The organism is Hymenobacter sp. UV11 (assembly GCF_004684095.1).
Taxonomy (GTDB): Bacteria; Bacteroidota; Bacteroidia; order Cytophagales; family Hymenobacteraceae; genus Hymenobacter.
This window is the reverse complement of sequence record NZ_SRII01000006.1, coordinates 167,125-224,795: the sequence shown is the minus strand read 5'-3', so window position 1 is coordinate 224,795 and position 57,671 is coordinate 167,125. Positions and strand designations below refer to the sequence as shown.

Annotated in this window: 40 protein-coding genes (2 of these 40 only partly in view); 25 read left to right on the top strand and 15 right to left on the bottom strand. The window is 57.2% G+C overall.

What is annotated here, in order from left to right; translation table 11 throughout:
• From E4631_RS12930 to E4631_RS12885, 10 genes are all read left to right on the top strand, one after another.
• Positions 1-308: the 3' portion of a CBS domain-containing protein gene (locus E4631_RS12930; RefSeq protein WP_133656777.1), read on the top strand. Its footprint begins 370 nt before the window's first position; only the last 308 of its 678 coding nucleotides appear in the window; its start codon lies off the left edge, out of view; it ends in the stop codon at positions 306-308.
• A 36-nt stretch (positions 309-344) separates the two neighbouring features.
• Positions 345-1,880, top strand: coding sequence for a POTRA domain-containing protein (locus E4631_RS12925; RefSeq protein WP_166648014.1), 1,536 nt, complete (start codon positions 345-347; stop codon positions 1,878-1,880).
• A 28-nt stretch (positions 1,881-1,908) separates the two neighbouring features.
• Positions 1,909-2,808, top strand: a complete 900-nt coding sequence (locus E4631_RS12920) for an NAD kinase (protein WP_133656779.1) — start codon at positions 1,909-1,911, stop codon at positions 2,806-2,808.
• Between the two features lie 132 nt (positions 2,809-2,940).
• Entirely contained in the window at positions 2,941-3,834 is an 894-nt protein-coding gene (locus E4631_RS12915; protein ID WP_133656780.1) for a DUF6089 family protein, read from the top strand.
• A gap of 42 nt (positions 3,835-3,876) precedes the next feature.
• On the top strand, positions 3,877-4,641 hold the full coding sequence (locus E4631_RS12910; protein WP_133656781.1) for a DUF6089 family protein: 765 nt from the start codon (positions 3,877-3,879) through the stop codon (positions 4,639-4,641).
• 152 nt (positions 4,642-4,793) lie between these two features.
• Positions 4,794-5,540, top strand: coding sequence for an isoprenyl transferase (locus tag E4631_RS12905; RefSeq protein WP_133656782.1), 747 nt, complete (start codon positions 4,794-4,796; stop codon positions 5,538-5,540).
• Between the two features lie 17 nt (positions 5,541-5,557).
• On the top strand, positions 5,558-8,080 hold the full coding sequence (gene bamA / locus E4631_RS12900) for an outer membrane protein assembly factor BamA (RefSeq protein ID WP_133656783.1): 2,523 nt from the start codon (positions 5,558-5,560) through the stop codon (positions 8,078-8,080).
• A gap of 154 nt (positions 8,081-8,234) precedes the next feature.
• Positions 8,235-8,930 (top strand): OmpH family outer membrane protein, encoded by a 696-nt coding sequence (locus E4631_RS12895; RefSeq protein WP_133656784.1) that lies wholly within the window; start codon positions 8,235-8,237, stop codon positions 8,928-8,930.
• A gap of 56 nt (positions 8,931-8,986) precedes the next feature.
• Positions 8,987-9,619 (top strand): OmpH family outer membrane protein, encoded by a 633-nt coding sequence (locus E4631_RS12890; RefSeq protein ID WP_133656785.1) that lies wholly within the window; start codon positions 8,987-8,989, stop codon positions 9,617-9,619.
• 79 nt (positions 9,620-9,698) lie between these two features.
• Entirely contained in the window at positions 9,699-10,745 is a 1,047-nt protein-coding gene (locus tag E4631_RS12885) for an RluA family pseudouridine synthase (RefSeq protein ID WP_133656786.1), read from the top strand.
• 85 nt (positions 10,746-10,830) lie between these two features.
• On the opposite strand, the gene E4631_RS12880 is transcribed toward E4631_RS12885, so the two are convergent.
• The 9 genes from E4631_RS12880 to mazG form a co-directional block, all read right to left on the bottom strand.
• Positions 10,831-12,462: a tetratricopeptide repeat protein gene (locus tag E4631_RS12880; RefSeq protein WP_133656787.1), complete on the bottom strand. Its 1,632-nt coding sequence runs from the start codon at positions 12,460-12,462 to the stop codon at positions 10,831-10,833.
• A 73-nt stretch (positions 12,463-12,535) separates the two neighbouring features.
• Entirely contained in the window at positions 12,536-13,555 is a 1,020-nt protein-coding gene (locus E4631_RS12875; RefSeq protein WP_133656788.1) for a PstS family phosphate ABC transporter substrate-binding protein, read from the bottom strand.
• The gene (locus tag E4631_RS12870) at positions 13,542-13,808 is read right to left on the bottom strand and encodes a hypothetical protein (protein ID WP_133656789.1); all 267 of its coding nucleotides are present in this window, start codon (positions 13,806-13,808) and stop codon (positions 13,542-13,544) included. Before E4631_RS12870 ends, E4631_RS12875 begins: the two co-directional genes overlap by 14 nt.
• Before the next feature lie 128 nt (positions 13,809-13,936).
• The gene (locus tag E4631_RS12865) at positions 13,937-14,767 is read right to left on the bottom strand and encodes an energy transducer TonB (RefSeq protein ID WP_133656790.1); all 831 of its coding nucleotides are present in this window, start codon (positions 14,765-14,767) and stop codon (positions 13,937-13,939) included.
• 180 nt (positions 14,768-14,947) lie between these two features.
• Positions 14,948-15,775: a TonB family protein gene (locus E4631_RS12860; RefSeq protein WP_240734864.1), complete on the bottom strand. Its 828-nt coding sequence runs from the start codon at positions 15,773-15,775 to the stop codon at positions 14,948-14,950.
• On the bottom strand, positions 15,772-16,326 hold the full coding sequence (locus E4631_RS12855; RefSeq protein WP_133656791.1) for a biopolymer transporter ExbD: 555 nt from the start codon (positions 16,324-16,326) through the stop codon (positions 15,772-15,774). Before E4631_RS12855 ends, E4631_RS12860 begins: the two co-directional genes overlap by 4 nt.
• A gap of 12 nt (positions 16,327-16,338) precedes the next feature.
• Positions 16,339-16,968, bottom strand: coding sequence for a biopolymer transporter ExbD (locus tag E4631_RS12850; RefSeq protein ID WP_133656792.1), 630 nt, complete (start codon positions 16,966-16,968; stop codon positions 16,339-16,341).
• Between the two features lie 202 nt (positions 16,969-17,170).
• Complete coding sequence (locus E4631_RS12845) at positions 17,171-18,052, bottom strand: MotA/TolQ/ExbB proton channel family protein (protein WP_133656793.1); 882 nt, start codon at positions 18,050-18,052, stop codon at positions 17,171-17,173.
• Between the two features lie 341 nt (positions 18,053-18,393).
• Positions 18,394-19,230 carry a nucleoside triphosphate pyrophosphohydrolase gene (gene mazG / locus E4631_RS12840; RefSeq protein ID WP_133656794.1) on the bottom strand — a complete coding sequence of 279 codons (837 nt, stop codon included), beginning with the start codon at positions 19,228-19,230 and terminating at the stop codon, positions 18,394-18,396.
• 169 nt (positions 19,231-19,399) lie between these two features.
• On the opposite strand from mazG, the gene glmM reads away from it, so the two are divergent.
• From glmM to E4631_RS27045, 6 genes are all read left to right on the top strand, one after another.
• Positions 19,400-20,794, top strand: a complete 1,395-nt coding sequence (glmM, locus tag E4631_RS12835) for a phosphoglucosamine mutase (protein WP_133656795.1) — start codon at positions 19,400-19,402, stop codon at positions 20,792-20,794.
• 79 nt (positions 20,795-20,873) lie between these two features.
• On the top strand, positions 20,874-22,022 hold the full coding sequence (locus E4631_RS12830; protein ID WP_133656796.1) for a cysteine desulfurase family protein: 1,149 nt from the start codon (positions 20,874-20,876) through the stop codon (positions 22,020-22,022).
• Between the two features lie 93 nt (positions 22,023-22,115).
• A complete protein-coding gene (locus E4631_RS12825; protein WP_133656797.1) occupies positions 22,116-23,159 on the top strand; it encodes a helix-hairpin-helix domain-containing protein in 1,044 nt (347 codons plus the stop codon).
• 76 nt (positions 23,160-23,235) lie between these two features.
• Complete coding sequence (locus E4631_RS12820; protein ID WP_133656798.1) at positions 23,236-24,504, top strand: PepSY domain-containing protein; 1,269 nt, start codon at positions 23,236-23,238, stop codon at positions 24,502-24,504.
• A gap of 161 nt (positions 24,505-24,665) precedes the next feature.
• Positions 24,666-25,109, top strand: coding sequence for a transposase family protein (locus E4631_RS12815; protein WP_166648015.1), 444 nt, complete (start codon positions 24,666-24,668; stop codon positions 25,107-25,109).
• Positions 25,024-25,551: a transposase family protein gene (locus tag E4631_RS27045; RefSeq protein ID WP_166648016.1), complete on the top strand. Its 528-nt coding sequence runs from the start codon at positions 25,024-25,026 to the stop codon at positions 25,549-25,551. Before E4631_RS12815 ends, E4631_RS27045 begins: the two co-directional genes overlap by 86 nt.
• Before the next feature lie 76 nt (positions 25,552-25,627).
• Here the strand turns inward: E4631_RS27045 and E4631_RS12805 are convergent, their stop codons facing one another.
• The gene (locus E4631_RS12805; protein ID WP_240734860.1) at positions 25,628-26,917 is read right to left on the bottom strand and encodes an MFS transporter; all 1,290 of its coding nucleotides are present in this window, start codon (positions 26,915-26,917) and stop codon (positions 25,628-25,630) included.
• 132 nt (positions 26,918-27,049) lie between these two features.
• On the opposite strand from E4631_RS12805, the gene E4631_RS12800 reads away from it, so the two are divergent.
• A complete protein-coding gene (locus E4631_RS12800; RefSeq protein WP_133656802.1) occupies positions 27,050-27,442 on the top strand; it encodes a hypothetical protein in 393 nt (130 codons plus the stop codon).
• A 92-nt stretch (positions 27,443-27,534) separates the two neighbouring features.
• Here the strand turns inward: E4631_RS12800 and E4631_RS12795 are convergent, their stop codons facing one another.
• Entirely contained in the window at positions 27,535-28,458 is a 924-nt protein-coding gene (locus tag E4631_RS12795; RefSeq protein ID WP_133656803.1) for an NAD(P)/FAD-dependent oxidoreductase, read from the bottom strand.
• A 181-nt stretch (positions 28,459-28,639) separates the two neighbouring features.
• Between E4631_RS12795 and E4631_RS12790 the strand changes: the two genes are divergently transcribed.
• The 6 genes from E4631_RS12790 (at position 28,640) to E4631_RS12765 (ending at position 35,087) form a co-directional block, all read left to right on the top strand.
• On the top strand, positions 28,640-28,999 hold the full coding sequence (locus E4631_RS12790; RefSeq protein ID WP_133656804.1) for a winged helix-turn-helix domain-containing protein: 360 nt from the start codon (positions 28,640-28,642) through the stop codon (positions 28,997-28,999).
• Between the two features lie 124 nt (positions 29,000-29,123).
• Positions 29,124-31,805 (top strand): TonB-dependent receptor, encoded by a 2,682-nt coding sequence (locus tag E4631_RS12785; RefSeq protein WP_133656805.1) that lies wholly within the window; start codon positions 29,124-29,126, stop codon positions 31,803-31,805.
• A gap of 143 nt (positions 31,806-31,948) precedes the next feature.
• Positions 31,949-33,046, top strand: coding sequence for a HesA/MoeB/ThiF family protein (gene moeB / locus E4631_RS12780; RefSeq protein WP_133656806.1), 1,098 nt, complete (start codon positions 31,949-31,951; stop codon positions 33,044-33,046).
• Between the two features lie 211 nt (positions 33,047-33,257).
• Complete coding sequence (moaA, locus tag E4631_RS12775) at positions 33,258-34,253, top strand: GTP 3',8-cyclase MoaA (protein WP_133656970.1); 996 nt, start codon at positions 33,258-33,260, stop codon at positions 34,251-34,253.
• Between the two features lie 138 nt (positions 34,254-34,391).
• The gene (locus E4631_RS12770) at positions 34,392-34,634 is read left to right on the top strand and encodes a MoaD/ThiS family protein (protein ID WP_133656807.1); all 243 of its coding nucleotides are present in this window, start codon (positions 34,392-34,394) and stop codon (positions 34,632-34,634) included.
• 24 nt (positions 34,635-34,658) lie between these two features.
• The gene (locus E4631_RS12765) at positions 34,659-35,087 is read left to right on the top strand and encodes a molybdenum cofactor biosynthesis protein MoaE (protein ID WP_133656808.1); all 429 of its coding nucleotides are present in this window, start codon (positions 34,659-34,661) and stop codon (positions 35,085-35,087) included.
• A 70-nt stretch (positions 35,088-35,157) separates the two neighbouring features.
• Here E4631_RS12765 and moaC read toward each other — a convergent pair whose 3' ends face one another.
• Positions 35,158-35,655, bottom strand: a complete 498-nt coding sequence (gene moaC / locus E4631_RS12760; RefSeq protein ID WP_133656809.1) for a cyclic pyranopterin monophosphate synthase MoaC — start codon at positions 35,653-35,655, stop codon at positions 35,158-35,160.
• 315 nt (positions 35,656-35,970) lie between these two features.
• Between moaC and E4631_RS12755 the strand changes: the two genes are divergently transcribed.
• Positions 35,971-37,806, top strand: a complete 1,836-nt coding sequence (locus E4631_RS12755) for an IPT/TIG domain-containing protein (protein WP_133656810.1) — start codon at positions 35,971-35,973, stop codon at positions 37,804-37,806.
• A 548-nt stretch (positions 37,807-38,354) separates the two neighbouring features.
• Here the strand turns inward: E4631_RS12755 and E4631_RS12750 are convergent.
• Both E4631_RS12750 and E4631_RS12745 read right to left on the bottom strand, forming a co-directional pair.
• Entirely contained in the window at positions 38,355-46,232 is a 7,878-nt protein-coding gene (locus E4631_RS12750) for a T9SS type A sorting domain-containing protein (RefSeq protein ID WP_133656811.1), read from the bottom strand.
• Between the two features lie 672 nt (positions 46,233-46,904).
• Complete coding sequence (locus E4631_RS12745) at positions 46,905-53,921, bottom strand: right-handed parallel beta-helix repeat-containing protein (protein ID WP_166648017.1); 7,017 nt, start codon at positions 53,919-53,921, stop codon at positions 46,905-46,907.
• 1,540 nt (positions 53,922-55,461) lie between these two features.
• Here E4631_RS12745 and E4631_RS12740 point away from each other — a divergent pair.
• Positions 55,462-55,854 carry a hypothetical protein gene (locus E4631_RS12740; RefSeq protein WP_135318608.1) on the top strand — a complete coding sequence of 131 codons (393 nt, stop codon included), beginning with the start codon at positions 55,462-55,464 and terminating at the stop codon, positions 55,852-55,854.
• A 78-nt stretch (positions 55,855-55,932) separates the two neighbouring features.
• Here the strand turns inward: E4631_RS12740 and E4631_RS12735 are convergent, their stop codons facing one another.
• On the bottom strand, positions 55,933-57,671 hold the 3' portion of the coding sequence (locus E4631_RS12735; RefSeq protein ID WP_166648018.1) for a 4-alpha-glucanotransferase. Its footprint extends 1,042 nt past the window's final position; 1,739 of the gene's 2,781 nt are visible here — the last part of the coding sequence; its start codon lies off the right edge, out of view; it ends in the stop codon at positions 55,933-55,935.

Below are 57,671 nucleotides of genomic sequence, written 5' to 3'. Positions count from 1 at the left end.
CTGGTGAGGCCGGGCAGGGCAGCATCCTAGTATTATCTATGGAGGAGCGCGACTACTCGCTTTCGCAAATCAGCCGCTACGTGGAGGAGAACAACGCCAAGATTCTCTCGGCCCACGTTATCGCCGACGAGCACGACCCGTACCGCATTCGCCTCACCCTGCGCCTTAATACTGATAACCTCGGCCGCATCACCGCCACGCTAGAGCGGTTTGGCTACGTGGTATCGGCGCAATTCAGCGGCACGCCCGCGGCCAGCGAAGACGAGCAGGAGCGCTTCGACGCGCTGCTCCGCTACCTCAGCGTCTAACTTTACTGGGTGAAGCACGGCGGCCGGCTATTCTTTTTGAGAGCAATTCAGTGGTTGTGCGGGCTCGGTCTATGGCTTGGCGCGGGCTGCCTTGCCCAGGCCCAAACGCCCCTACCCCCCGCCTCGCCCGATAGCCTGCGCGAGCTTAGCCAGGAGCGCCGCCCGCCGGCCCTGGCGCCCGTAGTGGCCCCCACTGATACACTGGTGCGCGTGGGCGTGTGCCCCGGCCCGCGCGTGCGGGTGGGCGCCATCCTATTCGTAGGCAACAGCCGCACCCGCGAGCGCACGCTGCGCGCCGAGCTGGACTTTCACGAGGGCGACTCGCTGACCGTAGTCGACCTGCCAGCCCACCTCGAAGCCAACCGCCGCCGCCTCTACAATCTGCAGCTCTTTCATGCGGTGCTGGTGCAGGCCAGCTGCGGCGGCACGGGCGAACTAGTCATTCTATTCAGCGTGCAGGAACGCTGGTACATTCTGCCTACCCCCATTTTTTCGCTGGCCGCGCCCACGTTCAACGCCTGGCTGTCGCGCCCCGACCACTGGCGGCGCATAGACTATGGCCTGCACCTCACCGATACCAATTTTAGGGGCCGGGCCGAGCAGCTCACCGCCAACCTGCAGCTGGGGTTTAACCGCAAGTACGAGCTGTTCTACGAGGCGCCCGGCTTTGGGCGCCGCCGCCGGGTAGGGGTAGGGTTCGGCATCTCGTACTACCAAAGCCGCAACCTCGACTACAACACCCAAAACGACCGCCCCCAAGGCCTGGCCGAAGCGCAAGATGATGCCTTTCCCATTCAGCGCTTCTACGTGTCGGGCGGGCTGCGCCTGCGCCACACCGTGCAGCTCAGCTCCGCGTTTGATATTTCGTACCACCGCGAATCAATCAGCGACCTTATCTACTCGCTCAACTACGACTACCTGCTGGGCCAGCAACAGCGCCAGTATTTGGAAGCCAGCCTGGTAACTACCAACAATCAGCGCAATACCTTCGCCTACCCCCTCACCGGGCAGTTTTTCCAGGGCTCGCTCACGCTACGGCAGTTTGTGGGCCCCAACGCAGCGCCGGCCTACGTGTTAGCGCGGCTGCGCTATGCCCGTTACCTCAGCCTGGGGCACCAGTTTTACTACGCCGTGGGTCTAGCCGCACAAACGCGCCTGTTCGCCGACCGTCTCGCCTATGCCGACTCGCGCAGCCTGGGCTACGATGCGCTGGTGCGCGGCTACGATGGCTACCTCATCGATGGCCGCTCCTACGGCCTGGTGCAGCAAGGTGTGAGTTGGCGCGCCTGGGCCCCGCCGCCCCTGCGCATTCCATTCGTTAATAATCCCAAAGTAAATACCCTACCCCTCGCCGTGTACCTCAACGCTTTCGTCGATGCCGGCCTGGCCGGCGGGAGCGTGGGCCGGCCTACCCCACCATCCAACCAGCTACCCGGCCACCTGCTGGCATCGGCAGGTCTCGGGCTACATTTGGTAACGTATTACGATAAGGTGTTTCGCTTCGAGCTTTCGCGCCTGCTAACTGGATATCCAAAATATGTATTCCTGCTAGGTGCTGGATTTCCTATTTAACCAAGCGGAAATATATTATCTTTTTGTTATGAAAATTGCGATTTTAGGCAAGCCTTTTGACGAGACAGTTGCCCCGTACTTGCAGTTGTTGCTCGACGAACTACACACCCGTGGCGCGGATATTATCATAGTTGAAGCGTTTCGCGACTATATGGCGGCCCGCCTGCGCCTACCCCCTAACGTAGGTTCTTTCCGCCGCGGAGACTCGTTACGCGGAACACAATTTGTACTTAGCATTGGTGGCGACGGAACATTGCTAGATACGGTTACGTACGTGGGAGCCCTGCAAATTCCTATTTTAGGTATCAATACGGGGCGCCTGGGGTTTCTGGCGCCTATCAATCCCGACTACATTCCGCAGGCCATTGATGCGCTCTTCAAAGGCCACTTTACCCTCGAAGACCGCAGCCTGTTGCGCGTCGATACCGACCCCGATGTGTTTGGGCAGCTTAACTTTGGCCTTAATGAATTCAGTATTTTAAAGCGCGACACCTCTTCCATGATTGTCGTGCACACCTACATAAACGGTGAATACCTGAATTCTTATTGGGCCGATGGGCTCGTAGTTTCGACTCCTACGGGCTCTACGGGCTATTCGCTGAGCTGCGGCGGCCCAGTGATGCTCCCGCAAACAAACAATTTTATCATTGCGCCCGTATGTCCCCACAATTTGAACGTTCGCCCACTGATTGTTTCTGACCAGAGTATAATTTCTTTCGAAATTGAGGGCCGTGCTACCAGCTACCTGCTCGCCCTCGATTCGCGCTCCATGCCAGTAGATGCTACTGTCCAAATAGCCGTGCGCCGCGAAAATTTTAACGCTCGATTAGTTAAATTAAACCACGTCAACTTTTTAAGTACGTTGCGCAATAAGCTTAATTGGGGGCTCGACCGCCGAAATCCGGCCACTACAGTGCAATTAAAATAACGCAAAAAGTTTTCTCAAAAAACAGCATTAATTTTTTTAGTTCCTTTTAGTACTTACTTTTGTATTCGCTGCGAACCGCGCTCTATAAGGTTTGTAGCTCACTAGCTTAGCTAATATTCTACTCTGCGCCTTATGACTAAGATTTTCTCGTATTCAACTGCCCTACTCGCTGGGTTCGCACTGCTAAGTTCGACGCAGCAGGCCGATGCCCAGCAGTTCAGCAAGCGCAAGCAGTATACCTCCATCGGGGTTAGCCTGAATGCCATGAACTACTTTGGTGACCTGAACCCGCTCACCAACTTTGCTTCATTCCACGCAGGCGATACCCGGCCCAACATTGGCCTGAATATCACGCACCGCTTCTTTCCGCGCGTTTCGGGTCGCTTTGCCCTTGCCTACGGTCGCATCACGGCTGAAGATAATACCAACGCGAACCGCGACGATACCAACGCCCGTTATCGCTACAGCCGGAACATGAACTTCCGCAACGATATCTATGAGGCTTCGGCAGTAGTAGTAGTTGACCTGATTGAGAACCGTAATAACTACCTCAAGCGTCCGGACTTCGTGCCGTATCTGTTTGGCGGGGTAGCTGGTTTTCACCACAGCCCGCAAGGCAAAGACCAAAATGGTAATTACGTTGACTTGCAGCCGCTCAAAACGGAGGGTGTTGATTACAGCAAGTTTCAGTTCTCGCTACCTTTCGGTGCCGGTGTGCGCTACCGCATTAACCGTAACTTAGACGCTGCTTTCGAGATTGGTTTCCGCAAAACCTTCACGGGCTACCTCGATGATGTTAGCGGTAATTACGCTAATTTGGGCGGTGCCACGGCTCCTGCACAATATTTTGGCGGTTACAACAATGGTACTTCACCAGGTGGCATCACCAATACCTCTACTGGGGTAGCGGGTGGCTTTCTGCCTGGCGCTAAGCGTGGCCAAGGTAAGAATGACTGGTACACCGTTACCGGCTTCTCGCTCAACTACATCCTGAATCCAAAAATCAAGAACCCCAAGTTCCGCTAAGCCCTTGTTGGCTGGCTGAACGTTCATCTTACAGTCTGCCGCATGGCCGTTTTCCGAATTTCTTCCGCGCTCCCCGTTGGCCTTGTGCTAGCGGGGAGTGCGTTTTTTTTACCCACCTGTGCTTTGGCTCAGCATACCAGCGAGCTAGGTATTGGGGTTGGCACCACTAATTACAAGGGAGAGATTTCGCCGCAGTTTCAGTGGCAGAACAGTCGCCCCGCCCTCACCGTGTTTTATCGGCGCGATATTTCGGTGCCCATCACCCTGCGCGGTGGTATCACAGCTGGTTTTCTGCGGGCTACCGATGCCAACGTAATGGGCGTGAATGGGGGGGTAGCCCCCTTACAGGACTATCGCCAGCTAAGCTTAAGTGGAGGGGTAGTAGAGGCTTCCGGCGTAGTGGAGTATAACTTTCTGGATTACCACCGTCGGCAGGACCAGCATCGGGTGCACTTTTCTCCCTATTTATTCGGGGGCTTGGCCCTCTATATCGCCAATACCACCGTTCGCAGCGCGAACGTGGCTTTGCAGCCCGACTTCAATCGGCAGGGTAGCAAGGTAGGCCTGGCCATTCCGGTGGGCGCGGGCCTGAAAGTCGCGCTAACCGAGCATTTCAACCTCGGCGTGGAGATGGGCGCGCGCAAGACTTTCACTGACCAGCTCGACCACACCGGGGACCAAAACCAACTGCTGGTAAACAGCCACGACCAGGATTGGTACTATTATACCGGCGTCAGCCTGTCTTACACTTTCTACAAAATCCTGTGCCCGCCAACTTACAACCACAATAAAAGGTTGTTGGAGTAGCTGATTTGCAATGGTAATTTGCGGATAAAAGATTGGACAGCAAGCTATTTAGGCGTTTGGAGCGGGCCGCTGGCGATGCTTGGCACTAAGGGGCTGGGGTAGGACTGCAACCCTTTGCGTAACTTGCGCACTCTTATACGCAAACCGCAACAATGGCCGAACGGTCCGAAATCGACCTCTCTAATATTCCTGCCCATGTCGCCGTTATCATGGATGGTAACGGGCGCTGGGCCAAACAGCGGGGAGGCCTTCGCGTGTTTGGGCACCAAAGCGCCATAACGGCGGTGCGCGACACGGTGGAGGAAGCTGCCGAGCTAGGAGTAAAATTTTTGACGCTGTACGCTTTTTCCACGGAAAATTGGAACCGCCCGGCCTTCGAGGTAACTGCGCTGATGCAGCTGCTGGTACATACTATTCGCAACGAAACCAACACGTTACTCAAAAACAGCGTGCGCCTGCAGGCAATTGGTAACCTGGCAAGCCTACCCACTAGCTGCCAGCGGGAACTAGCCGAATCGATTGAGCTAACGAAAGGCGGCACCCGCATGACGTTGGTGCTGGCTCTCAGCTACAGTGGCCGCTGGGACCTGACGCAGGCCGCCCAACGACTGGCCGCCGATGTGGCCGCCGGGCACGTGCAGCCCGCCGCCGTTACGGAAGCTACCGTTACGGGCTACCTGGCTACCGCCGGCATGCCGGACCCCGAACTACTTATTCGCACCAGTGGCGAGCAGCGCATTAGCAACTTTTTGCTTTGGCAGCTGGCTTACACGGAACTTTATATCACCCCAGTGCTGTGGCCCGATTTCCGGCGCAGCCACTTCCGCGACGCCCTCAAAGCCTACCAGGGCCGCGAACGACGATTCGGCAAAACCAGCGAGCAGCTGACGATATCCTGATGTTTTCTATGTTGATAATGCGTACCTACTTGCGTAGTGGCCTGTTGAGTTTCCTGTTGCTGGCCGGAATAGTGGCCGCGCAGTCGGTTCATGCCCAAGAGGGAGCCCCTACCCCCGCGTCGGGTGCCGATGAGCCGCGCAAGTATCAGCTCGGTGGCATTACGGTAAGCGGGGCCCGCTACCTAGACCCTAATACGCTGATTGGCCTATCGGGTTTACGAATTGGCGACGCCATTACGGTGCCAGGGGAAGATGTGGGCAAGGCCATTCGGAAAATATGGGCGCAGGGCATTCTGGCCGATATATCGGTAGGTATTGCGCGGACTGAAGGCGACAAGATTTTCCTCGATTTCAACGTGCGCGAGCGGCCCCGCCTCTCCAAATTCACGTTTGAGGGAATCAGCAAGGGCCAAGCCGATGATATTGATAAGAAAATCAAGCTCATCCGGGGTAAAGTAGTAACCGACGCGCTATTGTCTAACACCCGGACGCAAGTACGTAAGTTCTACACCAACAAGGGCTTTCTGGATACGAAAGTCGTGATTCGGCAGGTGGCCGACTCCGCTCTTTCCAACAGCGTTGCGCTGAAGATTGACGTGGATAAAGGCGCTAAAGTGCGTATTCACGACATTGAGTTTGAAGGCAACAAAGCCTTTAAGGATAGCAAGCTGGCCAGCCAGTTTAAGAAGACGAAGGCCCGCAAGCTCTATAAATTCCTGACGCCGGGTAAGTTCCAGCGCTCAGAATTTGAAGATGACAAGAAAAAGCTGATTGATTTCTACAACGACCAGGGCTATCGCGACGCTACCGTATTGTCGGATACCATTGAGCGCGACGAGAAGGGCCTGATTGTGAAGCTGAAGGTAGAGGAGGGCAAGAAATACTACTTCCGCAATATTACCTGGAACGGTAACTACCTCTACGACAGCAAGACGCTGGCTTCGGTACTCGGCATTAAGCGGGGTAGCACGTTTAGCAAAGAAGTGCTGGATAAGCGCTTGAGCTACAACCCGACCGGCCAGGACATTACCTCGCTCTACATGAACGACGGTTACTTGTTCTTCTCCATCGACCCTGTTGAAACCAAAGTTGAAGGCGATTCCATCGACATCGAGATGCGCATCAACGAAGGTGTGCAGGCACGCGTGAAGGACATTAATATTGCTGGTAACACGAAGACGTCGGACCACGTGCTGCGCCGTACGCTGCGCACGCTGCCGGGCGATAAATTCAACCGCGAGCTGCTCATCCGCTCGCAGCGCGAGATTGCTACGTTGGGTTATTTCGACCCCGAAAAGATTGGCATTAACCCGGTGCCAAACCAGGCCGACGGTACGGTAGATATTAACTACACGGTGGTGGAAAAGCCCTCGGACCAGATTACGCTTTCGGGTGGCTGGGGCGGCTACGCTGGCTTTATCGGTACGGTAGGCCTGGTATTCAATAACTTCTCGCTGCGCAAGGCCAAGGATTTTCACAACTGGACGCCCGTGCCGGCCGGCGACGGCCAGCGCGTAGCCCTGAACGTGCAAGCCAACGGCTTGCAATACCAGGCCTACTCGTTCAGCTTTACGGAGCCCTGGCTAGGTGGCCGCAAGCCCAACTCCTTCTCATTCAGCCTGAACCGAAGCATCTCGCGCCTGGGCTACAACTTTGACCCCGTTACGGGCAGCTTTATCAAGGTGAACAGCGCCACGATTGGCCTGGGCCGCCAGCTGCGCGTGCCGGATGACTACTTCTCGCTGAGCAACTCGATTTCGTACAGCCAGTACTCGCTCCAGAACTACTCGATTTTCTCGGACTTTAATACCGGCAACGCCAACAACTTCACGTTCAATACAACGCTCTCGCGCAACAGTATTGACAACCCTACCTATACGCGCCGTGGCTCGTCCATTAGCCTAAGCGTGAGCCTGACGCCGCCTTACTCGGCTTTCAAGGGCGCGCACCCGAATACGTACGAGTGGGTAGAGTTTCACAAATGGATGTTCGACGCCTCGTGGTTTACGCCCATCGTGGGCAAGCTGGTGTTGAACACACGTGCTCACTTCGGCTTTATTGGTACTTATACGCCCGACCGCACGCCGGGGCCGTTTGAGCGCTTTAAGATGGGTGGTGCGGGCCTGGGCTACGGCGGCGGCGGCTCCTTCCTGGTGGGTACCGACTACATTGGCCTGCGTGGCTACGACGACCCCAATGGCGCCTACGCCATCCCAACTGCCCAAACGGGCAAAAACGGGGGGGTAGCCTACAACAAGTACGTAGCAGAGTTGCGCTACCCCGTCAGCCTCAACCCGGCCGCGACGGTGTACATCCTGGGTTTTGCCGAAGCCGGTAATGCCTTCGACACCTCCAGCCAGTACAACCCCTACAAGCTGTACCGCTCGGCAGGTTTTGGCGCCCGTATTTTCATGTCGGCATTTGGCTTGCTAGGCTTCGACTATGGTCGGGCGTTTGATACGGTAATTCCACCAGCAGGCACCACCACGGCCCAAGATTTCAATCACTTCCACTTCATCATTGGTCAGCAGATTCGCTAGGTTTGAGAGCCGGCTGAACGTTTAGGAGCGTGGCTGCGGTTTGTGAAAAGACTGGGGCTTAGTGTCAAACCTTGTAAACTAAATGGCTCGGCTCGTTCGTTAAGCTCTTAATGATATCGCCATCTGGCCGGCCCTACCCCCTCATTTTTTCCGCATGACCCACGTTGCTCGTTACCTGCTGGCGTTGCTGTTGCTGGGCGCTTTTGTCCCGGCCTGGGGCCAGAAGTTTGGCTACATCGACACCGAGTTCATTATGAGCAAGATGCCCGAGTATGCCCAGGCGCAGGTAGAGCTGGGTAAGATGACCGATACCTGGCAGAAGGAAATCGAAGCGCAGAAGAAAGACCTGGACCAGATGTACCACACCTATCAAAACGAGGAAGTGGTGCTGACGGAAGCCATGAAGAAGAAGCGCCAGGATGAAATTCTGAAGAAGGAACAGGAGGTAAAAGCCTACGAAACCAAGCAATTTGGCTACGAAGGGCAGCTCTTCAAAAAGCGCGTCGAGTTGAACAAACCCGCGCAGGACAAGATTTTTGACGCCGTAGAAAAGGTGGTGAAGCTCCGAAAGCTGGACTTCATGTTTGACCGCAACGGCGACCTGACTATGCTCTACGCCAATCCCACGCACGACTACACCGAGTTTGTACTGGAGGAGCTAGGCCTGGGTAGCCCCACCCGCAACCAGCCCGCCCCCAAAGGCCCCGTGAAAACCGTGAAGCCACCTAAAACTCCTACGGCCAGTACCGACCCCAATTTTGAGTCAGATTCGGGAGCGCCGGAAACTACGACCGACGCAAAACCCTCGACCACGAAAGCCACTAAGGCTAACGCGGGCAAAAAGCCCTAGAATAGTTAACTTTGCACTTAGAATTTTTCAAAACCTTGACTTCCTTCGTAAAACGCGTGAAAAACCTTCACCTGACCTTCGCCGCCGCGCTGCTTATTGCCGGTTCGTTCTTCGCTCCGAGCGCCCAGGCCCAGGCCCCCCTTAAAATCGGCTACACCAGCGTGGAGTACGTGCTGAGCCAGATGCCCGAGAGCAAGCAGATAGAATCGGACCTGAAAGCCTACGGTACGCAACTCGAAGCCCAGATTAAGAGCAAGCAGACCGAGTACCAGACCAAGCTGGAAGCTTACCAGAAAGGTCAGTCTACGATGACTCCCGTTATCAAGGCTGACAAGGAAAAGGAGTTGACTACCCTGGGCCAGAGCATTCAGGAGTTTGGCCAGAGCGCCCAGCAGTCGATGCAGCAAAAGCAGCAGGCCCTGTTGCGTCCGGTGCTCGACAAGATTCAGAAGACCATTGATGCCGTGGCCGAAGAGAGTGGCTACACCTACGTGCTGAACTCGGACTCGGGTAGCAACCCGGTGCTGCTGCACGGCCCCAAGGATGGTGACGTGTCGGACATCATCTTGAAGAAGATGGGTATCACGCCGACCGCTAACGCGCCGGGTTCTTCTATCCAGGCGCCCAAGGCTCCTTCGACCGGCGTGCCCCCCGCACCCGCTGGCAAGACCAAAACGAAAACCAAGTAGTAGTCGCTTTTCAGTGGCTAGAAAGCCGGAGCCAGTGGCTCCGGCTTTTTTCGTGTTTCCTACCCCCCTCTGCTGCCTTATGTCCCTACCCCCCGACCCCGACCTGGAGCCTGACGAAGCCGGTGAGGAAGACGAATTATATGAGCACCATCGCGTTGTAGTTGACCGCGGCCAGGAGCTGCTGCGTCTCGATAAGTTCTTGCTCAACCGCCTGGCGAATGCCTCGCGCACCAAGATTCAGGATGCCATTCGAGCCGAAGCGGTGCAGGTGAATGGCCACGTTACCAAACCCAATTACCGGGTACGGCCGGCCGACGTTATCACCATCACGCTGCCCGAGCCGCCGCGCACGGGCGGTATAGTGCCCGAGCCGATGGACCTCGACATTCGCTACGAGGACGACGAGCTGCTCATTGTGAATAAGCCCGCTGGCATGGTCGTGCATCCGGCCTACGGCCACTGGGAGGGCACGCTGGTGAACGGCCTCGCCTACCACCTGGCCAACCTGCCCACGGGCCGCAACGGCGAGATTCGGCCCGGCTTGGTGCACCGCATCGACAAGGATACGTCGGGGTTGCTGGTGATTGGCAAAACCGAGTGGGCCATGACGCACCTCTCGCAGCAGTTTTTTCACCACACCATTGAGCGCAGCTACCTGGCGCTGGTGTGGGGCAAGTTTGAGGAAGACGCGGGCACCGTGCGCGGCCACGTGGGGCGCAGCCTGCGCGACCGCAAGGTGCAGGCCGTGTACCCCGACGGTGAGCAAGGCAAAGCTGCCGTGACGCACTATCAGGCGCGCCAGCGCTACGGCCCCGTTACGTTGCTGGAGTGCCGTCTCGAAACCGGCCGCACCCACCAGATTCGGGCCCATATGCAGTATATCGGGCACGCGCTCTTCAACGATGCTACCTACGGCGGCGATAAGATTCGCTTTGGGCAGGCTACGGGCGCCTACAAAACATTCGTAGAGGGCTGCTTTGCCGCGCTGCCCCGGCAGGCACTGCACGCGCGCTCACTGGGCTTGGTGCACCCCACCACTGGCGAGCGACTGCATTTTGAAGCCGAGCTACCCACTGACTTTGCGACCGCGCTGGCCAAATGGGAAGCCTGGGCTGCCGCGCAGTAGCCAGCCCTACCCCCCCCTCTAAACACAAAGAAGCCCCGCGCAACTTGCGCGGGGCCTCTTTGATAGGTGGCTGGTTAAGCAGCTGCTACTTCTTGCGGGTAGCAGTCGTTTTACGAGCCGGAGCTGCCGAACGGGCCGGAGCCTTGATGATTTTCATCGCGTTGGCGGCATCCTTGTTAGCGGGGTCAATAGCCAGTACTTTCTCGTAGTACGTGGTAGCGGTTGGCTTGTCACCCTTCTGCAGACTGTAGTAGCCGAGGTAGTTGTTAGCCTCAACCAAGCCGCTCTTGTACTTGTCGGGGTCGGTGCCAGCAACTTCGATATATTTCTCATAGTAAGGCTTGGCCAAGCCCTGCTTAGAATCCTGGTCCTGGTAGAAGTTGGCCTGAGCGCGAGCCTGCCAAGCAGGAGCGTAGGTAGGCTTAGCCGTGGTGATGATGCCATACACGCTGTCGGCCTGCACATATTGCTTGCTGTTGCTGAAGGCGGTAGCAAGGCGGAACTGGTCAGTGAGGTCACCCTGCGGGGTCCTGAGCTTGGCCTTGTAGATACCAATAGCAGCCGGGTAGTTCTTTTGCGCCATGTAAGCGGCTGCGAGGTCGTTCTGCAAGTCGGCTTTCTTGTCCGGGTCAGTGGTCAGCGAAATTGCTTTCTGCAATACCGAAAGAGCCTCATCGCTCCGGCCCGACTTGAGCAGAATCTTAGCCTGATACGAGTAGTCTTCCGGGATGATTTTCTCGGCCGGAGCCAGCTTCATATACTTGTCCATTGCCGTAGCAGCGCCCGTATAATCATTGGTTTCGTACAGGGTATAAGCCTTGAGGCGATTCATCGTCAGGTTATTGGGCTCAACAGCCAACACCTTATCAATTTCTGCCATCGACTCAGGATACTTTTTGGTCAGGTACAGGAACGACGCATATTCAGCATCGGTATCAGACGACTTCTCTGCTTTGGCCTGGTACTGCTGGAAAGTCTCCAGCGCTTTTGGGTACTGGCCGGCCGAATAGTACATCTCCGCCAACTCCTTGTAAGCCGGGGCGTAGTTCGGGTCGAGCGCAATAGCTTTATCCAGGTTCTCCTTAGCAGCGGCACCGTTGCGGCTACGCACGTTTAGAACGCCCTTCTTGTAAAAGCCTTCGGCACTGTTAGGGTTAGCGGCGGTGGCGCGGTCAAAGCTGCTCATGGCCTCACCGCCACCCTGGTCCGAATGCAGGTAGATGTCGCCACGGGCAATCATCAGCTCAGGATTGTCCTTGCCTTTGCCGAGGGCCTCAGCGGCCTTCTCGTAGGTCAGGGCACGGGTAATATCCTTCACGTCCGACTCGCCGTAGGCCTGCGCAATCATGGTCAGCACCTTGGCGTCTTTGTTTTTGGTCGCTTTGGCAGCAGCGTCAAACTTGGCATCGGCCTCGCTGGCGCGGTTTTTAGCCAAAAGGGCGCGGCCTTCAGCTACCATTCCGAAGGGGGTAGAGCCAGCGGCACGGCTGAAGTAATAAGAAGCCGAATCGGGTAACTCGCGCATCTGGTAGATGCGGCCTAGCTCGAAGCTGGCTTCGGGGCTGCTATTGCCGCGCAGAGCGGCACGGGCCTCTTTGTAGCGGCCTAGCTCGATAGCTTTCTGAGCAGAAGCTACGCTCTGTGCGGTGGCGGCCGTAGCGCCGGCTCCTACGGTGAGGGCGGTCAGCAGCAGCGGTTTCCAGGGCTTAAAAGACATAGGGTAGGAAAGAAAAGGGTAAATTTTTGGTGAAAGATGCGTAACTATACTACGCAGCCAAGAGGAAGGTAGTTCACTTGCGCTTGTTGGTGGTCACGATGCGCGCTTGCATATTGGCAGGCATCAGGCCGGCTTTTTGAAAAATGAGTTGGCCCTTTTGGCCGGCCACAAACGATAAGAATCCGGAGGCCAAACCGGCGCGCGCCTCCCGGCTGATGATGAATATATCGCGGCGCAGCGGGTAGTTCTGCAGCTCGGGGTGCGCCTGCAGCATCGCCGGCGGCTTAGGTGCCAGGTACACCTGGTAGGGCTTGATGTAATCATCTTTCGTCGGATTGGGCCGCGCCGTGATGCCGGCTACCCGCACCCGCTTCAGAAAGCCGCGCACATTGGGGTCGTCAAAATCCGAAATCCAGTTTACACCCACTACGCCAATGGCATTGGGGTGGGTAGCCACGTAGTCAAGCAGCTTAGGATTTGACTGCGCCGCGAAGGCCTTGGTGCTGAGCGCGCCGCCATGCAGCAGCGTATCGCGCACGAAGCGGCTGGTGCTGCTGCGGTTCGCATCGAATACCACGTTAATGACGCCGAGCTTCTTCTGGCCACTGACCTGGTTCCACTGGGTAGTCTGGCCCCCAAAAATACTGCTTAGCTGCGTGAGAGTCAGCAGCGAGTCGGGGTTAGATGGATGCAGAATAATGGCCAGGCCATCGATGCCCACTTTTGTGGTGCGCGGTATCATGGTCTGCTTATCCAATTCCTTTTTTTCTGCGTCATTCAAGTCTCTCGAAACGACGATGGCCTTCACCTTGTCGTTGAGCAGCTCCAGAAAAACGTTGTCTTCTGGTTGGTAGCTCACTTTCAGATGCGCATCGACGTAGAGCTTCTGAAACGTATCTACCTGCGATTCTAGTACAGGCGCAAACGTTTCGTCTACGCTAATGCCCACGTGGCCGCTCGTAGGCGTGTCGGTAAAGTCCTCACTGGTGCCAGCACCCCGGTCGGGGTGGCAGCTTGGCAGCAGGCACGATGTTACGAGCAGCGCCGCCAGCACCAGGCGGTCTGGCCGAGAAAACAGATTAGTTAAACTCATTGCGCGTGGGTTTGCGAAATTGGCTACGAATGGTACGTACGAAGCGAATGATGCCGTAGAGGATGAATACGGTGCCAAGCACCATGCGGGTTTTGGGACCCAGGGGTAGCAAGGCGCCGGCCGCCGACTGGTGTTTGGCGGTGACCCACAGCCAAATGCCCAATGCGGTGTAAACCAGCGACATAATCAGGGTGAAGAAGCGCACTATGCGCTGGGGAGAACCAAGGCGCTCTTCGGTGGTGGATTGGGGCATGGGATAGCAAATGTGATACTATACCGTAACCCGCGCAAATACCTGATTTGTTCGATGAGTAGTGCGGGCTAGCAATTAGCCTGCAAAAAAGGTCACAAAATCTCAGTTTCCTACTATCCGCACTTACTTTACTGATATTGAAACGTGATGGGCAAGGTAAAGCGCACCGGTACGGCGTGCTTACTTTGGTAGCCCGGCGTCCAATTAGGCATCTGGCGCACTACGCGTTGTGCCTCCTCATCGAGGCCGTAGCCCAAGCCCTTGAGCACCGTTACCTCGGAGATAGAGCCATCGGCCTGCACTACGAAGCTCAAAAACACGCGTCCTCCAATCCCTTCGGCCAGCGCCGCGCCAGGGTAGCGCAAGTGGCTGCGCAGGTAGCGCAGCATGGCCTCCTGCCCACCCGCAAACTCCGGCATTTTCTCAACGACTATAAACGGCTCACTGGACGTGGCAGTAGTAACCGTACCTGTTTCGCTACCCCCTACTTTGCCGCCAACTTCGGTAGACGATGCAAGCGCATCAGTCGCATTCGGGGTGGCTGGTCCCACGGGTCCATCTGGCACGCCAGCCAGCGGGGTGGGGGTAGGGCGTGGCTGAGGCATATCATCTTTCACTACTTCATGAGGAATAGCTGGCGCCGGGTGCGTGGCAACAGCCCGGGCGCGGGGCTGCTGCGGCTCGGCTACTTTCGGGTGCTCTATTACAACAGTTGCTGGTGGAATGATAGGAGTCACCTTGTGCGTGAGAATAACCATCGGCGTGGCTGTGGGCACCAGCTGCCGCCAAGCTGCCCAGCTAAGCAGTAAAAAGGCAAATAGCAGCAGCGTGATGCCCCCGGCCGAAGCAAGGTTGCGCTGGTAATCATGACGCAGTTGGTAGGCGCCGTAGGCTTGGTTGCGGCCTTCAAATACAACCTCGTCAAGGCTGTCGAACAAGAATGCGGGAAGAAGTGGCATGGTGGGCAAAAAGAATAAGTGAGGGAAAATGTTGAAAGCAGCTAGCTACCAGACTGATGCTATCGCACTCTTTTTTCCACATCACCGCCACACTTTTATGCAGCATTATTTTTTTGCCGCGTACGCAAAAAGGCCCTGGCTGCATTGCAGCCAGGGCCTTCTCCTTATAGCAGTTTCAGACTACTGAATTTTCAGCGTTACCGGTACCGTAAACGATACTTTCACTGCCCGGCCATTCTGCTTGCCTGGGATAAACTTCGGCAGCGCTTTGATGGAACGGATAGTTTCGGCGTCAACTGTACCAGTCAGGCCTTTCACAATTTTTACGTCCGAAACGTCGCCGTTCTCATCTACCGTAAAGCTGGCGAAAACCCGGCCTTCTACCTGGTTGCGCAGGTCAACCGCAGGGTAGCGGAAGTTTTTCTGAATAGCGTTTACGATGGCACCCATGCCGCCACCACCGGGGAGGGCTGGCATCTGCTCTACGTAGGTGTAGACTTTGGCTTCAACAACCTCTTCTACCACCTTGTTGCCTTCGCCACTCAGGGCGCTGAGGTCGGGGGCGTCCGTGTTGCCTTTTACGGTCACGGTAGCTACCGTTTTATCCTTCAGCTCGTCTTGGTCCGGAACTTCTTCCTTCTTTACCTCTTCGTCCTTCTTTACAACCGGCGGAGTAAACTTCACGGTCGTCAGCTTGGGCGGCGGGGGTGGGGGCGTTTCGGGTGGCGGTGGGGGAGGCGGGGGAGGGGTAGCATTGTCCAAGGGAGGAGCATCCATGAGGACGTTCTCCTTCAGGTTGAGTACTTCCTTCGGCTTCCGGTCTTCCAGCATCTTGGCGATGGCCGGAATGAATACTAGGAGCGCCAGCAGGGCCGTACCAACGATGAGCGCCCGCGTTACGTTGCGCCCATAGATACGCCGAAGCTGAAAAGCGCCGTACTCTTTATTACGCCCCTCGAATACGATGTCGTTCAAGCTGGCATTAGCCAGCTGCGCATTGTCCATCATAGCAGGTTCTGTTTTTTAATGAGGTCAATGTCTTTCTTCGAGATGTCAATCAACGCGTACTTCTTTTGATTGGTGATGTTCATCTCATCCAGAATGTCAACCATATTCTTGTACTTGGCATCTTTCCCATCGTAGGAATAAGGCTCAATCAGAATAATGGGCTCGGGCTGTTGCTTCTGGCGGGCCAGCAGTACCTGGCGGATACCATTGGCCGAGAAGTCTGTAACCTTGATTTCAGGTACAGCCACGCTCTTGTCGTTGGGCTCGTTCAAACCGAAGTAGTAGAAAACCTTATCATTGGGCGCCAGGATGATAGTAACAGCCTGCGACGCTTTGATTTTGGTTTGCTCCTCGGGGTTCGGGTTCTTCTCCTTAACCGGCATCGTGAGCTGCATCACGTTAGGCTTGGCGAAGGTGGTCGTGAGCATGAAGAAGGTCAGGAGTAGGAAGGCAAGGTCAACCATGGGCGTCATGTCGATTTTGGTCGACATTTTCTTTGCCCGCTTCTTGCCTCCCTTACCGGAGTCGCCTTTTTGTTGTATTTCAGCCATGATTTCAGACGTTTATTGAACAGAAGTTGGCTTCATTTCCAGGCTGGTCTGCAGGTTGAAGCGGTTGATGTCCTTTTCCTGAAGAATTTTGATAACCGTTTGCACGGTTTTCACATCAGCATTGCCATCGCCTTTAATAACCAAGAAAGTAGGTTTCTTGAAAATGGCGGCGTTAGCCTTGCGAGCTTCCAGTACCCAGTCAATCACTTGATTGTTAAGCGAGTCATAAGGAACACCGGGTAGCTTAGGGTTCAGTGCCTTACGCTCTTCGGTATTCTTATCGAGGTAGCTACCAAGCTGCCCAATCGGCACGCCGAAGTTAGGCATCAGCGAAAACTGCTTTATCTGGGTAGGCGTAAACGAAACCCCGTATTTAGCGGCTACTGCCTTGATGGCTGCTTCTTTCACCGGAGCTTTATCGTAGCCAAAGAAGACGCGCTTCTTGTCGTCGATAGTCAGGGTCAGAATATCGCTGTCGGGAGCCATAAAATCCGATGTCGAAGATGGCGGGTCAACTACCACAGCTTCATCGGGGCGGAACTGCGTGGTCAACATAAAGAATGTTACCAGCAGAAACGCTAGGTCAACCATCGGCGTCATGTCGAGCGACGGCGAGGTGCGGTGCGGTTTTACTTTAGGCATTGCCGGAAGAGGTTAAAATGACTGGGCGGAGCCATATGCAAGAGGGAGAAGGTGTTACCATCAGCGGGTCGCAGGCTGTTGGCCTTGGCGAGAGCCGCTCACTAGTACTGATGCCGGCTGCACACTAATTGCACACGAGTCCAGGAAAAAAAGTAGGGCGGGGACGGCGAAACGCCTCCGCCCCTTTTTTCGTGCCAGTAGCTTACGACTCCTGGCCTTTGTTGCCGTGCTGAGCAGCAAAGGTTTGGATGATGCTGAAGCCAGCCTCATCAATGCTGTAGGTCAACTCGTCAATCTTGCTGGTGAAGAAGTTGTAGGCTACGATGGCCAGGGCCGACGTACCGATACCGAGTGCCGTGTTAATGAGGGCTTCCGAGATACCCGATGCCAGGGCCGTTGCGTCGGGGTTACCAGCCTGGGCCAGTGCCGAGAAGGCCTTAATCATACCGAATACCGTACCGAGCAGACCTACCAGCGTGGCGATAGAGGCCAGCGTCGAGATAATAACCAGGTTCTTTTCGAGCATAGGCAGCTCCAACGCGGTGCTCTCCTCAATTTCTTTCTGGATGGCCAGTACGCGCTGGTCGGTGTTCATCGTGGTTTCGCGACCCATTTCCTGGTATTTCTTCAGGCCGGCGCGAACTACGTTGGCTACCGAGCCTTTCTGCTGGTCGCAGATGGCGATGGCACCGTTGATGTCGTTAGAATTCAGCTTTTGACGCACACCGCGTACAAATTCTTCGATGCTCTTGCTGCCTTTGGCTTTCGAGATGGTCAGCGCGCGCTCAATCGAGAAAGTGATAACGCAAAGCAACATGGTCATCAGTACCGGTACGATAACTCCACCCTTGTGCACAATGCCCAGGTAGTCGCCGGGTTTTGCGTTGTTCTCGGGGTTGCCACCTACGTAGTGACTGCCATCGCCGAGTACGAATACGAATATTACGATACTAGCAATAAAGGCAAGGATGATAACGATGACCGAAAACAGCGAGGCGCCACCGCTGCTCTTGGCGGGTGCGGCCTTAGGTGCGGCCGGCGCAGCGGGCCGAGCGCCCGGGTTTACAGCATTTTTCTGTTCCATGAGTCCAGTAAGTGTAGGAGGTGGGGGGTTGGTTGAAGGGGAAAAAAAGAAAGTATTACGAAGCAGCTGTTTAGTGTATGCTACCTGATGCTACCCCCGCAAGCAGAGGTTTCGGGGCCGAATCTACGCCGAAGCCAGTAAAATCCAGACTTAATAGAATTTTTTTTGAGTGAGTTACCACTCATCAGCATGGTAGCGGGGAGATTTTTGAAGGCCGAAAGCTCACCTGAATTGCGGATGAACGGCAAACGTAAGGTGCGGGGCGGAGGTTGGCACCTTCGCTGCCCAGCAGGGAGGTAGGGGATAGGACTTTTACAACCAGTTGCCGATAATTCAGGGAATTAGCTGGGCGTGGTTTCGCTTTGTTTAGCCTCATTCCAGTACGTATCCATTTGGACCAGCGTGAGGTCGGGCAGGGCTTGGCCAGCTTGAAGGGCGGCCGTTTCCAGGTATTGAAAGCGCCGAATAAATTTTCGGTTAGTACGCTCCAATGCTTCTTCCGGATTAATGCCAGCAAAGCGCGCAAAGTTGACCAGTGAGAATAATAGGTCGCCAAACTCTTGGGTGGCGCGGGTGGCCTGGGCCTCATCGGCGGGGGGCTGGCCGTGGCCGTATTCGGCCCCAAACTCGGCCAGCTCTTCCTGCACCTTGAGCCAGACCTGGGCCGGGTCTTCCCAGTCGAAGCCTGCGCCACGGGCTTTTTCTTGAATGCGCATGGCCTTTACAAGAGCGGGTAAGGAAGTGGGCACGCCGCCGAGCACGCCGCCGGTATTGCCCTTTTCCCTGAGCTTGAGCTGCTCCCAGTTGCGCTTCACGGCGGCTTCGTCGTCGGCTTTCACATCGCCATAGATGTGCGGATGGCGATAAATGAGCTTCTCGCATTGCGCATTGAGCACGTCGGCGATGTCGAAGGCGCCTTGCTCGGCGGCAATGCGGGCGTAGAATGTGAGATGCAGCATCACATCGCCCAGCTCCTTTTTGAGGTCGGGCAGGTCGTGGCGCAGAATAGCGTCGCTGATTTCGTACGTTTCCTCGATGGTGAGGTGGCGTAGGCTTTCGAGCGTCTGCTTTTTATCCCAGGGGCATTCCTGGCGCAGGCGGTCGAGCACATCGAGCAGGCGGCCGAACGCCGCGAGCTGGTCGGGGCGGCGGGCAGCGGTGAGCAAAGAATTTTCCATAAAAAAAGCGCAGGCTAATTGTTCTTGCTGGTCGGAGCAAAGCGCCTATCAGTTGGTTGTGTGGCCCAGCTTAGGCCTTCGTAGCACGCTGGCTAACCAGCCACGAAGCTAAAAAGGAAAGGCTAGAAAGGCCAAATTGCCTACTTTTGTACAGCTTAAAAGAGAAAAAGTGACCCTAATAAAATCTATTTCCGGCATTCGTGGCACCATCGGTGGTCCGGCCGGCCAAGGGCTTACCCCCCTCGACGTAGTAAAGTATACGGCGGCCTACGGTACCTGGGCGGCCACGCAGCAGTCGGGCAGCAAACTCATTGTCATTGGCCGCGACGCCCGCCTTTCGGGCGAAATGGTGAGCCGCCTTGTGGCCGCCACCCTGCAAGGGCTGGGCTTTGACGTACTCGACCTGGGCCTCAGCACTACCCCCACCGTGGAGATGGCCGTGCCCGCCAAGCAGGCGGCCGGCGGCATTATCCTCACGGCCTCGCACAACCCCAAGCAGTGGAACGCGCTAAAGCTGCTCGACGCGCACGGCGAGTTTTTGTCGGCCGCGGCCGGCGAGCAGGTGCTGGCGCTGGCCGAAGGCGATAGCATTGAGTATGCGCCCGTGACCAAGCTGGGCAAGTACACCACCGACGATACCTTCCTGGCCGAGCACATTGCCGCCATTCTGGCTTCGCCGCTGGTGGATATTGCCGCCATTAAGGCCAAGAATTTTCGGGTGGTGGTCGATGCCGTGAATAGCAGCGGGGGCATTGCGGTGCCGCAGCTGCTGGCGGCGCTGGGCGTGGAGACGGTGGAGAAAATTCACTGCGAGCCCACTGGCGACTTTGCCCACAACCCCGAGCCGCTGCCCGAGAGCCTGCGCGACATTGCTAGAGTGCTCGAAAAAGGTGGCTTCGACCTCGGCATTGTGGTGGACCCCGATGTGGACCGCCTGGCGCTGGTGAGCGAAAACGGCGAGATGTTTGGCGAAGAATACACGCTGGTAGCCGTGGCCGACTACGTGCTGGGCTACCACGGCGGCGGCAACACAGTGAGCAACCTCAGCAGCACCCGCGCCCTGCGCGACGTGACCGAGAAGCACGGCGGCACCTACACCGCCGCGGCGGTGGGCGAGGTGAACGTGGTGACCAAGATGAAGGAAACCAACGCCATCATCGGCGGCGAGGGCAACGGCGGCATCATCTTCCCCGAGCTGCACTATGGCCGCGACGCGCTGGTGGGCATTGCGCTGTTTTTGACGCACCTGGCGAAGTCGGGCCTCACCATGAGCCGGCTGCGCAACTCCTACCCCAGCTATTTTATCTCGAAAAACAAGATTGAGCTAACGCCCGACATCGACACCGACCGCGTGCTGGTGCAGATGGAGAAACGCTATGCCAAGCAGCCGGTGAACACGATTGATGGCGTAAAAATCGAGTTTGATAAAGAGTGGGTGCATCTGCGCAAGTCCAACACCGAGCCCATTATTCGCATTTATGCGGAGTCGGACTCGAACGCCACGGCGGAGCATCTGGCTCAGAAAATTATTGCCGATATTAAAGAGATTATTTCGACTAATTAGCGTGTAGGGTAAGCTTTAGCTTGCCGTGTTGCGCGATTCATTTTTGCTACCGACGGCAAGCTAAAGCTTACCCTACCCTATGCACGCCTACTTCGACAACGCCGCTACTACCCCCCTCGACCCCGCTGTGCTGGATGCCATGCTGCCCTACCTGGCTCAGCACTACGGCAACCCCAGCTCGCTGCACGGGCCGGGGCGGCAGGTGCGGTCGGCTATTGAGCAGGCGCGCAAAACCGTGGCGCAGCTGATTAATGCCGCGCCGAGCGAGATTACGTTTACCTCGGGCGGCACGGAGGCCGATAACTACGCCATTTTTGGCAGCGTGCGCACGCTGGGGCTGAAACACGCCATCACGTCGTCGCTGGAGCACCACGCCGTGCTGCACCCGCTGCAAGCGCTGGCCAAAAGCGGCGAAACCGCGCTCAGCTACCTGCGCCACGACGCCCAGGGCCGCCTCGACCTGGCGCACCTCGACGAACTGCTGGCCGCCCACCCACGCACCTTCGTGAGCCTGATGCACGGCAACAACGAGCTGGGCAACCTCAACGATATTCAAGCCATCGGCGACATCTGCGCCCGGCACGACGCTATCTTCCACACCGACACGGTGCAGACGATGGGCCACTACCCCCACGATGTGCAGCAGCTGAGCAACCACTTTCTGGTAGGCTCGGCGCACAAGTTTCACGGGCCGAAGGGGGTAGGGTTCCTGTACCGGCGCGGCGGCGTGGAGGTGGCACCGCTCATCCACGGCGGCTCGCAGGAGCGCAATGTGCGCTCGGGCACCGAGAATGTGTACGGCATTGTGGGCTTGGCCAAAGCACTGGAAATTGCCTGCCACGATATGGCTGAGCACCAGCGGCACGTGCAGGCGCTCAAGGACCGGTTTATCAGCCAGCTGCGGGCTGGCATTGCCGATGTGCAGTTCAATGGCCTTTCGACCGAGGCCGACCAAAGCCTCTATACGGTGCTCAGCGTGAGCCTACCCCCCTCCAGCATCAGCGAGATGCTGCTCTTTAGCCTGGATATCAATAAGGTAGCGGCGTCGGGCGGATCGGCCTGCACCAGCGGTGCGCAACTCGGCTCGCACGTGCTCGAAGCCCTGGGCGCCGACCCCAACCGGCCCACCGTGCGCTTTTCGATGAGCAAGCTCAACACGGAGCAGGAAGTGGACTTCGCCGCCGTGCAGCTTGTCAAGCTCTACCAATCGGTAGCAACGCCGGTTTAGCGCCGACGGGCCTCGACTATGAGGTAAAAACGAATTGCCGGGGCTATACTTGCGGGTTGCTGGATTTGATTGTACTAATCCAGCGGTTCTGCTATGCCTGCTTCGCCGCCGCCTCATCGCCCGCCCGGAAACCGCTGGCCCGCCTGGCGCTGGCTGCGGCGCTACTTCGGCTTTTCGCGGGCCGAAACCAGCGGTTTCGTCTTGCTGCTGCTCGTAGTCCTGGCCATTGCCGCCCTACCCCCACTGCTGCGCCCCACCGACCCCGTCTACTTGCCCGCCGCCGACCAGCACCAGCTCGACGCCTGGAGCCAGGACCTCAGCGCCCGCCTCGACTCGGGGCGCGCCGCCAGTACCCACGCCTTTGCCGAGCGCTATCCGGCGCGGCCGCGCGGTGGTGGCAGCCGTTACCCCGCGGTGCCGCAGGTGCGCCTGGCGCCATTTGACCCCAACGCCCTCACGGCTGAGGGCTGGGAAGCGCGCGGCGTGCCGCACTTCGTAGCCGGCCGCATCGTCAACTACGGGCAGAAGGCCGGTGGCTTCCGGGCCAAAAGCCAGGTGCAGCGCGTGTACGGCCTGCCCGACTCGGTGTACCAGCGGCTGGCGCCGTTCATGCAGCTGCCTGAGGCGCTGCCGGGGCGCGGCAGCGCTGGCTACGCGGCGGGTGGCCGCTTCGGGGCCGGCGAGGGGGGTAGGGCCTTCGAGAAAGTGGCGCGCAAGCCGGCGCACTTGCAGCCTTTCGACCTTAACCTGGCCGATACTACTCAGTTGATGCAGATAAAAGGCATTGGCCGGGGCCGCGCCAAGGGGCTGGTGAAGTACCGCGCCGAGCTGGGCGGCTACGTGGCTGAAAGCCAGCTTACCGATTACTTCATGCTGCGCGATGCGCCCGACCTCGTGGACAGCCTACGCAAATACACTTTCGTGGCGGCCGGCTACGCGCCCCGCCCGGTGCTCGTGAACTCGGCCACGTTTGATGAGCTGTGGCCGCACCCGCTGGTGCGCAAGCCGCTGGCCCGGCTCATTGTGGCGTTTCGCAAGCAGCACGGGCCTTTTAAAACGCCCGACGACCTGCGGCAAATCAAGATTTTGAAAGAAGAAGACTTCGTGAAATTGCGGCCCTACGTGCGCTGTGAGTAGGTGTTTGTCGATTATTGCGACGGATGTTATTTGAAATCGTTCTAAATTGCGGCTGCATTAAATCGACTTGGCCGTTATGAAAGTGTTTTTTCGCCGCATTCACCTATATCTGGCTTTGGCGGCCGGCTTGGTGTTCTTCGTGCAATGCCTGACAGGCACGGTGCTGGTTTTTGAGGAAGAGATTACGCACGCGCTCTACCCGGCGCGCTACAGCGTGGCGGTGCCGGCCGGCCAGCCCCGGCTGGCACTGGCCCAGCTGGCCAGCCAGTTTGAGCAAGCTAACCCTGCAGCAAAAGTCCTCGGCTTCAAGGTATATGCCGACCTGGCCCGCACCGTGGAGTTGAGCTACCGCGACGGCAAATCCCGCCCCGATGGCCCGCCCCGCGGCGAAATGGGGGGTAGGGAGCCCCGGCCGCGCGGCCAGGAAGGCGGCGAAGGTGGCGGTGGCGGCGAGCGGGGCGAAGGTCGTGGCGAAGGCCGCGGCCCACAAAAGGGCCGGCCCGAGCGCGGCAGCACGGCCTTCGTCAATCCTTACACCGCCCAAGTAGTTGGCTTACAAAAAGAAAAGCAATTGCCCGTATTCAAGTTCGCCGAAGACCTGCACCGCCGCCTGCTGGCCGGTGAGGTAGGCAAGACGCTCACGGGGCTGTCGGCGCTGTTTATCCTCGTCATTACGGCCACAGGCATTGTGCTGTGGTGGCCCAAAACGCGCGCCCTGCTCACGGGCCGGCTGCGCATCAAGTGGGGCGCCAGCGGCAAGCGCATTACCCACGATTTGCACATCGTGCTGGGGTTTTACTGTTCGCTCTTCCTGTTTGGGCTGGCCTTCACGGGTGTGATTATGTCGTACCGCTGGGCCACCGAAAGCCTGTTTTGGCTCACTGATTCGCGGCCGACGGTGGGGCTCCCTACCCCCCGCTCGGCAGCCGAAGGCGGTAGCATAGTAGCCTACGATGCGGCCCTGCGTACCGGGCAGGCCACCTACCCCACAGCTGATTTTTGGCGCATCGGCGCACCCAAAGACCCGGCCGCGGCAGTGGCCGTGAGCGCGCCTAGCACCCTGCCACTGCGGAGCCTGGGCCTCGATACGCTGTTCGTGGACCGCACCACCGGCGCGGTACTGGCGCAGCACCTATACAGCTGGCAAACGGCGGGCGCGCAATTGCGCCGCCTCACCAAACCGCTGCATACCGGCGAAATCGGCGGTATCTGGACCAAAATTCTGGCCTTGGTGGTGACGCTGTGCAGCCTTACGTTCCCGGTCACGGGCGTGCTTATGTGGCTGAACCGGACGCGTAAGCCTAAGCGCAAAAGCGGGCGGGTTGCGGTGGCGGTTGGAAATTAAAGGTTTGAAAAGAACGGTTATGCTGAGCTTGTCGAAGCATCTCGCCCGCGTAGTAATCTCAATGTAAAGAATAGACTTGTTCCCAAATAGTATTTTTGGGAATGCTTGACGTGAATACGATAATTGATGACCGACAAATGCGGTCACTAACGGGGTTGGATATGGCCGCTTTTTGTGCCTTGGCTGAGCCCTTTACGAGTGGTTGCCAGCAAGAAGCGGATGCGCGTTTTTCCGAGCAGCGCCCCCGGCAGCGCAAGACTGGCGCAGGGCGTAAAGGCGTGTTAGCCAGTCCACAACAAAAGCTTTTATTCAGCCTCTACTACCTGAAAACGTACCCCACCTTCGACGTGTTGGCGGCCACGTTCGGCTTGTCCCGTTCCAAAGCCTGCGAAAATGCCCACCGCTTGGCCAAGGCCCTCGAGCGGACGCTACAGGCGAAAGGGGTGCTGCCCGTGCGGGCCATTGCCTCGTTGGCCGAGATGCACGCCCTTTTTGCCGACGTGCCCGTGCTCTTGCTCGATGCCACCGAGCGGCCCCACCACCGGCCGCAAGCCGTGGTCGACCGGCAGGCGGACTATTCGGGCAAAAAAAAGACTCCCCCGTAAAAACACGCTCATCGCCGACCCCAGCCGCTACATTCACTACCTGGGACCCACTACCAGCGGGTCTACACACGACTACCAACTACTTAAAAATGAATTTGATGTAAACCTGGGCCTCCTCGACCTGTTTGACTTGCTGGCTGACTTGGGCTATCTGGGTCTGGTCCGGGACTACGACCTGCCAGCCACGAGTTTGCCCCATCGCAAGCCCCGACGCAGCAAAAAATGCCCCGTTGCGGCCCTGACTGACGCCCAACGCGCTGACAATTGCGCTCATGCGCGCCGCCGCGTCCGGGTCGAACACGCTATCAGCGGGGCCAAACGCCTGGGCTGCGTCGCCCAAACCTACCGCAATAAATCCAACGCGTTTAACGACAGGATAATGGCTATCGCCTGCGGCATTTGGAACTGGCATCTCACACAGAGAACAACAAACCCTATTTAGGAACAAGTCTAATTACTTGCGCGGGAGAGATGCTTCGACAAGCTCAGCATAACCGTTCTTTTTCGACGCCAAAGAGCTACTTCTTCTCGGCGCCTTCTTGCAGGTTGCGCAGCTGGTCGGCGCGCCAAGCAGTGAAGCCCACTACTACCAGCGTCATTATCCCGCCGAAGACTACGCTGGGCACGGTGCCCATGAGCTTGGCCGTGGCGCCGCTCTCGAAGCTGCCGATTTCGTTGCTGGAGCCGATAAAAATGTTATTTACCGCCGAAACCCGACCTTTCATGTACTCGGGCGTGTAGGTGTGCACCAGCGTCGAGCGCACGATGACGGATACCGAATCGAACACGCCCGTCAGGAACAGCAGGAATAGCGAGAGGTAGAGATTAGTTGAAAGCGCGAAGGCGATGGTGGCCGCGCCGAAGCCCGCCACGGCCCACAGCAGCTTGCGGCCCGCGCCCTCTTTGAGGGGCGAAAACGTGAGCCACACGGCCATGAGCACCGAGCCCACGGCAGGCGCGGCGCGCAGGTAGCCGAAGGCATCGGGGCCGCCGTGCAGGATGTTGCTGGCGAAAAAGGGCAGTAGCGCCACTGCCCCGCCAAAGAGCACCGCGAACATATCGAGCGATAAAGCGGCCAGCACCAGCTGGTTGCTGAAGATAAACTTCACCCCGCTCAGAATGCTTTCGCCCAGACTCAGGCGCTCCCCCTCAATGGGGGGCAGCTCGCGGCCCGCAATGCTAATGAAGAATAACAGCGCCAGCCCCTCCATTACCGTATCGACGCCGTAGGCAAACTCGATGCTGCGGTGCAGCAGCAAGCCGCCAATGGCCGGCCCGATGACCGCCGACGCCTGCCAGGTAGTGGAACTCCAGGTGATGGCATTGGCGAGCAAGCTGCGCTCGGGCAGCAGCTGCGGCATGAAGGAAAACAGCGCCGGCCCCATAAAGCCCCGCGCGATGCCGCTCACGAAAATGACCAGGTAGAGCGGCCACACAATGGTGGCATTCACGGCGTCGAGGTGCACGCGGCCCTGCTCCAGCAGCGCCTGCTGCAAGGGGTGCGCCAGCCACCACAGCGTGACGGCGCACAGAAAGAGCACCACCACGGCCGGCACCACAATGTTTTTGCGGCGCACCGAGTCGGCCACGTGCCCGGCATACAGCGACACCGTGATGCTCGGAATGGCCTCGGCCAGCCCGATGAGGCCCAGCGCCAGCGGGTCGTTGGTGAGCTTGAAAATCTGCCAGCTGACTACTACCCCCTGAATTTGAGTGGCTATCGAGAATAAGGCGCGAGCCGTGACGTAACGCCGAAAGTCGAGCACGCGCAGGGCCGCGTAGGGGTCGTGTTTGGTAGCGGGAGGCACACTAGGAGGCATGGGCAACTATAATGACGCGAAAGAATAAGAACCGCCAAGGCAGGCAAAGGTAGGCTTGGGGGGTAAGGAAAAGCGGCCTATCTTGCGTACAAGCCCGCTTTAGTCGAGCTTATCGCGCCAATGACTTCCGTCGGCCTCGACCTGCTGCACCGCCCCGACCTGCCCGCCGTTATTGCGCGCTGGCAGCGGGCCGTCACGCCCAGTGAGCTGCAAGCCGGCTACGAAGCCGTGCTGGCCACCGCCGATGCCGCCAGCTGCGGCCGCTGGCTGCTCGACCTGCGCCGCCGCGAAGACCTCACCGAGCCCACCGTCAACGCCTGGTTTAGCAGTGTGTTTGCCCCTATGCTTCGTGGTCGCTACCCCGAGGCTGCGCGGCTGGCCTTTCTCATTTCGCCGCTGCGGGCGCAGCAAACCGTAACGGCCATCGTGTCGGCCACCGATACCGATTGCGAAATCGCCACTTTTACCGATGAGGCCGTTGCTTACAAGTGGCTGAGTAGAAGCGTAGGGTAAGCTTTAGCTTGCCGCATTCAGTTCTGGTTGGGCAGCGTCGCGCCAGTTGCGGCAAGCTAACGCTTACCGTACACTTTCCGGCAAGCTTTAGCTTACCCTGCGCTGCTTACTTGCTCTTTGGTGAGCGCCTCATTCAAACATATGGCGGCTTTGTTGCCTTCGGCGGCGGCAATCAGGGCCTGCTGCTGGCCGGGCGTAGTGTCGCCGGCCGCGTAGAGGCCCGGAATGCTGGTTTGCGAATTCTTATCGACCCACACGGCGCCTTTGCCGTTGAGCTTGGCGCCCAGGTCGGCGGCCAGCGAGCTGCGCTGCTCCTGCGGCGCGTGCAGAAACAGGGCCTTGCGCTCCAGGTAGTTGCCATCGGTGAATTCGACGCAGCGCAACAGGCCGTCGGGGCCGCCCACCAGGCCCGCTACCGGTTCCTGGCGCAGGCCAATGTGGTGCTGGCGCAGCCGCTGCCGGCCGTAGGCAGTGAGGTGACCGGGGCCGTCGGTCACGACCACAATATCGCTGCTCCAGTTGGTGAGCAGCAGTGCCAGGCCCACGGCGGTTTTGCCCCGGCCAAACACGGCCAGCGGCTGGTCGCGCACCTCGTAGCCGTGGCAGTAGGGGCAGTGCAACACGCCCGAGCCCCACAACTCGCGGAAGCCGGGTAGGGGCGGCAGCACGTCATCGACGCCGGTGGCCAGCAGCACGCGGCGGGCCGTGCCCGACCAGGCGTGCCCCTGGCTGGTAGTGCCGGTGGCCCGAAAGCCACTCGCCAGCTTTTTTAATTCACTGATTTTTAGCTCTTGAACGCTAACGGTGGGGTAGGGAGCCAGCTGCGCTCGGCCCAGCTCCAGCAGCTTGGCCGGGCGCACGCCGTCGCGGGTCAGAAAGTTGTGCACAGCGCCCGAGGGGGCGTTGCGCGGCGCCCCCCCGTCGGCCAGCAGCACGCGGCGGCGGCAGCGCCCCAGCGTGAGGGCCGCGCTCAGCCCGGCGCTACCGGCCCCAATGACGAGAACGTCGTATTCCATAGGTTACTCAATCGAGAGAAGAGGATGGTTGGCTCGGAGGCCCCGTTGCTAAAGCCCCCACCGCCGCAAAAGTTAAGGCCGTGCTTACTTCCCCACCTGGGGGGTAGGGACCCGTTTTTTGCGCGAGCCTTACTTTTGACAACCAGCGCCTTGGTACGTGGCGTTGGTTTTTCCGTTTGCCATGCACGAGCTTTTTGCCGAAAACCAAGCCTTCCGCGCCAATGGCCGCCTCTGGATAGAAGGCCCCGCCGACCGTTTTCTGGGCATTGGCCGGCTAGAGCTGCTGGAGCGCATTCAGGCCACGGGCTCCATCTCGAAGGCCGCCAAGGAAATGGGCATGTCGTACAAAAAAGCCTGGGATTTAGTGAGTTCTATGAATGCCCAGGCGCGGCAGCCGCTGGTAGGCGCGCACGCGGGCGGCGCCCACGGCGGTGGCGCCACCCTCACCGAAGCCGGCGCGGCGGCCGTGGCCGAGTTTCAGGCTATGCAGGCGCGGTTTGCGCAGTTTCTGGCCGACGAGACAACTCGACTGTACCAGTAGGGGGTAGGAAAATTAGCTAAACCTTCGGCCGCACTCAGCGTTATATTCGCCGAAACATAACGCTCGCGCTGCTTCTCGTCGGCGTTATTTTTCTCCTACTACCAAGTACTGGCAGATAATATTTATGCGGAAAAACCTACGCCTGCTGCGCGGCTCGGTGGCTTGCGCGTCGGCCCTGGCGCTGGTCCAGCCGCTGGCCGCCCAAACCACGAAGCCCCCGCACCGCCCTACCCCCCCTGATACGCTGCGCACCGACCTGAACGAGGTAGTAGTGTCGGCCTCGCGGGTGGAGGAGAGCTTTTTGCAGTCGCCGGTGACGGTGGAAAAGCTCAACGCCCGCGCCATTCGGCTGTCGCCGGCACCGTCGTTTTTCGATGCCATCGACAACCTGAAGGGCGTGCAGGTGATTACGCCTAGCATCGGCTTTAAGGTGATAAATGCGCGGGGCTTCACCAACACCACTAACGTGCGTTTCGCGCAGCTCGTGGATGGGGTCGATAACCAGGCGCCGCACATTGGCGGGCCCATCGGCAACGTGCTGGGGCCGAGCGACCTCGATATTCAGAATGTGGAGCTGGTGCCCGGCACCGCCGCCGCGCTCTACGGCCTGAACGCCATCAACGGCCTGGCCAATTTCACCACCAAAAACCCCTTTAACTCGCCGGGCCTGAGCCTGCGCCAGCAAACGGGCATCAACCACGTCAACGACCCCAGCGTGAGGACGTTGGGCGACGGTGGCTCGCCGGTGCACACCTATTCGGAAACCAGCGTGCGCTATGCCAAGGTGCTGGTGCCGGATAAGCTGGCGTTCAAAATCAACGGCACGTACCTGCGCGCCTACGACTGGATTGCCAACGACCAGACCGACATCAACCCCAACGGCAATGCTACCACGGGCTTGTTTGGGGCCGACAACCCGGCCCAGGACCAGGTGAGCCGCTACGGCAACGAGTCGTCGGACCGCAAGAATATTACGCTGGGCGGCAAGAGCTATTCGGTGGCCCGCACCGGCTACGACGAGCGCGACCTGGTAGACTACAGCGTGCGGACGCTCAAGGCCGATGCGGCGCTGCACTACCGCTTCCGGCCGGGCGTGGAGCTGGCCTACACCTACCGCGTGGCGAGCTTCGACAACGTGTATCAACGCTCGAACCGCTTCCGGCTGCAAGATTATCTGTTGCAGCAGCACGCCCTCACGTTTACGTCGCCGGTGGTGCAGGCCCGCGCCTACCTCACTCAGGAAAACACCGGCAAAAGCTACAACCTGCGCTCGATGGGCGAGAATATCGACCGCAGCTATAAGCCCGATACCCAGTGGTATAGCGACTACACCACCGCCTGGAACGCCGCCACCAAAAGCGGCGCGGGTGTGGCCGACGCCCTGCGCACGGCCCGCAGTGCCGCCGACGCCGGCCGCCTGCAACCGGGCACCGAGGCCTTCAACCAGCGCCTCAGCCAGCTGCAAGACGTCAACAACTGGGACGTGGGCGCCGCCCTGCGCGTGCGCGCCAACCTGGCTCACGCCGAAGCCCAAGTGAACGTGGCCGAGGCCATTCGGCGGGGGGGTAGGGCGCTGCCCGCTGGCCTCGACCTGCTGGCCGGGGCCGACCACCGCACCTACATTGTGGTGCCCGATGGCAACTATTTTATCAACCCCAACCCCGGCAAAGACCCGCTCACCAGCGACCTGCTGTACTCCAAAACCGGGGGCTTCGTACAGGCCGGCGGGCGACTGCTACACGAGCGTCTGCGCCTCACGGCTACGCTGCGGGTGGATAAAAACGACTACTTCAACGTGAAGCTCAACCCGCGCTTCACGGCGGTGTATTCGCCTACCCAGCGCCAGAACTTCCGCCTCAGCTACCAGAGCGGCTACCGGTTTCCGAGCTTGTTTGAGGGCTTTTCGAACGTGAACAGCGGCCAGGTGAAGCGCGTGGGCGGGCTGCGCGTGATGTCGGATGGCGTGTTTGAGAACAGCTACCTGCGCAGCAGCATCGACCGCTTCAACGCCGCCGTCACGGCCGGCATCAACGGCGCGCCCGCCCAAACGCGGGCCCAGGCCATTGCCGCCAACCAAAGCCTGCTGGTAAAGAACCCTTACACCTACCTGCGACCCGAATATATCCGCTCGCTCGAAATGGGCTACAAAGCGGGGGTAGGGCCCGCGGGCCGGCTGCTGGTCGATGTCGATTTCTACTACAATGCTTACCGCGATTTCATTGCGCAAGTAGAAGCCTACGTGCCCCAAACCACCACCGGCGCGGTGCTGGCCACCGGCACCGACCTGAATACGATTGCCACGGCGCTGAATACTACCTCTATCCCGGCGGGGGGCACCACCACGGGCCAGGCCCGCTACCGCCTCTGGACCAACTCGCAGAGCCAAGTATACAATTACGGCGGCTCGGCCGGCCTGCGCTACAGCCTGGCTGGCGGCTACCTGGCCGGCGCCAACGCCACCTACACCCGCCTCGACCGCACCGAAAACGGCGATGGCCTCGAAGACGGCTTCAATACCCCGCAGTGGATGTATAACCTGAGCTTCGCCAACGAGAACGCCTATAAAAATTTCGGCTTCGGCCTGAATTTCCGGCACCAGGTGCGCTACTATTCCCAAACTTTTCTGGTAAATGGCAGCGTGCCGGCTTTCAGCAGCCTCGATGCGCAACTGAGCTACTACGCGCCCGCCGCGCAGGTGCGCCTCAAGCTGGGCGCCAGCAACGTGCTGAATCAGTATTATGTAACGTATTTGGGTGGGCCCAGCGTGGGCGGCTTGTACTACCTCACGGTAGCGTACGGGCTGTAGCCTGAAAAAAAGGAAAATTGTCATTGCGAGCAACGCGAAGCAATCGCACCAGAACGACGGCGGCCGAACAATTAAGGGCGCAGCCGATTTCATTCTAGTGCGATTGCTTCGCGTTGCTCGCAATGACAATTTCAGTTAAACCCATGTCCTCTTTCTCTCCAGCCGAGCGCCAGCGCTACCGCCGCCACCTGCAGCTAGCCGAAATTGGCGAAGCCGGCCAGCAGCGCCTGCGCCAGGCGCGCGTGCTGGTGGTAGGCGCGGGCGGCCTGGGCTGCCCCATTCTGCAATACCTGGCCGCGGCGGGGGTAGGCACCCTTGGCCTCGCCGATGCCGACCAGGTGGAGCTCACCAACCTGCCCCGCCAGATTCTCTACGGCGCCGCCGACGTGGGCCAGCCCAAGATAGAAGCCGCCGCCCGCGCCCTGCACCGCCTCAACGAGCTGGGCACGTATGAGTTGCACAAGATTCGGGTGAGCCCCGAGAACGTGCGTGACCTGGTAGCCGCCTACGACGTGGTAGTGGACGGCTCCGATAATTTCCCGACTCGCTATTTATTGAATGACGCCTGCGTGAGCCTGGGCCGGCCGCTGGTATCGGGCGCCATCTACAAGTTTGAGGGCCAGGTGTCGGTGTTTAACTACGAAGGTGGGCCTACTTACCGCTGCCTGTTCCCCGAGCCGCCGACCGCCGCTGAAGCGCCCGACTGCAACACCACCGGCGTGCTCAACGTGCTGCCCGGCCTCATTGGCACGGTGCAGGCCACCGAGGCGCTGAAAGTGGTGCTGGGCCTGGGCGACGTGCTCAGCGGCCGCCTGTGGGTGCTCGACACGCTCAGCTTCCAGAGCCGCACCCTGCGCTTCCACCGCGACCCGGTGCAGAGCCTCATCAACCTCGACACCGCCAACCCGGTCGATTATTTCGACGTGAGTTGCGCGCCCGAAACGGCCGCTACCAGCCTCAGCGCCGAAGACTTGCAGCAGCAGCTCGCCTCGCCTACCCCCCCGCTGCTGCTCGATGTGCGCGGGCCGCTGGAGTTTCAGCGGCGCCACCTGCCGGGCGCCATGCTGCTGCCCCTGCCCGAGCTGGCTGCCCGTGCCGCCGAGGTGCCGCGCACTGGCCCGGTTGTAGTGTACTGTCAAAGCGGCGTGCGCAGCGCCCAGGCCGTGGCCCTGCTGCGCGGCGAGTTGGGCTACGATAACGTGCTGACACTGAGTGGCGGGCTAGAAGACTATCCGCTGTGAAGCCAGCGCTGGCTGTCGGGGTTATAAGCTGAGGCCACGCGCGAAGTAGTCCACCGAGGCAACAAATTTTGCCTGGAATGACTTATATAGGGCAGCGTTTCCAACCCGCTTCGTGGCTCCCGCGTAGGCAAACCCAGCGCACGCGGCCCCCTTTGGGGCTACTGCTCGCCGCTGCCGTAAATTTGAATTGATGTCCTCCCTACCCCCCACCGTGCTGCACGACGCCCACGGCCGGCCGCTCGAATACCTGCGCCTGGCCGTGACCGACCGTTGCAACTTGCGCTGCTTTTACTGCATGCCCGAAGAAGGCATTAAGTACATGCCTAAGCACGAGTTGCTTAGCTACGAAGAAATGCTGCGCCTGGTGGAAATCATGACCGGTCTGGGCGTGCGCAAAGTGCGCCTCACCGGTGGTGAGCCCTTTGTGCGCCGCGACCTGGTGCCCTTTATGGAGCGCCTGGCCGCCATCCCCGGCCTCGACGACCTGAGCCTGACCACCAACGGCGTGCTCACCGCGCCCCACGTGCCCACGCTGGCCCGGCTGGGCGTGAAGGCCGTAAACCTGAGCCTCGACACCCTCGACCGCCAGCGCTTCTTCGAGATAACCCGCCGCGACGAGCTGCCCCAGGTGATGAACACGTTTCATGCCCTGCTAGATGCGGGTATTCAAGTGAAAATCAACGCCGTGGTGATGGATGGCCGCAACATCCAGGACCTGGTGCCGCTGGCCGAGCTAACCCGCGACCTGCCCGTAGAAGTGCGCTTTATCGAAGAGATGCCCTTCAACGGTGGCAGCCACGTGGCCACGCCCGAGTCGCTGCCCTGGAACCACCGCCGCATCCGGCAGCACCTGGAGGCGCACCTCGGCGCGCTCACGCCCGCCTACACCGCCACCGGCGCCACCGCCGACGAGTACACCATTGCCGGCCATCAGGGTAGGGTAGGGATTATCGCGGCGTATTCGCGCACCTTCTGCGGCACCTGCAACCGCCTGCGCCTCACCGCCGAGGGCGGTATCAAAACCTGCCTCTACGACCAGGGCGTACTCGACTTGCGCGCCATGTTGCGCGGCGGCGCCACCGACGCCGATATTGCCCAGGCGCTCAGCCAGGCCTTTTACCACCGCGCCGCTAATGGCTTCGAGGCCGAGCGCCTGCGCCCCGTGCACCAGCTCAACTTCGAGAGCATGGCTACGATTGGCGGCTGAGGTGCCATCTGTCATTGCGAGCGAAGCGCGGCAATCGCCCTAGAACGACACCTAAACGACGACGTTCTGAGGCTATTGCCGCGCTTCGCTCGCAATGACAGACGTCTTTGTAGGAACCGTAATTTTATAAACTGTTAAATGAAACTAACCGTTGCCCTTTTTGGCATTGCCCGCGAAATCGTGGGGCAGTCATCGCTTGAGTTGAACGTGCCAGCTGGGCAGTCGGCCTCCGGCCTGCTGGCCGAGCTGCGCGCCGCCTACCCCCCCCTGGCCGGCTTACGCAGCCTGGCTGTGGCCGTCAATAACGAGTATGCCGCCGAAGACGTAGCCCTGCACGAGCGCGACGAGATTGCCCTGATTCCGCCCGTGAGCGGGGGGTAGGGCGCTGCCAATTACTTAACTATTATGGATTCCACTCACCACATCGACCTTACTGACCAGGCCATCGACGTGGCCGCCGTGCTGCATGCCGCCGAATCGGACGAAGCGGGGGCCGTCAACGCTTTCATAGGCACCGTGCGCAACCGTAGTGACGGCCGCCGCGTGGTGCGTCTGCACTACGAGGCCTACCCCCCCATGGCCCTGCACCAGCTCGCCCGCGTGGCCGAAATGGCCCAGGAGAAGTGGCCTATGCTGCGCCGCGTGGCCGTGACGCACCGCCACGGCACCCTCGAAATTGGCGACGTAGCCGTGGTCGTGGCCGTGTCTACGCCGCACCGCGCCGACTCGTTTGCCGCCTGCCAGTATATCATCGACACACTGAAGGAAGTCGTCCCCATCTGGAAAAAGGAGGAGTACGAGGACGGCACCGTGTGGGTATCAGCGCACCCGTAGCGCGCGGCAAACGAGTAGCTGAGTAAGTGAGTAAATGACTAGGTAGCTAATCATTTAGTCACTTGCTCAGCTACTCGTTTACCGCGTGGTGAAAGTCGGACTTGCCGCCCGTCTTTTCTAGCAGCCGGATTTCCTCAATCACGATGTCGTGCGACATGGCTTTGCACATATCATACACCGTGAGGGCGGCCACTGAGGCGCCGGTGAGGGCCTCCATCTCGATGCCCGTTTTGCCCGTAACGCGGGCCGTGCACTCAATCAGCAGTGAATCGGGGGGTAGGACTTCGATGTGCACCTGGCAGTCATCAAGCCCCAGCGGGTGGCAAAGGGGAATGAGGTCGGCGGTTTTCTTGGCCGCCATCACACCCGCGATAATCGCCGTTTGAAACACTGGGCCCTTGCGCGTGGGCAGGTCGCCGGCAGTTACCAGCGCCATGATATCGGCCCCGAGGCGCACGCGGGCACGGGCGCGTGCTACGCGGGCCGTCACGGCTTTAGGACCAACGTTGACCATGGCGGGCTGGCCGGCGTCGTTGAGGTGCGTGAGTTTGGAAGTTAGTTCAGACATAAAAACGCTAACGAAACCACTAAGTACGGGCCATTATAACATATAGGGACCACCGGCATGCTAGCTAGTGTTGCTGGTAACCCGTGCGTAAAGTAGTGTAGCATCGGCCAACACGCTCACGTTTTGGCCGGCGTGGTTGCATTATAAGGGTATAAAACATTCCTTATGCTTGGCGGATAAATAGGCGTTCTACTCCTTAATGGATTGATGAGCTTGCAATAGGGGTTTTTCGAGAGGAGGGGCTCTATCTTTGAAATTGGTGAGGTAATAATAGGACCTTTCCTGGTTATTTTCCTTCTTTTTTCCTCTTATTTTATGAGAAATTTCTATTCATCACGGGTGCTTGGTTTACTGGGTGCAGCTTTGTCGCTGTGGCCAGCGCTAGCCATTGGGGCCCCCTTCAAACCGGGCAACGTAGTAGTGGCGCGCGTAGGCGATGGGTCGGCTACGTTGACGGCTGCTGCTACTGCAGTGTTCCTAGACGAGTATACCACTAATGGTACGCTGGTCCAGACTATCGCCCTACCTACTTATGTAGACGGAACTAACCGCATCCTAACGGCCAGCGGTAATGCTACCAGCGAACTAAATATGACTCGCTCGGCCGATGGCCATTACTTGGTGTTAACCGGCTATGGGGCCGGGCCAAGTACCCCATCCGTGGTCACCTCACAAACAACGGATGTGGCACGGGTCATTGGCTTGATTGCGGCCGATGGTAGCATCGATACCAGCACCAGTACGGGAGACGCTTTTAATGGCGTCAGCATTCGAAGCGCAGCTACTACCGATGGTACTAGTTTTTATAGTGTGGGGGCTAATTCTGGGGTGCGCTACCAGGAGGTAGGTACGTTTATGAGCACACAACTCAACACTGCGCCAACGAATATTCGCAGTATCAACGTGGCTAATGGCAACCTGTACATTGCATCGGTTTCCGCCCCTTACTATGGTTTGAGCCAGGTAGGTGCCGGGTTGCCTACGGCCACTGGACAGAATGTGGTGGCCCTGCCAGGATTCCCGGGCTCAACGGCCGGTTCTAGCCCCTACGGATTTTACTTTGCTGACTTGAGCGCCGCCGTGCCCGGCGTCGATGTAGTGTATGTAGCCGATGACCGCAGTACTGCTGGCGGTATCCAGAAATGGAGCTTAGTAGGTGGGATTTGGGTACAAAATGGCACTATTGCTTCCTCCTCGGCAGTGCGTGGCCTCAATGGTACGACCAGCGGTACGACGGTATCGCTGGCCGCTACTAGTAGCAATGAATTGTTTTTTCTTACTGATAACACGGGCTATAATAACACGCCTACCCTCACAGACCTCCCAGCGGCCATTGCCACAGCCGGCACTAATACTGCCTTCCGGGGAATGGCCTTTGCGCCGGTAGCACCCGCGCCGGCTATTGCCAGCTTCACGCCCGGCAGCGGGCCAGTGGGCACTACGGTCACGGTAACGGGTACCAACTTCACGAATGCGACTTCGCTGACGTTGAATGGGATAGGGGTGTCAGCCTTTACGGTCGTAGATGCCGCTACTATTACGTTTGCGGTGCCCGGGGGTGCTGCCTCGGGCTTCATTGCCGTGACCACGCAGGGCGGCACGGCCACTAGCACCACTGCTTTCACGGTAACGGTGCCCGTGCTGGCTCCTGCCATTGCTAGTTTCACGCCTACTATGGGTGGCCCTGCTACTACGGTTACTATCACGGGCACCAACCTGATGGGGGCTACGGCCGTGAGTATTGGCAGCTTGAGTATTCCGAACTACACTGTGGTTTCGGCCACTACCATTACGCTGGTAGTGCCTAGTAGCACTAGCAATGTGAGCGGCCCTCTGACGGTAGTAACGCCTAGTGGCACGGCCACCAGCACGGCTACTTTCAATTTGGTACTGGCAGCAGCGGCTAGTCAGGCATTGCCCGGCCTCGCAGTATTCCCAAATCCGGCCACCAATTTTGTCAATATCGAACTGCCCAAAAGTGGTGCCGCCACGGTTGCGTTGCGTGACCTCACGGGGCGCTTAGTGCTGGCCCCGGTAGCTATGGTGCCCCAGCAGCTCTTGCGCTTGCCAGCAGGCCTGGCGGCTGGCGTCTACTTGCTTGAAGTGCGCCAAGGCACCGAAACGGCCGTGTGCCGTATCGTGAAGGAATAGCCCTACCCCCCTTGGCGCGTGCTAAGGCAACCGGCTTCTTACCAGCAAAGGCCTCGCCCGGATTTTCGGACGGGGCCTTTTACATGGAAGTGTCTCGGGCAGCGCTCCTCGCAAGCCAGCGTACCGCTTGCCGCGGTGCGCGTGCGCTAGTAAGTTATCCCGCTGATTTATTTTCAGCGCAAAGCACTTCGCGATGAGTATAGCTGGATAAGATACTAGCGCAGTTTCCCAATCGGTGTACCAGGCGGGCTGCTGGCTGTTCGCCAGATGTCCGCTCGCTAGCAGAACAAGCGGCTTCCCCAACGAGCGGCCCGTCGACGAAAAGCTGGCAGCCCGCACCAGCCAATCTGTACACGTCCTTGGAAACCGCTCTAGATTGATGCAGTATAGATAACGGGCTTATTTCGCATAATTTCCGGCGTCTTGCGCAGCAAAAACCTGTCCGTGTGGTATGGCAGCCAAGAAAGTCAGGTGGAATAACCGCTCTACCCCATAAAAAAGCCCCGACTGCGTGTAGGCAGTCGGGGCTTTTTTATGGGGTAGAGCGGTTATTCCACCACCACCTTCGTGCTTAGCTTCAGACCATCGGCCGTCTGCCACGTCACGAAGTACATGCCACTAGCCAACGGCTGCGTGGGCTCAATGGCAGCCTCTGCCGCAGCAGCCACGTGGGTCAGCACCAGGCGGCCTACGTTGTCGAATACCTGCACTGTGCCGCCCGTGGTGCCGAGTTTGGTGGTGAGCAACTGGAAGCCTTGCTTGGTAGCGGGGTTAGGATACGCCACCAGGGTAGGAGTAGCTGGTACGCCATCGAAGCGCACAGCCACCACGGGCGAGTAGTCGTCCATGCCATCGATATCGACTTGGTGCAAGCGGTAGTAGCTCAAGCCAGCCAGGGGCTGGGTATCGAGAGTGGCATAGTCGTGGCGGTTGGTAGTAGTACCCTGGGCCGCCACGCGCTGCACATCGGCAAACGTGCGGCCATCGGTTGAGCGTTGCACCACGAAGTATGCGCTGTTTTGCTCCGAAGCCGTAGCCCAAGCCACCCGTACCGTCGAGCCCTGACGCACAGCGCTAAATTGCATCAACTTGACGGGCAGCGGAGCTATGCCGGTAAGTTTGTTGTCATTATAGTTGGTAGAGGCCAACGCGAAGAACGAGGTGCTATTGATGATAGCGGCGGCCGACGTAGTGTAGCCGCGTGGGTCAGCGGGTGAGAATACGCCTGCCCCACCGGCATTACTCCAGTTATTGCTGCTAGTAGGCAGGCCGGTGGCAGTCGTGCGGGCTACGCGTAGGTTGCCGGGCACGGTTACATTTTCATCTTCTACGTCCGTATTGAAACTCAACTGGATGGCAGACGCGGCAAGCGTACCCGACAGTAGCTGAATGCGGTAATAGCGATTAGCCGACATATTAGACAGCGAACCATCGATGGTGCCAGCGGGGGCACTGTTGATAATTTCTACCAATACTATCGGGTTGGTAGAAGTACTCTGCGGCGTAATCGTAACTGGCCGGTAGCGGTTACCCAGGCCCAACGGAAATACCCGAATACTGGCCGTGGTATTGGGCAGGCTCATGGCCAGGCGGCCGGCTACGTAGGTAGCCGGGCTTGCTCCCACGATAGGCTGAGCAGCGGTGTAGCTGAGCGAAATCGTATTGCTGGTACCTGTATAAATGAGACCGTTTTGCATCGTTAGGATGTGGGTTACGGTCACATTAGTGTTAGCGCCAAGCGTTAGGTTGTTGGCCCCAGCTTTTTGCAGGTCATAAAAGGCAGTGGTACCAGTCAGTGTGTGGTTGATATCGGCTGTGAACACTACTAGGCTATTGCCAGGGGTACTGCTAGGGCTAATGTCGAAGATGCCACTGTTGCTAAAGTTGCTGTGCAGAATGACGATGCTCGAAGCCGGTGTGAAATAGCCGGTAGAGAGGTTAGTAAAGTCACCCGTAACGCGCAGGTAGCTTTTGTTGGTAGCGTCCGGCGCAGTGTATGTGCCCGCATTTAAGAAGGTACCCAGCACGTTGACGTCGCCAGCGGCCGCCGTAAAGGTGCCGTTAGCAACATTACTAAAGTTGCTGTTGATGAGCAGCGTGCCAACGCCCGCCGTATAGGTGCCACTGTTGGCAAAGGTGGTACCGACGGTGAGGTTACCGGTTTTCACATTCGCATTGTAAGTGCCGCTGTTGTTGAAGGCTGTGCCCACTGCTACGTTGCCGGTGCCGTTGTTCAGGATACCGCCGTTGGCGAGCGTGGTGCCGATGTTGACGGCACCCGCGCCTAGATTGAGCGTACCGCCCGCATTTGTAGCTAGGAAAGCACCCGTGGTCAACGCCCCATCGTTGAGGTTGAACGTGCCACTCACGGTAGCGCCGCTCGTGGCCGAGTTCAGGTTGATATTCTGGCTGGTAGGGTTATCCACGGTGGTATTAGCGGCTACAGTCAGCGCACCGTTAATATTCAGGTCCAGGTTACTCAGTTGCTTGCCATTGCCTCCCGAGAAAGTCAGGTTATTGTATGTATCGCGGGCGGGTAGCTGCACTGCGCCGGAGTAGTCTACCGTTCCACCACCAGGGGCCACAAACGTGGCGTAGTTGCCGGCCGGGAATAGGGCCGAACCAATACGCATGGTGCCGGTTCCATTTACCGTGTTGAAGTTATTAGCGGCGTTGGGACCAAGGTCCAGGGTGCCATCCAGGCGCAGGGTGGCGGCGCCCAGGCTTCCAGTGGTAGTCGTAATTAGGTGACCGCTGCTGATAACAGCCGGACTAGCTAGGGTAGGATAGGAATTGAAGGTAGGAGCCGGGTCGCTACCATCAGGGTTGTTGGTCCAACTCGACGCGCTAGTCCAAGGAGAACCACTCGGCTGGCTCGCTGTGCTGTTACGGCTGTAAAACGTTGGTACCGCCTGAAACTCGGATACATCGCCGCCCGTGTAGTCACCGTCAATAGTACTTGCCGTACCAGAGTAGCCAGGATTATTGAGTGTGTGAGTAGCCGGCGTCACCGTACTAGTAGCGATGCCACCAACCGGCACCCAGGCACCTTTGTAGAAACGCCCTAACTTATAGAGGTTTTCATCACCAATAACATCGTTACTACCATAAGTAAAATTTTGGTCTACCTTGGGTGAGAAGTTGTTACTGCTGCTCACTTTCCAATAAAACGAGATTTTGTTGGTGCCGCTACCGGTGGTGGAGGGGTGAGCCAAATCAATGGGCTGCACCGTAAGGGTACCGGCAGCTGAGTTGGCCGTCACATTCATAATTACGGGCGTGTACGTAGTGCCAGCACCTATTGGAAAGGTAAAATTCAGTGCTCCACTGGGGTAACTCTTGCGCACGCCCAAGTCGGCTACAATGCCATTGGTACGAATAAAGTGCGTGGCATCGAAAGTGCCGGCTACTGCACCCGTGGCTGGGTTGCTCAACAATAGCAAGTTTGAGCCGATGGTGAATATCCCGGTGGTCAGCGTAAGGACTTTAGTGATTTCTTGGTTGGCCGTGGTGGTGGACCCCAAACTGTTGTTCAAGGTCAGGTTGCCAAAGCTTCCTGTGCCGTTGCCCCCAATATTCTGGTTGGTGGTGCCAGCCAGGATTATGCTACCCGTACCGCTGCTGGTGTGCGTGGCCGAGTTAAGCACGTCACCCAGTACCGTCATAGTCTGACCATTATCATTGAGCGTGCCTTTGGTCAGAGTCAAGTTACCAGCTATCCGGGTATTACCACTTAGTTGCAGAGTGCCATTGGTCTGCGGAGTGTTCATAACTAAGCTGCCAAAAACGGTAAGATTACTGGTCGTGCCTGTTAGGAATTGCGTAACTATCCCGCCCAAGAAAGTCGTCGTCTGAGCCGTTGTAATCGGTTGGAAACCGCCGGCATTTAGTGCCGTACTCACTGAGGTATTGTTGTTATTGAGACTCTGGTAGATATTTAGACCCAGGCCGTTGGCGTTGAAGAACGAGAAGTCGTTGCCAATTGTCAGCGACCCTTTCAGCGTTAGCGGAATCACTCCCGCCAGCAGGCCGGTATTGGTATTGCCGCTAGCTCCCGATTCTACACGTAAGTTATAAAGCGGCACTGTCGAGCTTGCGCTGATAATCACGTTGCTGCTGATAGAAGCCGTGGTAGGATTGCCCAGCACCACCGTGCCCCCGGTTACTACTGTCGAGTCGGGAGCCAGGTACAAGTCGGCCGTAAAGGTGGGGCGGCCATTCGAGCGGTGCAGGTTTAGTGTGCCACCACTCATGCGAAAAATGCTACCCGTGCCCTGTACTTCGAACAGGCCCCGTTCGTTGCTTTGGGCAGCCGTAGCGCCAAAGCCGTCGATGTTCACTGTGCCGCCGCTCTGGTCATAACGTAGCGAGCCATCGAGGTTATTGACGGTCCGGCGAATCTGGCCGTTCACGTATAAATTTCCAGTGCCGCTCACCTTCAGGCCAGGAGCACCCGCACTGGCATACTCCAGGTCGTTGCCGGTACCGGCGGGAGTACCCACGTTCAGGGTGCCTTGCAATACCTGTATTAGGCCGGCCAGCTTTAGGTCGGAGGCGGCGTTGGTATTGGTGGCTACCGTCACGGTAGCACCACTGGCATTCACGTTCAGGCCCGCATTGTCGGTGATGAGATAAGAGGAAGCCAGGTCGTGAATAGTAAGCGTACCATTGGTCTTGGCAAAGTTCAGCGTACCGTTGGTAAGCGTCAGCCAGTTGTTAGTCGGGGAAGAGAATGTACCGGCTACATCCACATTCAGCGTAGCAGTCCGGCCCGTTCCCTTGTTTACAGTCAGGGTATTGAGGTCCGTCAGGGTACCGGTGGGGCCAGTTAGGTTGGTGTTATTGCTGCCCGTAAACGTCAGCGCCACGGTGGCAGTACCTACTTTGAAGTCAAGGGTGCCATTGTTCGTGAGCGAATTGGCCATTGGGCTGTCTGTGAGCGCATTACCTATAGCTAGGGTATTAGCTACCGCAGTGACAGTACTAGTAGCCACGTCAAACGTTGCAGTAGCATCCACCTGCACATTCGTATCAACTGCTACCTGACGCGCCGTGGTGTTGGGGTAGCGGAAGATACCCGCCTGTATGTTTAGCAGCGAATCAACCCGTATGTTGCCATTAGCGCCGGTATTCATCATTACAATGCCCGTGCCACTTTGCGTACCCGTTTTAAGCTGCGAGTATATCCGCAGGTTCTGGTTGGGTAGCGTGATAGTGCGAGCAGTTGCAGCACTCAGCCACAGGTTGCGATATTGATTCAGCGTTAGCGAGCCCGAATTTGAAGTCATGGGCAGTGTAAAGTCTACACCGCTCGTATAGTATTCTACGGTACCTCCACCATACTGAATAAATGAGCCAAAGTCACCACCCGGGAAAGTAGGGGTAGCAGCCGAGGAACTCACACGCAGACGGCCCGAACCGCCCACTTTAGAGTCGGGTAGGGCCCCGAAGTTGTGGCCAGTCAGCGTCTGCACGTCCAGCGTTGAGCCACGGTCAATTACCAACGAGCCGGATTTGGCATTAGCAACTGTTACCATTATAGTGTGGTAGGCCCTGTTGTCAGCCGAGCCAATAAAGACCGGGTTGCCAGCGCCTGGGATGGCCGTAGTACCGGCCGTGCCGTTATAACCAGCGGTACTCCATGTGCCTGGAGTTTCCCAGTTGCCATTCTTGATACTGTAGAAAGAAATAATCGTCCCGAAAGCCGCTGGGTAACCAGCCGTAAATTCGCCTTCGAAAGTATCAAGGGCTTTAAAGGCGATGAAAGATATAGGAATTGTGCCGGTTGTCCCGATGCTCATATCACCCGTAGAATATTTAGTCCAAGCTACTGGCTGGTAGCGGGCGGGCACATAGTTGTTTAGGCTGCCACTAGTTGGTATTGTTGCATCGGCGTTGGTCATGGTGAACGTTTCGTAAACCGCCCCAACGGGGATGGGGCCAAACCCTACGCTACGAACTTTCCAATAATAAGCCAGCGAATTGGTAGTACCCGTAACGAAGGGATTACGGCTGCTAGTAGGGCTTACACTTACCTGACCAAACTTATCTAAAAGCACCGACGTAGCCAACTGAAGCTCAATAGTAGCGGGGGCATACCTGGCAGTGGTTCCTACGCCGGTGCCTACTGGGAATATGAAAGAGTCTCCCTTGCCGTAGGTTTTTTGGAGGCCCAGGTCACTCTGATTACCCGCCGTTTGGATAAAACACGAAGTTGAGTAGCTATTACCTGGTCCTAGTATGAGCGCGCCATTAGTAGTGCTACTGTTCACGTTAGTTAATGACAATCGGTTAGCACCAATGGCTAAGATATGAGTGCTTTGCATAGTAAGCGTACTGGCTACGCTCATATTCGCCGTCAGGGTAGCAGCAACGGTGCCCGCAGTAGCCGTGCTGTTCAATTTCAAGTTGCCAAATACGCCCGTGCCGTCACCGCTCACAATCTGGCCACCCGCCCCGGCCAGCACGATGCTGCCCGACCCGCCACCACTAGAGTGGGAGGCTGAGTTTACAACGTTCCCTTTTGCGCTAATGGTTTTGCCCCCGTCGTTGAGTACGCCACTAAGCAGGCTGAGGGTGCCAGAAACAACAAAGGAAGAATTGCCAGCCAGCGAAAGGGTACCACCTGACTTATTAACCGTCCAGTTATTGAAGGTGCCCACATTAGCTGTGGTACCTATAGTGCCGTTATTGGTTAGCAACTGGTCGAGCCCACCGCTGAAGATAGTAGTATTGGTGCCAGGCAGGTAGGTTCCGTTGGCTTCCGTAGTAAGTGAACCCTGGATAGTTACGTCCTGATTCGCCGCATCGAATGTGACCGCGTTAGCACCATTAATAGTAAAGTCGTGGAGTACCGTGAGCGGCTGGATGGTAGTAGTTGCTCCGGTAAAGGCAAGCGTCATGGCCGAAAGAATAGCCTTGCTGGTGCTGTTAGCAGCGGCAGCAGTGGTAGAAGGCTTGCTGATGCTTAGGTCCCACAAGGGAGCCGTGCTCAGAATTTTACAGGTGTTATTGTTCGTGATATCAGGTACGAAGAGCTTGATAATACCCCCAGATACGACCGCGTTGTTAGGATTTACACCTATGTGTAGGAAGCCATCACCCGATGCACCTGGTTGGTACACCTCAATGCTACCCCCCGACATGCGGAATGCTTGCGTGGTATAAGGTATCGCGAAACGGGAAAACTGGTCATCATAGGAGGAAGAGTATTTGCCAGTGCACTTAAATATTCCGCCCGTCATGGTGAAAGAGCCTCTGTGTGTAGCAGCCGTGCTAGAAGGCCGAAATTTATTCACGATTGTCGTGCCCCCTTCAATCAGGACCTGAGCATCCTCGCGAATTACCATACCCCCATCATTCTCACTTGACAATTTACCCCCGCCACTGATGCGGTAGATACCATAAACGACAAATAGGGAAGCATTGTCGTTGAGTACCGTAGCATTATTTATCCACAGTGTAGGACTGGTGGTGGTGGAGCCAAGCTGAAACCAGCCGGCGCTATTAGTGAGGTTAGCTGGCGACGGCGCACCATTATGAATCTTAGTTAGGTAGACATTACTGTTAAGCTTAGTAATGCCGTTAACTAAAGCCAAGATGTCGCCATTACCTACGTGGTTCAGTCGTAAATTGCCTTGTGCAGCAAGCAGATTATTAGTTCCCACATAGTTAGCCGACGTTACGTTTAACAACACTTTGCTGTCGTTGCCCTTATCGACCTTCAGAATATCCAAATCGGTAGGACCGTTACAGGCAAAATTCGCATCGGTACTACTCGTGAAGTTAAGCAGAGCTACCTGCGTGTCATCAGTACTGACGTGGAGGTTCACTGTGCCGTTATTGATAAAATTGCCCGACGCATTTATCGTATGGAATGTTTGCACAGCCGGAGTACCAGGCGCGGGTAAAGTCACAGCCGAAACCCCTAGGACCGTGCCAGCTCCAACAGTGATGTCGCCGAGCACGTTGAGGGTGCGGGCGGTGGCCGTTTTGCCTAGGGTGAAGCTAACTAGGGGGGTAGTGACCGTTGTGTTCGTGCGAATTAGTGTAAGGCTACCGTTCAGCGTTAGGTCGTTGTCGAGTTGTACCACGTATGGTGTCGCCGTTTTATTGAGTAAGCGCAGGTTATTGTACTGTCCTACTGGTAAGGCCGTAGGACCCGCCGGCCAATTATAGAACTCCACGGTGCCGGTGTTGGCATTACCGAAGTTATTGGTAGTAACTGCCGGGAAATAGGGTGCCGCAATACGTAACGTACCTTGACCCGATAGACTACTAAGCGTAGCGAAGGTAGCGGTAGCCGTCTGCAAGTCAAGGGTGCCACCTTTTTGCACCGTCACGTTGAGGCCAGTAGAAGTAACTTGACTGGTTACGTAGACTGTGAAGCTATTGGTGATGACTACGTTGTCATTATTGGTCGGCACGCGAGAGCTAGGATTAATGCTCGTGGAGCCGGTCGGGTCAGTAGTCCAAGTATTGGCACTTGCCCAGTCGCCAGTAGTCCCCCCGCCATTGAACGTATACAAGGTCTGGCCTATAGCCAAGCCATTGCACAAAAGCAGTAATAATCCAAGTAGAAATATTCTCATAAGATTGGCAATAGCAGAAAAGAAATTTGAGTATCAGGTTGATAATTATCCAAATAATGGAAGATTGTTCCGAATTATGGAATATTATTCTACTGCACGAAGTTCGTGTAATAAATTTAGGATAAAAAATTCATTTTCTTAAAGTGTGCTTTATAGTCGTTTTTCTTTGATTTTAAAAAAAATAACTTATAAAAATTCAATTTATTTGAGTCGTTTTTGCTGTCTATTTTTAGGATTATTCTTATTATTATTTTATGATAAAAGTTTGGCACACAAAAGTTAGCTGATGTTGACTAAGATTAATGACTTGGTTGCTTAGGCAACCGAATTATTTCACCCACGCTGGTTAGTAGAATGGTGTAATTTGCGATGCATCAACACTTCAGTTCATCTTCCATATTTACTCAATCTGGTGAGGTAAGTGGGGACCCAATAACAGGTCAAAAAGAAACCCCCTACTGGAAGCTAGTAGGGGGTTTACTTGGAAAAAGGGGGTAGGGCTAACGCCTATTCCTTGGTGAGGCGTAGTACTTGGCGCAAGGTCGAGCCATCGGCCAGTGTACCGGTAACTAGCACGTTGTAAGTACCGCTAGCCAGGAACGTCAAGTCCAATAGTTGAGACGAGCCTCCGGTATGGGTCGTAACCAACACCTGGCGGCCGGTAGCATCAAGTAGCACTACCTGGTAAGAGGCCGAGGCTGGTAGGCTACTCAGATCGAGCGTGGTGCTGTTAGCAGCTGGATTGGGGTAAATGCTCAGTGCTACAGCAGTTGCCTTCGTGAAGCTCACAGTGCGTACCGGCGAGTAGTATGCGTCCCCATTGAGGTCGACCTGCCGCAAGCGGTAGTATACCGAGCCTTGCGCACGAGCGCCAATGCTAGCATCAGTAAAGGTGTAAGCAATAGCCGAAGAGCTGGTGCCCTGTGCTGCCACCTGACCAATCTTAGTGAACTTGCTGCTATCCAGGCTGCGCTCTATCTCGAAGCTGGCGCTGTTCTGCTCAGAGGCAGTAGCCCAGTTTAGTATAGCATCGCGGTTCTGCACGGCCTGGGCCGTGAAGACGGTTAATACTACCGGTAGGGGGTAGGCCCCAATAGTGAACGTTACCGTTTGGGTGCTGATGCCACCGTTAATGTCCGTAGTTGTAATATTAACACTGTAGGCACGAGCCGTCGAGTTGTTCACTAGGCCGGAAGCGCTCACGTCGCTTACATATAGCTGGCCGGTAATCGCGTTTAGCGAAACGCCAGCCGGTAGCGTATTAGCGGTGTTCCCAGTAGGGCCGGTACCAGCGAGCACTGCATTGGTACCACCCAGGCGTAGGCCATTAGCGGCCCCGGCCTGTAAAGTGCCCGTGGTCGTATACACGGTGCCGGTGGCGATGTAGGTGGCCGTGTTGGGGTCCACTACTGCGGCCAGCACGTCGTTAACTAGGTACTTATTAGCTCCACCTTTCCCTGAGTTATACGTGGCGTAGCTAGCAGCCTTGTCTTGAGCCACGGGAATGGTATAAAGAGCCGGCGGCGAAGCAGCCCCGCCGTCATCAGTAGCGACGTAGGAGAAGGTCACGTTGCCCACAAAGTTGGGGGTAGGTATGAAGCTCAAGCCTGCTGCCGTTACTGTCGTGTTGTCGGCCACGGCCGTACCGTTGTAGTACAGTGTGCCACCCTGGGTAGGTGCTTTGGTCACCATGTAGGTAGCAATGCTGCCATCTACGTCTGTAGCGACAAGCGGCGAGATAGGTAGTGCAATCGCATTATTAGCTCGGGCACCACGCAGAGTGTTCCAGATATTTTCCGCCACTGGGGCTTGGTTAGCCGGGATTGTAGTAAGCGTAGCCGTGTTATTGGTGCTGTTATTGGCTCCAGTAACTGGATTGGTTGCATTCTCCCCTGCCGAGGTGATGGTCGTGCTGAGAGCTATGTTGCCCGTGGCTGGCATAACCAGCGAGAAGGTATTCACAACGGCATTAGCAGCGCCGGGTGCTTGGCCAGATGGAATGCTCCAGGTCAGGGTATTGTTGGTGCTTGAGTACGCACCATTGGGGTAGCTGCCCGGTACAAGTACTGCCCCAACTGGTAGGTTTACTACCTGAGTGGTCGAATTCGGGTTTAGCGAAGGGCCGTTATTGACTGTCGTTGCCGTGTAGCTAACAGTCGTGCCAGGCTGGGCGGTGGTCGGACCGCTCAGCGCTGCGGCTACATCCACATTGGAGCTAACGGTTGTAAAGGAGTTGGAGCGGTTGACCAGTGGTCCGTTATCAGAGGTAGCCGAGGTGATTTCCGAGATGGCCAGTACGTCATTTGCCGGGGCTGGGAAGGAAATCGAGTAGCCATTGCTAGAGCTGCTAACCGGAAGGGTAGCGAACGTAGGAAAGGTCAGCAGGCCCGTCGTCTGGTTGTACGTAGCTCCCGCAGGAAGGCCATTGGTGGTGCCGCCAAAAGTGATAATATTGCCCGTTAGGGTGCCCTTTACACCAGTTCCGCTACCACCGCCAGTGCCATTAAGCACAAGGTCGTTGACCGACAGACCGCTGGGTAGGTTTACGGTTCCTACTACGTTCGATGCAGCGCTGCTGCCTGCATTACGGTACGCTGCGGTATAGGTCAGCTGCGTGCCGGCCGGTACCGTCGCGCCTGAGCCGTCCGTCCGCGAAAAGCTCGTAATCAAATCCGCCACATCCGTAGTAGCTGGAATGATGCTGGTTGTTAGGGCAGCTGTATTATTAGCGGCTACCAGGTCAGTGCTACTGCTGCTTACTGCTGCGGTGGCCACTATTAGTCCATTGCTAACGGCGGCATCGCCGGAGGCAGTGGCATTGGGCATGGTAAAGGTTATGTAATTGACAGTGCTGCCGCTGGGCGTGAGGGTAGTTTTCGTCGCAAACGTCAGCAGACCAGTGCTGGGGTTGTAGGTAGCCGAGCCTGTCCCAATATCCACGCCGCTCAGGTTTTTGGGTAGCTGCAATGTAGGTACAACATTGGTAGCCGTTGTTGGCCCATTGTTGGTCGTCGTTACAACATAGGTAACCGGATTGCCGATAACTGCAGTGGCCGGACCGGTAATGTTTACAGCTAGGTCAGCATTGGCTGTTACGGTGGTGCGCTGAGTGGCCGAGTTGTTGTTGGCTACCCCATCGCTGGTCAGGCCGGCGATGGTGCTCGTTACTGGAAAGCTCTGGGCCGGAGCCGTCAGCCCGATGGTGTAAACCTGAGTAGCACCCACCGCATCGATAACTAGACCAGGGAAGGTAACCAGGCCGGTGACGCCATCATATGTGGCGCCTCCTACCGCGTTGCCATTGGCATCGGCGATGGTGACGCCGCTGAGGCCAGGTAGCAATTGAACCGTTTCGGTTACGGTTGTCGCGTCGTTGGTGCCGCTGTTGGTAAAGCGTACTACGTAGGAAGCCGTCAGGCCCGCCGCTGTGCTACTTGGGCCGCTGATGCTGGTAGCCAGGTCAGGCTTAGTGCGCACGCGCACAGCTACTGAGGCCACATTATCGGCCGGTACGGGGTCCACGAAGTTGGTGGTCTGCACCGAAGCCGTGGCCAGTAGTTGGCCGCCGTTGCCAACTGCCGTTGGGACCGTCACGACAATAGCGTCGTAGGTAGTGCTGTCACCAGCCGCCTGCGTCACCGAGTAGTAGGTCAGCAGGCCCGAAGTAGGGTTGTAGGTAGTAGTACCTGCTGTGTTAGCGTAGCTGAAGTTGCCGTTGCCCAGCGTAGTGGGGGTAGCACTGCCTACTTTCAGGGTGGTAGTAGTTAAGCCTGGCAATAGCTGCACTTGTTCTATTACCGTGGCCGAAACAGTAGCGGCGCTATACCCTTTGTTGAATGACTTCACCGTGTAGGTAATCGGTGTATTGACATCCACCACGGTTGCTGGGGTAGTCGTTCCTCCCGTGGTGATAGTTGCCTGAATAGTCGTCGACTCGTTCGAAAATGCCGTGATAGTGCTGTTCACTGTAACAGTGGCGCCAGTGGCTCCACCATTGAGATTCGCTGCATTATTGGCCGTATTTAGTTCGGTAGCCGCAGTGGTCGTTACCGTAGCCGAAGGTGCAAAATTTGCTGCCGGAGCCAAGAAGCTAATGCTGTTGGTGATGGTCTGGCCGGTTGGCAGGTTGCTTAGCGTGGGGAAGGTTACCGTACCAACATTACTGCTGAACGAGTAACTACCACCGTTGGTAATATAAATGCTGCCAGCCAAAGTAGTAGCCGACGGAATGGTAACTGTCTGCGTTGCTACTGGAGCAGTATTTGGACCCAGGTTAGTTGTGGTCACATAGAGCATAATGGGCGAGCCAGCAACCGCCGTGGCGGGGCCACTGAGCGTGGTCGTCAGGTCAAACTGAGTAGGCATGATGGCCGAAGCTGAGTTGTTGGCCGTTAGGCCAGCCTCATTAGTCGTAGTGCTGATGCTAGCGGTGGCCGTTAGCGGAGCCACGGGTGAACCTGCTACAGGGTAGCTGATGGTTGAGGTTAGCGGAGTGCCTGCTGCCAGGGTCGTGGGGGTAGCCGGGTAGGTAACCACGCCAGTTGTGGTGTTGTAGCTAGCGCCTACGGCATCACCAGTGTACGTGATGCTAGCAGCCGTTAAGCCAGCTGGTAGTTGAACCGAGCGCACAATGCTGGCAGCATCCTGCGAACCATTGTTACTGAACCTCACTGTAAAAGTTTGCGTCGTAGCCGTAGCCGCCGCCGTAATAGTTGCGGCCACATCGGCCGTAGTTACGGTGCTTAAGGTCAGGGTTGCCTGGTCAGGGGCGGAGTTAGCCCCCTGCGAGGCCGAAGAGGTATTGGCCGTCAGGGCTAGGGTAGTGCTCGCCGTATTCGGGGCGGTGAAAGCGAAGGTGACCAAGCTGCTTGCGTTTTTAGCCAGTGCTACGGTGCCGAAGTTAATGACCGTAGCGTTGGTCACTGGGTCGGTGGAGAAAGCAGCGCTATAGCGCGTTATCAGGTCACTCCGTTGAGCCGCACTCAGGCTAGCACCAACAGGCAGCGTTACAGAGCGAGCTATATCTGAAGCGGAAGCTGGCCCCTCATTAGTGAAAGTAGCTGTGTAGGTACCAGTGGCCTGGCCCGCAACAAGGGTCGTGGGGCCCGACAGGCTTACCGTAGCATCAGCTATCGGTAGGGCAAGGTTGCCCGAAAATTCTGAGGTGCCTGTGCCGCTAAGCGTCGCCGTGCTGGTCAGGACTGCTGAACCGCTTTGCAGCGCCGTTTTCTGAGCAGCCGTCAGGCTGCTCAGCGGAATGGTCACCGTGAAGCCAAAAGTATTATCGGTGCCCTGGTTCAGGCCGTTGATGTTGCCGGGGCCATATGGGGTAGCGGTTCTGGTTATTACGTTGCCCGTAGTTCCCACGGCCGTGCCTTGGGTGAAGTTGGTCAAATAAGTAGCGCCCTCGCCAAAGCCGCTGGGGTCAGGGGCAGCCAGGTATAGCTCTACCAAGTTGCCAGGGCGAGTAAAGCCATTGATAACCAAGTTGTCGGCGTTAACCGTCGCAGTGGTCAGTACCGGGAAGTTGATTAAGTTATTGGCTCCAGTGCGGGTGGTACCCGTGTTTACTGTAACACCGTCGCTGTTGCCATTACCGCCTGCAGCTAGGTCAATGGCTAAGTCGCCATTGTTGGAAAAGCTGTTTTGCGAGAATATGTTGTTCGTGCCCTGAGTAGCAGAGATACCATCGCCGACGTTGTTGGTGAAGGTGTTGTTGCTGACCGTATTGTTGCTGGAGTTAGCGCTACGGAAGCCAATGCCGGCTGTTTGGTAGTTGTTAACACTGTTTTGGCCGTTGCGGCTAAACGTGTTGCCTGTAATGGCATTTCCCATGCTGGTGCCTGAGATGAAGTCGATGCCAAACCCAGCGTTATTTAAAAACTGGTTGCCCGCGATGGTGTTGTTCGAAGAACCAGTGACCTCAATACCGTCCGATTCGGCGCTTAGCGCATCGCGCGAGATATTATTCGAGATAGTGGCCCCGCCCACGCCATTGATGCGCAGGTTGGCGCCGCTCTTATAGAACGTGTTGTTCTGTACTACCGCCGAGGTAGCCCCCGCCAAAATACTGAACGCTGCCGTAGTAGAACCACCCGCATTATTAGCATTGGTCAAACTCAAATTGAGCAGGCTAGTGCTTGCCGCACTGGTCGAAAGGCCATTGAAGTTACCAAAGTTTAGTACAACCTCATTGCCGAGCGACTCGCTACCCGTGGTAGTAACTGGCGCGTTCGTGTCACCTGTTGAGTTGGTCTGCGTGCCCCCATCGAGCGAGGTAAAAGCGCCAGTGATGTTAGGTAGCGCTGCTTTTAGCGTGATAGTCGCGCTCGTGCCCGAGCCACTACCTGTACCTGAAGTAGTAAAGCCGCTGGCTAAGCCAGCCTGCTGGCCGGCTATGGCCGCGCCGTTCGGAATCATAAAAATGCTCGTTTCCACGGCAGGGGTAAGGGCCGTAGCAGCACCCGTAGTGGGCGTATATACCTGCGCCAGCGCCGCCTCGCCAGTCAGTGCGTTGCTATTGAGCAGAAACTGCCGCAACGAGCCTTGGGCGTTATTACCGTTCACGGTGGCCACGTCGTTGGTGTTCACCACTGTGTCGAAATTGAAGCCGAAATCCGGACTAATGTTGGCGTTGGTATTAAAAGCCGCCAGCGACTCGGGGGTAGTTGAGCCATTTAGTGGAGTCAATGCGCTAAGTGCAAGCCCGGTAGTATTGGCGAGCGCATCTACCAGAGTAGGATTTTCGCCGCCTACCCGGCTTGTGGTACCGTTATAAGTCTGCACCGGTACCAGTCCCGCCACATTATTGCTGTTGCGGCTGCTGGTAACCGTGCTATTCACTACACGCACGGTGTAGCCGGTGTTGGCGAGGGTGTTGAACGAATATTTGCCGTTCACATCGGTAGTCGTGCTGGCCACGAAAGCGCCGGTGCTGGTGTTGTATAGCTCCACGGTAGCGCCGCTGCGGGGCGAAGTGCCTGCGGCGCTAATTGGCCGGCCGGCCCCACCGCCGTAGTTCACGTCTTCAAACACGTAGCCCGAAGAGGTAGCCGTAAACGTAATATTGAGGTTGGCCGCTGCTGAAGTTGAGCCCTGCGCGTCCGTCACTGTGAAAGGTAATACCGACGTGACTCCACCATCCACCGGGTCTACCGCTACGGTCTGGCCGGTTGCCAAGGTGCCGTCGCCGTTGGTCGTTAAGGTGCGGGCCGCTACCGAGGCCGCGTTGAACGCGGCGGCACCCGTGTATTTTGTGCCGTTGATAGTGATGCTGGTCGCATTCGTTGGGAAGGTAGTCAGCGTCAGCGAAGTGAGCGTGCCGGGTTGCGAATCAGAGCCCGCGAACCCTGCCGAAATGTTGGACGAGTTGGTACCGCCGGGGTTATTAAACGTTAGGGCACTGGGAGTAGCAACGGGGGCGGGGGTCAGGCTTGAAACGCTGATGAGCCAGGAGTCGCCAAGATGCTGACTGGTATCATTAGGATGGATAGCTCCGCCTGCCGTTCCGGGGCGCAGGTACATCCTGAATGTTAAAGTAGTTATACCACCGTTGGTGGTAGCAACCAGTACTGAGCCACTAGCTGCACCAGAGCCAGTGGCCGCACCGGGATTCGCCGCGCTATTTAAGACTTGAGTTGAACTAACGCTGAACTCAGTTGAGCCGTTAAGTTTAGAAAGTACTACCCCTGAAGTTAATAGGTCGAGTTCCGCAGTAAAGCCAAAAGTGCCGTAAGCGCCACCTAATCCTGTAACGTGTATAACTGGATTTACTGTTGGCTGGCTAAAGACTATAGTTAGGTCGGCATAGCGATAACGTGCATTAGCTGGCACTGTAGCTGGTAGAGGCTGAACAGAGGTAAATAGTTCGACCGCGTTATTGACAGCTACATCAATACCACCGCTCACCCCGTTTGCTGAGGTATAGTTGGTATTGCTAGATGTACCAATGGCATTTACTGGTTGGAACAATCCACTAGCTGTCGATGCTGCGCCCGTAGTATTAATACGAGTGCCGAAGGCTACGCCAAACCCCGTGCTCATTTGGGTTGTAGGTAACGTGTATTGCTGATTAGTTAAGCTAAACGTCGCCGTGGTAGTCGGTGTAAACGCAGCAAACGTGTTGGCACTAGGGTTATCCGTGTTATTCTGGAGCGTGATAACCTGGCTGGCGACGGAGGGACCATTGCCGGTGGGATTTCCCGCGCCCACCGCGAACTCCAAGGTAGGATTTGTTTGCGCCAGGGCTGGCGTAAAACTCAGTAGTAAAAGCAAAACTGCCCATTGCCATATCCGGCGGGGACGGCTGGGGGCAGTTGAACGTGAGATATTACCGGTAAAACCATTATCTATAGCAAAATCTGGGGTCATTGTCTGCACCAGAGCCAGCTTACGCCAGCCGCCATACTTGGTTAGCCTCCTAGTCAGCGACTGAAGTGGCGCGCTGGGTTGATAACGTAATGTTGGTCTCATAAATAAAAAAAGTGAACTTAAAAAAGTGAGTAGAAAATTAATTTAGGAAAAAATGCAATATGTTATGCTTGAGATTAGTAGCAATAAAAGTAGTCTCTAGTTTTTGGAACTAAACTCTATTTCTTGGAACAAAACAAAAATACGTTTTGCACCAGCTTCTGGATTGCGATTTCGCCAAATAGTGTTTTTTTCTAGCCGAACGCTCTTTTTACGCCCTCAAAGGGGTTATAAAATTTCTAATTAATTAATATGATTACTATTTTTTCTGCTAAAAGCTCATTATTTGGTAATTATTTTTATTAATAAAATTCAAAATTAAAGTGTAAAATTTATGCGACTTTTTTTCAAATATTAGCAGATTAGCCATCTGCGCTAAATGATTAAAATTACTTTTTCAAAGAAAAAATTGAACATATTTTTGGTGAACCCATTATTTAAAAGTAAATTCAGTGCATGGTCAGCTAGCTTTTTGACCAACCTGCTACGAGTAGCTAATTGCTTGCTTCATTGAGTATATAGTTGAGAACGCAATAGGTTGGTTGGTGCTGGCTAGCAGCTATCCGGTTCCCATCACTCTTTCTTTTCCTCTTCTATGCAGCGTGTACATTTTTCTTTGCCTGCCAGCTTGCTAAGCGTATTCCTAGTAGCAGTTGGCTTGTCGGCCTCGGCTTCTGCCACGGCGGTTGTGCTGGCGCCGCCCACGGCGGCAGAGCATTTTGTGGCAGTCTGCCACACGCGCCTGGCCCTTACCGACGAGCAGCGCACTTCCTTGCGCACTTATCTGGAGCAGGAAATCAACTACATGGCGGTGCAGACGGCCAACCATTCGGCTACCGAAGTAGCCGAACTGATTCCGGCCGAGCGCGCGCAGCTGCAGCAAGTGGCAGGCAAGCTGCTGTCGACGGGGCAGCTACGGCAGTTTCGTGAGTTGGAGGCCACGCCCAAAATGCGCGCTTACCTGCGCCAGATGTCGCTGGGTGAATAGGCGCAAACAGGAAAAAACGATACAAAAAAGCCAGGCCGCCCTATTGGGGCGGCCTGGCTTTTTTGAGGGGGGTAGGGACTAGTAGGCTGGCCCGCGGCCGCTGGCCTCCACCAGTGCCCGAATGGGCTCGTTGAGCCCCACGGCGTCGTTTAGCTCTTCGAGGGGTAGGTGCAAGCGGTATTTCCAGAAGTGCTGGGGGTTGCTGGGCACGTTGATTTGCTCGTCGTGGGGGTTGGGGCGGCGTAGCTGGGTATCCATGCCCAGGAAGTCCTGGAGGGGGAAAATGGCCCACATGGCCGGCGAGTAGAGGTGCTGGCTGAGGACCTCGCGTACTACCCACGGCTCGCAGTAGTAAGGCGCCAGCTGGCGCCAATGGCCCAGGATGGTTTCGTAGTAGCGCTGGGTACGCACGTGGTCCTCTTCCCACCAGCCGCGCAGGGTGCTCATGTCGTGGCTGCCGGTAGTTACCACCGAGAGGTAGGGCGCATCGTTGGGGTGGCCAAACTCGGTGGCGGGGTTCGAGGGCATACGCTGGATATTCAAGCCCAGAATGCCGAGCTGGTGCATGACGCCGGGCACCGAGGCAGGCACCATGCCCAAGTCTTCACCGCAGATAAGCATATCGGTGGCGTAGCGCACGGCGGGCAGCTTAATGAGGCCCTGCTCACGCCAGAACTCGTCGTTGCGGCGAAAGAAAAAGTCCACGTAAATGTCGTCGTAGAGCCGGCGGCGGCTCTCATCGTCGGCCAATTCGGCAAAGCTGGCCGTCTTGTTCAGCGTGATGCGCGGGTGATAAAAATCGTTGCCGGCGGGCAGGAAAAGCACTTCATTCACGAAGTGATACAGGCCGGGCTGCACGCGCAGCAGGAACTCGCTGCGCTCGGGCTGAGCGGCAATCTGCGCGTCGGTATACGCTTCAAGCTGGCGCTGGCTGGCCACCGCCGGCTTGAGCTGAATGGCGCCGTACTGGTCGGCCACCATAAACTCGTCTAACACGGCCTGAGCTTCGTTGCCGAAAGTTTGCTCCAGCAAATGCCAGCGGATGTAGGGCTCGCACAGCCGGCCGTAGTCGAACCAGCCGAGGCGGCGCTGAATCTCGTCGCGGTGCAGGGGTAGGGCCGGCGAGAAGTGCCCCAGCAGGCCCTGTACCGAGTTTTCGGGCATCTCCCAAATGCGGAAGAAACCCAGAATATGGTCGATGCGCAGCGCGTCGAAGAAGCGGGCCAGGTGGCCCAGGCGCTCGCGCCACCACTGGTAGTTGTCCTGGGCCATGCGCTCCCAGTTGTAGGTGGGGAAGCGCCAGTTCTGGCCGGTGGTCGAGAAGTCGTCGGGCGGGGCGCCGGCCTGCTGGTCAAGGTGATACAGCTCGGGCTGGGTCCAGGCGTCCACCGAGTGGCGGTAGATGCCGATGGGCAGGTCGCCCTTGAGCACTACCCCCCGGCGGCGGCCGTAGTCCACGGCGGCGCGCAGCTGCTGGTCGAGGTGAAACTGGGTAAAGAAGTGCAGGCCAAACTCATCGAAGTCGGGCGCGCTTTCGGCCGTTAGCTGGTCCAGGTCGTGCGGGGTGCGGAACTCCTGGGGCCACTGGTGGTAGTCGGCGGTGCCGAAGCGCTCGCGCAGGGCCGAAAACGCCGCGTAGGGCACCAGCCAACCGGCCTGCTCGGCCCGGAATTTCTGAAACTCGGGGTCGGCCAGAAACTTCTTCTTCTCCTGCTTATACAAGAGCTTGAGAAACTTCCACTTGGCATTCATTACGGCTTCGTAGTCTACGAAGTCCTTGGCGTTCAGCTCGTTACGCAGCTTAGTTAGCTCGGCGC

Bases quoted from the DNA above. Each gene is read 5' to 3' on its own strand.
- E4631_RS12920 (WP_133656779.1), top strand. From the start codon at position 1,909: ATGAAAATTGCGATTTTAGGCAAGCCTTTTGACGAGACAGTTGCCCCG.
- E4631_RS12915 (WP_133656780.1), top strand. From the start codon at position 2,941: ATGACTAAGATTTTCTCGTATTCAACTGCCCTACTCGCTGGGTTCGCA.
- E4631_RS12910 (WP_133656781.1), top strand. From the start codon at position 3,877: ATGGCCGTTTTCCGAATTTCTTCCGCGCTCCCCGTTGGCCTTGTGCTA.
- E4631_RS12905 (WP_133656782.1), top strand. From the start codon at position 4,794: ATGGCCGAACGGTCCGAAATCGACCTCTCTAATATTCCTGCCCATGTC.
- bamA (WP_133656783.1), top strand. From the start codon at position 5,558: ATGCGTACCTACTTGCGTAGTGGCCTGTTGAGTTTCCTGTTGCTGGCC.
- E4631_RS12895 (WP_133656784.1), top strand. From the start codon at position 8,235: ATGACCCACGTTGCTCGTTACCTGCTGGCGTTGCTGTTGCTGGGCGCT.
- E4631_RS12885 (WP_133656786.1), top strand. From the start codon at position 9,699: ATGTCCCTACCCCCCGACCCCGACCTGGAGCCTGACGAAGCCGGTGAG.
- E4631_RS12880 (WP_133656787.1), bottom strand. From the start codon at position 12,462: ATGTCTTTTAAGCCCTGGAAACCGCTGCTGCTGACCGCCCTCACCGTA.
- E4631_RS12875 (WP_133656788.1), bottom strand. From the start codon at position 13,555: ATGAGTTTAACTAATCTGTTTTCTCGGCCAGACCGCCTGGTGCTGGCG.
- E4631_RS12870 (WP_133656789.1), bottom strand. From the start codon at position 13,808: ATGCCCCAATCCACCACCGAAGAGCGCCTTGGTTCTCCCCAGCGCATA.
- E4631_RS12865 (WP_133656790.1), bottom strand. From the start codon at position 14,767: ATGCCACTTCTTCCCGCATTCTTGTTCGACAGCCTTGACGAGGTTGTA.
- E4631_RS12860 (WP_240734864.1), bottom strand. From the start codon at position 15,775: ATGATGGACAATGCGCAGCTGGCTAATGCCAGCTTGAACGACATCGTA.
- E4631_RS12855 (WP_133656791.1), bottom strand. From the start codon at position 16,326: ATGGCTGAAATACAACAAAAAGGCGACTCCGGTAAGGGAGGCAAGAAG.
- E4631_RS12850 (WP_133656792.1), bottom strand. From the start codon at position 16,968: ATGCCTAAAGTAAAACCGCACCGCACCTCGCCGTCGCTCGACATGACG.
- E4631_RS12845 (WP_133656793.1), bottom strand. From the start codon at position 18,052: ATGGAACAGAAAAATGCTGTAAACCCGGGCGCTCGGCCCGCTGCGCCG.
- mazG (WP_133656794.1), bottom strand. From the start codon at position 19,230: ATGGAAAATTCTTTGCTCACCGCTGCCCGCCGCCCCGACCAGCTCGCG.
- E4631_RS12830 (WP_133656796.1), top strand. From the start codon at position 20,874: ATGCACGCCTACTTCGACAACGCCGCTACTACCCCCCTCGACCCCGCT.
- E4631_RS12825 (WP_133656797.1), top strand. From the start codon at position 22,116: ATGCCTGCTTCGCCGCCGCCTCATCGCCCGCCCGGAAACCGCTGGCCC.
- E4631_RS12820 (WP_133656798.1), top strand. From the start codon at position 23,236: ATGAAAGTGTTTTTTCGCCGCATTCACCTATATCTGGCTTTGGCGGCC.
- E4631_RS12815 (WP_166648015.1), top strand. From the start codon at position 24,666: ATGGCCGCTTTTTGTGCCTTGGCTGAGCCCTTTACGAGTGGTTGCCAG.
- E4631_RS27045 (WP_166648016.1), top strand. From the start codon at position 25,024: ATGCCACCGAGCGGCCCCACCACCGGCCGCAAGCCGTGGTCGACCGGC.
- E4631_RS12800 (WP_133656802.1), top strand. From the start codon at position 27,050: ATGACTTCCGTCGGCCTCGACCTGCTGCACCGCCCCGACCTGCCCGCC.
- E4631_RS12795 (WP_133656803.1), bottom strand. From the start codon at position 28,458: ATGGAATACGACGTTCTCGTCATTGGGGCCGGTAGCGCCGGGCTGAGC.
- E4631_RS12790 (WP_133656804.1), top strand. From the start codon at position 28,640: ATGCACGAGCTTTTTGCCGAAAACCAAGCCTTCCGCGCCAATGGCCGC.
- E4631_RS12785 (WP_133656805.1), top strand. From the start codon at position 29,124: ATGCGGAAAAACCTACGCCTGCTGCGCGGCTCGGTGGCTTGCGCGTCG.
- moeB (WP_133656806.1), top strand. From the start codon at position 31,949: ATGTCCTCTTTCTCTCCAGCCGAGCGCCAGCGCTACCGCCGCCACCTG.
- E4631_RS12770 (WP_133656807.1), top strand. From the start codon at position 34,392: ATGAAACTAACCGTTGCCCTTTTTGGCATTGCCCGCGAAATCGTGGGG.
- E4631_RS12765 (WP_133656808.1), top strand. From the start codon at position 34,659: ATGGATTCCACTCACCACATCGACCTTACTGACCAGGCCATCGACGTG.
- moaC (WP_133656809.1), bottom strand. From the start codon at position 35,655: ATGTCTGAACTAACTTCCAAACTCACGCACCTCAACGACGCCGGCCAG.
- E4631_RS12755 (WP_133656810.1), top strand. From the start codon at position 35,971: ATGAGAAATTTCTATTCATCACGGGTGCTTGGTTTACTGGGTGCAGCT.
- E4631_RS12745 (WP_166648017.1), bottom strand. From the start codon at position 53,921: ATGTACCTGCGCCCCGGAACGGCAGGCGGAGCTATCCATCCTAATGAT.
- E4631_RS12740 (WP_135318608.1), top strand. From the start codon at position 55,462: ATGCAGCGTGTACATTTTTCTTTGCCTGCCAGCTTGCTAAGCGTATTC.